This window comes from Pantoea sp. GCM10028869 (assembly GCF_042666835.1).
GTDB lineage: Bacteria > Pseudomonadota > Gammaproteobacteria > Enterobacterales > Enterobacteriaceae > Pantoea > Pantoea leporis.
Window position 1 is genome coordinate 284,368 of sequence record NZ_JBHTGO010000001.1, and the last position, 56,618, is coordinate 340,985.

Annotated in this window: 54 protein-coding genes (2 of these 54 only partly in view); 25 read left to right on the forward strand and 29 right to left on the reverse strand. The window is 54.7% G+C overall.

Going from position 1 to position 56,618, the window contains the following annotated elements; translation table 11 throughout:
- The 3 genes from ACFQW4_RS01395 to ACFQW4_RS01405 all read right to left on the reverse strand — a co-directional run.
- Positions 1-799, reverse strand: partial view of an FAD binding domain-containing protein gene (locus ACFQW4_RS01395; protein ID WP_377723318.1) — the 5' portion only. It extends 152 nt beyond the left edge of the window; 799 of the gene's 951 nt are visible here — the first part of the coding sequence; the start codon lies at positions 797-799; the stop codon falls past the left edge of the window.
- Positions 796-1,344 carry an aldehyde dehydrogenase iron-sulfur subunit PaoA gene (gene paoA / locus ACFQW4_RS01400; protein ID WP_101761497.1) on the reverse strand — a complete coding sequence of 183 codons (549 nt, stop codon included), beginning with the start codon at positions 1,342-1,344 and terminating at the stop codon, positions 796-798. Before paoA ends, ACFQW4_RS01395 begins: the two co-directional genes overlap by 4 nt.
- A gap of 196 nt (positions 1,345-1,540) precedes the next feature.
- A complete protein-coding gene (locus tag ACFQW4_RS01405; protein ID WP_377723321.1) occupies positions 1,541-1,762 on the reverse strand; it encodes a hypothetical protein in 222 nt (73 codons plus the stop codon).
- A gap of 392 nt (positions 1,763-2,154) precedes the next feature.
- On the opposite strand from ACFQW4_RS01405, the gene ACFQW4_RS01410 reads away from it, so the two are divergent.
- The gene (locus ACFQW4_RS01410; protein ID WP_101761493.1) at positions 2,155-2,604 is read left to right on the forward strand and encodes an NUDIX hydrolase; all 450 of its coding nucleotides are present in this window, start codon (positions 2,155-2,157) and stop codon (positions 2,602-2,604) included.
- Positions 2,605-2,705: 101 nt separating this feature from the next.
- Here ACFQW4_RS01410 and ACFQW4_RS01415 read toward each other — a convergent pair whose 3' ends face one another.
- Complete coding sequence (locus ACFQW4_RS01415; RefSeq protein ID WP_377723323.1) at positions 2,706-3,149, reverse strand: VOC family protein; 444 nt, start codon at positions 3,147-3,149, stop codon at positions 2,706-2,708.
- A gap of 70 nt (positions 3,150-3,219) precedes the next feature.
- On the reverse strand, positions 3,220-3,723 hold the full coding sequence (locus tag ACFQW4_RS01420; protein ID WP_377723325.1) for a GNAT family N-acetyltransferase: 504 nt from the start codon (positions 3,721-3,723) through the stop codon (positions 3,220-3,222).
- A gap of 396 nt (positions 3,724-4,119) precedes the next feature.
- On the opposite strand from ACFQW4_RS01420, the gene ACFQW4_RS01425 reads away from it, so the two are divergent.
- Together ACFQW4_RS01425 and ACFQW4_RS01430 are read left to right on the forward strand one after the other, a co-directional pair.
- Positions 4,120-4,725, forward strand: a complete 606-nt coding sequence (locus ACFQW4_RS01425; protein ID WP_377723327.1) for a response regulator transcription factor — start codon at positions 4,120-4,122, stop codon at positions 4,723-4,725.
- Between the two features lie 150 nt (positions 4,726-4,875).
- A complete protein-coding gene (locus ACFQW4_RS01430; protein ID WP_377723329.1) occupies positions 4,876-5,868 on the forward strand; it encodes a sugar phosphate isomerase/epimerase family protein in 993 nt (330 codons plus the stop codon).
- A 21-nt stretch (positions 5,869-5,889) separates the two neighbouring features.
- Here ACFQW4_RS01430 and ACFQW4_RS01435 read toward each other — a convergent pair whose 3' ends face one another.
- Complete coding sequence (locus tag ACFQW4_RS01435; protein ID WP_377723331.1) at positions 5,890-6,894, reverse strand: LacI family DNA-binding transcriptional regulator; 1,005 nt, start codon at positions 6,892-6,894, stop codon at positions 5,890-5,892.
- 310 nt (positions 6,895-7,204) lie between these two features.
- Between ACFQW4_RS01435 and ACFQW4_RS01440 the strand changes: the two genes are divergently transcribed.
- Together ACFQW4_RS01440 and ACFQW4_RS01445 are read left to right on the forward strand one after the other, a co-directional pair.
- Positions 7,205-8,128, forward strand: coding sequence for a substrate-binding domain-containing protein (locus ACFQW4_RS01440; protein WP_192412975.1), 924 nt, complete (start codon positions 7,205-7,207; stop codon positions 8,126-8,128).
- A gap of 138 nt (positions 8,129-8,266) precedes the next feature.
- Positions 8,267-9,082, forward strand: a complete 816-nt coding sequence (locus ACFQW4_RS01445) for a creatininase family protein (RefSeq protein WP_192412973.1) — start codon at positions 8,267-8,269, stop codon at positions 9,080-9,082.
- A gap of 47 nt (positions 9,083-9,129) precedes the next feature.
- Here ACFQW4_RS01445 and ACFQW4_RS01450 read toward each other — a convergent pair whose 3' ends face one another.
- Positions 9,130-10,029: a LysR family transcriptional regulator gene (locus ACFQW4_RS01450; protein ID WP_101761485.1), complete on the reverse strand. Its 900-nt coding sequence runs from the start codon at positions 10,027-10,029 to the stop codon at positions 9,130-9,132.
- 105 nt (positions 10,030-10,134) lie between these two features.
- Between ACFQW4_RS01450 and ACFQW4_RS01455 the strand changes: the two genes are divergently transcribed.
- The 10 genes from ACFQW4_RS01455 to ACFQW4_RS01500 all read left to right on the forward strand — a co-directional run bounded on the left by ACFQW4_RS01455 (position 10,135) and on the right by ACFQW4_RS01500 (position 20,415).
- Positions 10,135-11,145, forward strand: a complete 1,011-nt coding sequence (locus ACFQW4_RS01455; RefSeq protein ID WP_271460416.1) for a BMP family protein — start codon at positions 10,135-10,137, stop codon at positions 11,143-11,145.
- Between the two features lie 5 nt (positions 11,146-11,150).
- Positions 11,151-12,704 carry an ABC transporter ATP-binding protein gene (locus ACFQW4_RS01460; protein ID WP_377723335.1) on the forward strand — a complete coding sequence of 518 codons (1,554 nt, stop codon included), beginning with the start codon at positions 11,151-11,153 and terminating at the stop codon, positions 12,702-12,704.
- The gene (locus ACFQW4_RS01465; protein ID WP_377723337.1) at positions 12,688-13,803 is read left to right on the forward strand and encodes an ABC transporter permease; all 1,116 of its coding nucleotides are present in this window, start codon (positions 12,688-12,690) and stop codon (positions 13,801-13,803) included. Before ACFQW4_RS01460 ends, ACFQW4_RS01465 begins: the two co-directional genes overlap by 17 nt.
- Positions 13,800-14,738, forward strand: coding sequence for an ABC transporter permease (locus ACFQW4_RS01470; RefSeq protein WP_377723339.1), 939 nt, complete (start codon positions 13,800-13,802; stop codon positions 14,736-14,738). The genes ACFQW4_RS01465 and ACFQW4_RS01470 overlap by 4 nt, the downstream gene beginning before the upstream one ends.
- 3 nt (positions 14,739-14,741) lie before the next feature.
- Complete coding sequence (locus ACFQW4_RS01475) at positions 14,742-15,164, forward strand: cupin domain-containing protein (RefSeq protein WP_377723341.1); 423 nt, start codon at positions 14,742-14,744, stop codon at positions 15,162-15,164.
- 1 nt (position 15,165) lies between these two features.
- Positions 15,166-15,939, forward strand: coding sequence for a cysteine hydrolase family protein (locus ACFQW4_RS01480; RefSeq protein WP_110866915.1), 774 nt, complete (start codon positions 15,166-15,168; stop codon positions 15,937-15,939).
- Entirely contained in the window at positions 15,936-17,321 is a 1,386-nt protein-coding gene (locus tag ACFQW4_RS01485; RefSeq protein ID WP_377723343.1) for an amidohydrolase family protein, read from the forward strand. Before ACFQW4_RS01480 ends, ACFQW4_RS01485 begins: the two co-directional genes overlap by 4 nt.
- Before the next feature lie 153 nt (positions 17,322-17,474).
- Positions 17,475-17,924 carry a helix-turn-helix domain-containing protein gene (locus ACFQW4_RS01490; protein WP_222233953.1) on the forward strand — a complete coding sequence of 150 codons (450 nt, stop codon included), beginning with the start codon at positions 17,475-17,477 and terminating at the stop codon, positions 17,922-17,924.
- Between the two features lie 9 nt (positions 17,925-17,933).
- Entirely contained in the window at positions 17,934-19,214 is a 1,281-nt protein-coding gene (locus ACFQW4_RS01495) for a type II toxin-antitoxin system HipA family toxin (RefSeq protein ID WP_222233954.1), read from the forward strand.
- Positions 19,215-19,311: 97 nt separating this feature from the next.
- Positions 19,312-20,415, forward strand: coding sequence for an NADH:flavin oxidoreductase/NADH oxidase (locus tag ACFQW4_RS01500; protein WP_101761475.1), 1,104 nt, complete (start codon positions 19,312-19,314; stop codon positions 20,413-20,415).
- A gap of 71 nt (positions 20,416-20,486) precedes the next feature.
- Here ACFQW4_RS01500 and ACFQW4_RS01505 read toward each other — a convergent pair whose 3' ends face one another.
- The 7 genes from ACFQW4_RS01505 to ACFQW4_RS01535 form a co-directional block, all read right to left on the reverse strand.
- The gene (locus ACFQW4_RS01505; protein WP_101761474.1) at positions 20,487-22,139 is read right to left on the reverse strand and encodes a GMC family oxidoreductase; all 1,653 of its coding nucleotides are present in this window, start codon (positions 22,137-22,139) and stop codon (positions 20,487-20,489) included.
- Entirely contained in the window at positions 22,136-22,654 is a 519-nt protein-coding gene (locus ACFQW4_RS01510) for a sorbitol dehydrogenase family protein (RefSeq protein WP_222183260.1), read from the reverse strand. Before ACFQW4_RS01510 ends, ACFQW4_RS01505 begins: the two co-directional genes overlap by 4 nt.
- Positions 22,644-24,053, reverse strand: a complete 1,410-nt coding sequence (locus tag ACFQW4_RS01515; RefSeq protein WP_377723347.1) for a c-type cytochrome — start codon at positions 24,051-24,053, stop codon at positions 22,644-22,646. Before ACFQW4_RS01515 ends, ACFQW4_RS01510 begins: the two co-directional genes overlap by 11 nt.
- Before the next feature lie 115 nt (positions 24,054-24,168).
- The gene (locus ACFQW4_RS01520; protein WP_061719467.1) at positions 24,169-24,876 is read right to left on the reverse strand and encodes a hypothetical protein; all 708 of its coding nucleotides are present in this window, start codon (positions 24,874-24,876) and stop codon (positions 24,169-24,171) included.
- 42 nt (positions 24,877-24,918) lie between these two features.
- A complete protein-coding gene (locus ACFQW4_RS01525) occupies positions 24,919-26,067 on the reverse strand; it encodes a lactonase family protein (RefSeq protein ID WP_377723350.1) in 1,149 nt (382 codons plus the stop codon).
- Positions 26,068-26,101: 34 nt separating this feature from the next.
- Positions 26,102-26,740: an aldolase gene (locus ACFQW4_RS01530; RefSeq protein ID WP_061719469.1), complete on the reverse strand. Its 639-nt coding sequence runs from the start codon at positions 26,738-26,740 to the stop codon at positions 26,102-26,104.
- Positions 26,741-26,753: 13 nt separating this feature from the next.
- The gene (locus tag ACFQW4_RS01535; protein ID WP_110866923.1) at positions 26,754-28,061 is read right to left on the reverse strand and encodes an MFS transporter; all 1,308 of its coding nucleotides are present in this window, start codon (positions 28,059-28,061) and stop codon (positions 26,754-26,756) included.
- A 263-nt stretch (positions 28,062-28,324) separates the two neighbouring features.
- Here ACFQW4_RS01535 and ACFQW4_RS01540 point away from each other — a divergent pair, with 263 nt between their 5' ends.
- Complete coding sequence (locus ACFQW4_RS01540) at positions 28,325-29,359, forward strand: LacI family DNA-binding transcriptional regulator (RefSeq protein ID WP_377723353.1); 1,035 nt, start codon at positions 28,325-28,327, stop codon at positions 29,357-29,359.
- On the opposite strand, the gene ACFQW4_RS01545 is transcribed toward ACFQW4_RS01540, so the two are convergent.
- The gene (locus ACFQW4_RS01545) at positions 29,356-30,045 is read right to left on the reverse strand and encodes a substrate-binding domain-containing protein (RefSeq protein WP_377723355.1); all 690 of its coding nucleotides are present in this window, start codon (positions 30,043-30,045) and stop codon (positions 29,356-29,358) included. The two genes, ACFQW4_RS01540 and ACFQW4_RS01545, sit on opposite strands and share 4 nt — an antisense overlap.
- A gap of 2 nt (positions 30,046-30,047) precedes the next feature.
- Positions 30,048-31,295, reverse strand: a complete 1,248-nt coding sequence (locus ACFQW4_RS01550; protein ID WP_008106273.1) for an alpha-hydroxy acid oxidase — start codon at positions 31,293-31,295, stop codon at positions 30,048-30,050.
- Positions 31,296-31,500: 205 nt separating this feature from the next.
- Here ACFQW4_RS01550 and ACFQW4_RS01555 point away from each other — a divergent pair, with 205 nt between their 5' ends.
- Together ACFQW4_RS01555 and otnK are read left to right on the forward strand one after the other, a co-directional pair.
- Positions 31,501-32,166, forward strand: coding sequence for an aspartate/glutamate racemase family protein (locus tag ACFQW4_RS01555; protein WP_377723357.1), 666 nt, complete (start codon positions 31,501-31,503; stop codon positions 32,164-32,166).
- The gene (otnK, locus tag ACFQW4_RS01560) at positions 32,160-33,440 is read left to right on the forward strand and encodes a 3-oxo-tetronate kinase (RefSeq protein WP_377723359.1); all 1,281 of its coding nucleotides are present in this window, start codon (positions 32,160-32,162) and stop codon (positions 33,438-33,440) included. Before ACFQW4_RS01555 ends, otnK begins: the two co-directional genes overlap by 7 nt.
- 40 nt (positions 33,441-33,480) lie before the next feature.
- Here the strand turns inward: otnK and ACFQW4_RS01565 are convergent, their stop codons facing one another.
- The 11 genes from ACFQW4_RS01565 to arnB form a co-directional block, all read right to left on the reverse strand.
- The gene (locus tag ACFQW4_RS01565) at positions 33,481-34,701 is read right to left on the reverse strand and encodes an aromatic amino acid transporter (RefSeq protein ID WP_377723361.1); all 1,221 of its coding nucleotides are present in this window, start codon (positions 34,699-34,701) and stop codon (positions 33,481-33,483) included.
- Between the two features lie 127 nt (positions 34,702-34,828).
- Positions 34,829-35,839 (reverse strand): Gfo/Idh/MocA family protein, encoded by a 1,011-nt coding sequence (locus tag ACFQW4_RS01570; protein ID WP_377723363.1) that lies wholly within the window; start codon positions 35,837-35,839, stop codon positions 34,829-34,831.
- 11 nt (positions 35,840-35,850) lie between these two features.
- Positions 35,851-36,672 carry a TIM barrel protein gene (locus ACFQW4_RS01575; RefSeq protein WP_377723365.1) on the reverse strand — a complete coding sequence of 274 codons (822 nt, stop codon included), beginning with the start codon at positions 36,670-36,672 and terminating at the stop codon, positions 35,851-35,853.
- 131 nt (positions 36,673-36,803) lie between these two features.
- Positions 36,804-38,240: a sugar porter family MFS transporter gene (locus ACFQW4_RS01580; protein ID WP_192412950.1), complete on the reverse strand. Its 1,437-nt coding sequence runs from the start codon at positions 38,238-38,240 to the stop codon at positions 36,804-36,806.
- Between the two features lie 329 nt (positions 38,241-38,569).
- Entirely contained in the window at positions 38,570-38,935 is a 366-nt protein-coding gene (gene arnF / locus ACFQW4_RS01585) for a 4-amino-4-deoxy-L-arabinose-phosphoundecaprenol flippase subunit ArnF (RefSeq protein ID WP_217548167.1), read from the reverse strand.
- Positions 38,932-39,252 (reverse strand): 4-amino-4-deoxy-L-arabinose-phosphoundecaprenol flippase subunit ArnE, encoded by a 321-nt coding sequence (gene arnE, locus ACFQW4_RS01590; RefSeq protein WP_336768186.1) that lies wholly within the window; start codon positions 39,250-39,252, stop codon positions 38,932-38,934. Before arnE ends, arnF begins: the two co-directional genes overlap by 4 nt.
- The gene (arnT, locus tag ACFQW4_RS01595) at positions 39,249-40,910 is read right to left on the reverse strand and encodes a lipid IV(A) 4-amino-4-deoxy-L-arabinosyltransferase (protein WP_377723369.1); all 1,662 of its coding nucleotides are present in this window, start codon (positions 40,908-40,910) and stop codon (positions 39,249-39,251) included. Before arnT ends, arnE begins: the two co-directional genes overlap by 4 nt.
- Before the next feature lie 18 nt (positions 40,911-40,928).
- Positions 40,929-41,813, reverse strand: coding sequence for a 4-deoxy-4-formamido-L-arabinose-phosphoundecaprenol deformylase (gene arnD, locus ACFQW4_RS01600; RefSeq protein ID WP_222212667.1), 885 nt, complete (start codon positions 41,811-41,813; stop codon positions 40,929-40,931).
- The gene (gene arnA / locus ACFQW4_RS01605; protein WP_377723371.1) at positions 41,810-43,789 is read right to left on the reverse strand and encodes a bifunctional UDP-4-amino-4-deoxy-L-arabinose formyltransferase/UDP-glucuronic acid oxidase ArnA; all 1,980 of its coding nucleotides are present in this window, start codon (positions 43,787-43,789) and stop codon (positions 41,810-41,812) included. The genes arnD and arnA overlap by 4 nt, the downstream gene beginning before the upstream one ends.
- Positions 43,786-44,772 carry an undecaprenyl-phosphate 4-deoxy-4-formamido-L-arabinose transferase gene (gene arnC, locus ACFQW4_RS01610; RefSeq protein WP_217548156.1) on the reverse strand — a complete coding sequence of 329 codons (987 nt, stop codon included), beginning with the start codon at positions 44,770-44,772 and terminating at the stop codon, positions 43,786-43,788. Before arnC ends, arnA begins: the two co-directional genes overlap by 4 nt.
- Before the next feature lies 1 nt (position 44,773).
- On the reverse strand, positions 44,774-45,910 hold the full coding sequence (gene arnB, locus ACFQW4_RS01615; RefSeq protein WP_271460397.1) for a UDP-4-amino-4-deoxy-L-arabinose aminotransferase: 1,137 nt from the start codon (positions 45,908-45,910) through the stop codon (positions 44,774-44,776).
- A 243-nt stretch (positions 45,911-46,153) separates the two neighbouring features.
- Between arnB and ACFQW4_RS01620 the strand changes: the two genes are divergently transcribed.
- The 4 genes from ACFQW4_RS01620 (at position 46,154) to ACFQW4_RS01635 (ending at position 50,340) form a co-directional block, all read left to right on the forward strand.
- Positions 46,154-46,363 carry a hypothetical protein gene (locus ACFQW4_RS01620; RefSeq protein ID WP_101761453.1) on the forward strand — a complete coding sequence of 70 codons (210 nt, stop codon included), beginning with the start codon at positions 46,154-46,156 and terminating at the stop codon, positions 46,361-46,363.
- 138 nt (positions 46,364-46,501) lie between these two features.
- Positions 46,502-47,269 (forward strand): A24 family peptidase, encoded by a 768-nt coding sequence (locus ACFQW4_RS01625; RefSeq protein WP_210080309.1) that lies wholly within the window; start codon positions 46,502-46,504, stop codon positions 47,267-47,269.
- A gap of 206 nt (positions 47,270-47,475) precedes the next feature.
- Complete coding sequence (locus ACFQW4_RS01630; RefSeq protein WP_110866938.1) at positions 47,476-48,861, forward strand: diaminobutyrate--2-oxoglutarate transaminase; 1,386 nt, start codon at positions 47,476-47,478, stop codon at positions 48,859-48,861.
- A 12-nt stretch (positions 48,862-48,873) separates the two neighbouring features.
- Entirely contained in the window at positions 48,874-50,340 is a 1,467-nt protein-coding gene (locus ACFQW4_RS01635; protein WP_377723375.1) for a pyridoxal phosphate-dependent decarboxylase family protein, read from the forward strand.
- A 37-nt stretch (positions 50,341-50,377) separates the two neighbouring features.
- Here the strand turns inward: ACFQW4_RS01635 and ACFQW4_RS01640 are convergent, their stop codons facing one another.
- The gene (locus ACFQW4_RS01640; protein WP_210080306.1) at positions 50,378-51,304 is read right to left on the reverse strand and encodes a LysR family transcriptional regulator; all 927 of its coding nucleotides are present in this window, start codon (positions 51,302-51,304) and stop codon (positions 50,378-50,380) included.
- A 97-nt stretch (positions 51,305-51,401) separates the two neighbouring features.
- Here ACFQW4_RS01640 and ACFQW4_RS01645 point away from each other — a divergent pair, with 97 nt between their 5' ends.
- Positions 51,402-52,265 carry an aldo/keto reductase family oxidoreductase gene (locus tag ACFQW4_RS01645; protein WP_377723377.1) on the forward strand — a complete coding sequence of 288 codons (864 nt, stop codon included), beginning with the start codon at positions 51,402-51,404 and terminating at the stop codon, positions 52,263-52,265.
- Between the two features lie 87 nt (positions 52,266-52,352).
- Here the strand turns inward: ACFQW4_RS01645 and ACFQW4_RS01650 are convergent, their stop codons facing one another.
- Complete coding sequence (locus ACFQW4_RS01650; protein WP_206098195.1) at positions 52,353-53,837, reverse strand: PLP-dependent aminotransferase family protein; 1,485 nt, start codon at positions 53,835-53,837, stop codon at positions 52,353-52,355.
- A 109-nt stretch (positions 53,838-53,946) separates the two neighbouring features.
- Between ACFQW4_RS01650 and gabT the strand changes: the two genes are divergently transcribed.
- Positions 53,947-55,209 carry a 4-aminobutyrate--2-oxoglutarate transaminase gene (gabT, locus tag ACFQW4_RS01655; RefSeq protein ID WP_377723380.1) on the forward strand — a complete coding sequence of 421 codons (1,263 nt, stop codon included), beginning with the start codon at positions 53,947-53,949 and terminating at the stop codon, positions 55,207-55,209.
- Between the two features lie 94 nt (positions 55,210-55,303).
- Positions 55,304-56,618, forward strand: the 5' portion of a protein-coding gene (gene gabP / locus ACFQW4_RS01660) for a GABA permease (protein WP_101761447.1). 80 nt of this gene lie beyond the right edge of the window; only the first 1,315 of its 1,395 coding nucleotides appear in the window; the start codon lies at positions 55,304-55,306; its stop codon lies beyond the right edge, outside the window.

Sequence of the window (56,618 nt, forward strand, 5' to 3'; positions counted from 1 at the left end):
GCCACGGCTGATGTGCCACGCCACCGAGCGCCACGCGACCGGATTTATCCGGCTGAATGATGGCGGCAACAGAGACCAGCGCAAAAGCGTAGGACGCGCGGTCGCGCACCTTGCGGTAAATGTGTGTGCCGCCCAGCGGGGCCGGCAGTGAAACGGCCACAATCAGCTCGCCAGGAGTGAGCACGGTTTCCAGATGCGGCGTATTGCCAGGCGCACGATAAAATTCAGCAATCGGGATTTTGCGCTCTCGCCCATCCGGGCTGACCGTTTCGATAACCGCATCCAGCAAACGCATCGCCACCGCCATATCGCTCGGATGGGTGGCGATACAGGCCTGGCTGGTTCCGACCACCGCATGCTGGCGACTGAAGCCATCCAGCGCCGCGCAGCCGCTGCCGGGTAAACGTTTGTTGCACGGTTGGTTGGTGTCATAGAAATAGGGGCAACGCGTGCGCTGCAGCAGATTCCCAGCGGTTGTCGCCTGATTACGTAACTGGCCGGAAGCGCCAGCCACTAACGCGCGCGACAGCACGCCATAATCGCGGCGAATACGCGCATCGGCCGCCAGGTCGGTGTTACGCACCAACGCGCCAATGCGTAATCCGCCATCGGCTGTGGCCTCGATTTTGTCCAGCTCAAGCCCATTCACATCAATAAGATGCGCGGGCGTCTCAATCTCCAGCTTCATCAGATCGAGCAGATTGGTGCCGCCGGCGATGAATTTGGCATTGGTATGTTGCTGGGCGCTGGTAGCGGCTTCAGCCGGGGTTTTGACCCGCTGGTAAGTGAAGGCTTTCATGATTCCAGGCCCTCCGCGTACTCTTCAATCGCCGCAAGAATGTTGGAATAGGCACCGCAGCGGCAGATATTGCCACTCATGCGCTCACGAATTTCATCCGCAGTCACGTTGGGCGCGGAAACCAGATCGTGGGTGACGTGGCTGGGAATGCCCGCTTTGATCTCTTCCAGCACCGCCATCGATGAACATATTTGCCCAGGCGTGCAGTAGCCGCACTGGTAACCATCATGTTTGATGAACGCCGCCTGCAAGGGATGCAGCTCATCCGGATTTCCCAAACCTTCAATGGTGGTGATTTCCGCATCCTGTTGCATTACCGCTAAAGTCAGGCACGCGTTAATGCGACGTCCGTTGACCATCACCGTACAGGCACCACATTGGCCGTGATCGCAGCCTTTTTTGGTGCCGGTCAAATGCAGGTGCTCACGCAATGCGTCCAGCAGCGTAGTGCGGGTATCAACGTTTAATTGCTGCTGTATACCGTTGACTTTGAAGCTGATCGGCGCCATTGACGGCACAGGTGTTGTTAAGTGTTGGCTGCTCATGCCAAACCTCCAGTAAAAGGGTTAAATGTTGGGGTACAACTTATTTTTGTATGGTTTTAGAAGGGTAAGCATAGTCGGCATCTGCGAAAGCATTATCCGTAATCACTAAATGGGTTTATGAGCGGGAGTAATAAAAGCAGGTTAGGGCGCTGAATGGCCCGAGAAAACGGCGCTTTTCCGGGGCCGTAGCGGCTAACTATTTCGCCAGGTTTTTGATGTTTTCGTCAATGCGCGCCTGGAGAAAGCGCAGCGTTTCCGCAGTGATTTGCTCTGGGAACATATCGGCCGCTTTGCGGGCAAAGCCAGTTGCAACCGAACAGTAATTATCGATGATATCGCCTGCCTGCGCTGGCGTGAGTTCAGTTTCCTGTTGCCCGAGCGCTAATAGGTGAGCGCGTTTAATCTCTGCGCAACCCATAACAGCTTGACGATTTCTACGGGTTTGCTAAGAGTTAAATCCAGCATATTGTGGCTTAACGTCCAAAAATGACTTTAACACCCAATATTATGGAGTTAATCAACGCTTTCGGCGAGTTGTTGTTCCAGAAAGGCAATAAACGCTCTTACCTTTGCATTCAGCGCCGAACGCTCGTTGACGCAAGCATAAATATTCATCGGTGAAGCCACTACGTCGCTTTACTCTCCTTGATATGAATAGAATAAGGGTATGAGTAGAAGTGATCGGGTTCAGGCAAATCTGAGATGTACGACATTATGCAATAACATATAATTTAACTTGGGCTCTGTTTTATTTTTATCCTCAAAATCAGTTATGCTGACCTGCATTGAAAATGAAAAAGGAATTATCCATTGCGTACCCGTGATTCTGCACGTTTGCTTATTATGAACTTCCTTAATCAGGTCTTATTATTCAAGTTCAGGCATGAGAAGGATGCGCTGGCAGGTAAAGTATACTGGGCAACTCCCGGTGGAGGCGTGGAATCAGAAGAGACTTTTGAGCAGGCAGCCATTCGGGAACTTAGAGAAGAAACAGGCATTTATGTTAATGATGTAGGACAGGCGTTAACGGAGAGAACCTTTGAAATGACTCTGCCCAGCGGTGAGGTGGTTCTGGCACATGAGCGATTTTATTTTATTAAAATAGGCGATGAAGATATCAGTACCAGCGGATGGACTGAAAATGAAAAATCAGTCATCAATAGTTATCATTGGTGGGATCTTAATGAACTCCGAAATACTGACGACGTTGTTTATCCCTCAAATATCCCTGATATCTGCTCAAATGCCTCATCAATCTAAGTGCGTATAATCATGATTATGTTAAATCAAGCATCTCATCGCGCACTCATACCACGTCTAAACCCGATATCAACCGTCACCCTTTCAAGTGACGTTTTAGGTTAAACACCCGCGTTAAGGTGGCTGGTAATAATCTCAAGGCCAATCTGTTGGCCATATGAAAGTTCAAGCGTGTTGCCATCGGGATCGGCGAAGAATGCCCAATAACCGACGGGAGCGGCTGATTGTTGCGCTGGGCGGCGTAACACACCTTCGCATTCAGCCTGAGCAACCCTGGCATCAATTTCTTCTTTACTGTCACATGCAACGCCAATATGACCAAACGGACCCAGAGGCGTATCCACTGTGGTTTGAGATTGCACCAACACCAACGCAAATGGACGCGTTAAATCAGAAAGCCATGCGACTTTTTGCGCTTCTGCAATGCCTGGTGCCCGCTCATGGATCACCTGCATCCCTGCGTAACGTTGATAGAAATCGATGCTGCGTTCTATATCTCTCACTTGCAGCGCTATGTGGCTAAAACCAATATCGTGCTCTTTCATATTCCAATCCTGTAAAATAAGAAGAATTGGAATATGACATAAAATGTTGATGGCACTTGTTCACTAATGCCTAAAGATGAAGCTCATACACCACGCAAGGCACATCGTAGTGTTGCTCAATCGCTTTGTAGGTCATGCCAAGCCGCTGCATCACCTTTTGCGAAGCGGCATTCTCAGGATCGGCCACCGCAACCAAATATTTAACGCCAACCTTTTCTACCGCAAACTTAACTATCGCCTGCGCGGCTTCGGTGGCAAAACCTTTGCCGTGATAATTGGCATTGAGACGCCAGCCAATTTCCAATGGCGCACCATCCTGATTGGCTAAATGCTGCAGACAGCAAGCACCGACGATTTCGCCAGACTCTTTTTCCCGCATCGCCCACCAGGAAAAACCATATCGCTGCCAGCGCGATTGAACGCGTTCGATACTCGTCAGGGTTTCTTCTGGCGTTTTAACTACGCCATTGCTGATGTAACGCATAATTTCCGGATCGCTTTCCATCGCTCGCAGTCCGTCAAAATGCGCCAGCTCAAAGGATTCCAGCCGCAGTCGGGTTGTTTCTAATTCCATCATTCCTCCACTTTATGAAGAGCCTACACCAGCGTCATCGCATACGGTGACGCTTCAGAAATATCCAACTGCTGCTCCAGTTAACTATGTCGGCTATTTTCCTCAACAGCAAATGAAAGGCGCCAGGCTGATACACCACCCGCTACCTTTCCTGGCTGTGAATCGCTTTATGTTATTATTTTCGTTTCACATTTTTTCCAGCGGCAGGCCCGATGCAAGGCTAACGCCCAGCGCGTCCATACGTTCACCCAGCGGTTATATCTCAACAACACTGACATGCCTTTAAATCTGTAATCGCGAATTTGGGAAATTTCGTACAAACCTCCCTTCCCCAGTCCGATATTCATAGCACCGGGATCGCGCTTTAATGCCAGCATAATAAAGATGGGGATAACTATGTTGTCATTAACGCTGATAGACAATAACAAATGGATTACTGAAGGGATTTCACGTTATTTTTCCGGGAAATTTATTCATGTAAAAAATATAGATAGTGACGATATTGACTCAGCGCTGAGTAAGATCGCAGGAACGGATTTGCTCATCAGTGAATTAACCGCTTATGGCCGCGATGTGCAATTCTTTACCGAATTATTGCTGAAAGTCCAACGGACTTCGCCAGACACGCGGATTATCGTGCTAACCGATTTGCATGAGAAAGCGGTCATAAGCTATGTGGTCAGTTTGCTTCCAGGTGTTACTTTTCTCTCTAAAAAGTGCAGTCTGAAAGCGCTTTCTGATGCTGTATTAGGTTTACCGTTGGCTACAGAATTTGAGGCGGATGTTCGCCGCACCAAGCAAACCCTTTCAGCGCGGGAGTTCGGCTTATTGCGCATGCTGGGGCAAACCAGCAATCTCACCGATATTGGATACAAACTGCATCTCAGTTGCAAAACCATCAGCCATCATCGGCAGAGTATTATTCGCAAGCTCAACTGCGCCAACAATAAAGAGTTATTCAGCCGGTTAAGCCGGATGGGATATCACAGCAAACCGGTTTGAACAAAGGGGCATGGCATCGAATATTGTGTGATTACGGTTGCATTTCCGTCAATGATTGCTGGTTAACTGCGCACGCCGAGGCGCAGAATGGAATATATAACCATATATGAATATATATTCAATGACGCAATCATCTGAGGAGAAGGTCTAATGAGTTCCTACACGTATCCGAAATTTGGTGCCGGATTGTGGCACTTCGCCAACTATATCGATCGCTACGCCGTAGATGGTTACGGGCCAGCGCTTAGCACCCTTGATCAGATTAAACTCGCTGGCAGCGTCGAGGACCTTTCCTATGTTGATGTGCCCTATCCCTTCACCGAAGGCGTGACCGTAGCGCAGGTTAAACAAGCGCTCGCCGATGCCGGATTGAAAGCGATTGGCGTGACGCCAGAAATTTATCTGCGCCGCTTTTCACGCGGTGCTTTCACCAATCCCGATGCCACCATTCGCCAACAGGCATTTGATTTAATGCACGAAGCCGCCACCGTAGTGCGTGAGCTGGGGGCTAACTACGTGAAAGTCTGGCCGGGTCAGGATGGCTGGGATTATCCGTTCCAGGTCGATCATAAAAACCTGTGGAAGATGGCCGTAGAGGGTATGCGCGAACTGGCGAGCGCCAATCCAGACGTCAAATTTGCTATCGAGTACAAACCGCGTGAACCACGCGTGAAAATGACCTGGGATTCAGCTGCGCGTACGCTGCTTGGCATTGAGGATATTGGACTGGATAACGTTGGCGTGCTGCTCGATTTTGGTCATGCACTGTTTGCCGGTGAATCCCCAGCGGATTCCGCCCAGCTGATTATCGATCGTGGTCGTCTGTTTGGTATGGACGTCAACGACAACCTGCGCGGCTGGGATGACGATTTGGTGGTCGGTACCGTGCACATGACCGAGATTTTTGAGTTCTTCTATGTTCTGAAGATCAATAACTGGGACGGCGTGTGGCAGCTTGATCAATTCCCGTTCCGTGAAGATCATGTTGAAGCCGCCAATCTGTCGATTCGCTTCCTCAAACATATCTATCGCGCGCTGGATAAGCTGGATATCGCCGCGTTGCAGGAAGCGCAGCGTGAGCAAAACCCGCTAAAAGCGCAAAGAATTATTCAAAATGCGTTGCTGACCAGCATAGAACAGTGATTTTACGTCGTGGGTCGTCATTTATGGCGACCTCAAATGCGAACGCCGTACTCGCATTTCACCCCGCCGCCAATGCTCATCCGCACTCTCGCGACCATCAATCAATCGGTTTAACGCTTCGGCGATCAGCAGATCAATACGTTGGCTAAAGGTGGTGAGTTGGCAGCCTGGCGCGCTGGCTTCTTCAATATCATCGAATCCCACCACCGCAATCCTTGGCCTGGTCGGGGCGGCGCGCATCGCTTCCATCGCGCCGAGCGCCAGCACATCGTTTTCACAGAACAGCGCATCAATTGCGGGCGCATCCGGTTGACGCAGATAATCGCTCATCGCTTGCCAGCTGCGTGCACGATCGTAGCTGCCGGCTTTAAGCAGCACATCAATTTGACAGCCCGCTTGTTGCAGCGTCGCTTCAAATCCCTCTTTGCGCAGCAGATGTGACGTTGGTGTATCCGGACCTTGCATAAAACCAAACCGTTGCGCGCCCTGCGCCAGCAACAGCTCGGCGATTTGCTTGCCGGCGGCATAACCATCAATCGCCACCACATCGATGCCCTGCGCATGCGTATTGCGACACAGCTGCACCAGCGGAATGTTGTACATATCCTCCACCAGCGTAATCAGCTGCGCCGATAACACCGTACCGAGAAACAAAATGCCGTCGATCTGCAATTGATCCGCCTGCGTCATTACCGATCGATACGGCTCGCCGTCGGTGATGTTGAGGATCAACGCCATATAGCCGCGACGTTGTAGCTGCTGCGTAGCTTCATTGAGAATCATCAGCGTATGCGGATTTTTCAGTTCGTCGATCACCACGCCAATAATATGCGTTTTCTTCTTTACCAGACTACGCGCCAGCAAATTGGGCCGATATCCCAGCTCTTTAGCGATGCGCATCACCTTCTCGCGCGCCTTCTCAGAGATTGAAGCGCCGGGCATAAACGCGCGCGATACCGTCCATTTCGATACGCCGGCAAGAAGCGCCACATCGCTGGCCGTGGCTTTTTTTACTGTTCTCGTCATCGGCTCCCTTCCGCAAATTAGCTGGCAAAAAGCGAGCATAGAGCGATTCCTCATGTAAGCAAGAGGCGATTTTTGCAAACTTTGCACCCGGTTGCATTTTTGTAATGCACTCGGGTGCAAATCGTGATGATTTTGTGATCGTGGTGATGAAATCGCTTTTTGCTGCGTTGACTATTTTTCAACCGTGCCAGAGAGTGAATGCAGCACATCGCGTTGTCCGTCTGAACATGATGTCAATCAGCGGGACTCATCCCGTTGATTTTGCACCCGGATGCAAAATAATTGAAACCTCCCCTACAGAGATAAAAAAATGAAATTATTCAAAGTACTAATGCTTATCTGCGGTTTGCTCAGTGTGTTCACTGCCCAGGCGAAAACCTACATGGTTGGCGTCGCTCTGGCTAATCTCGATCTCAATTTTGTTTCCATCTTACGAAGCCAGATGGAAAAGCAGCTTAAAGACAAAGGGCTTAACAGCCAGTTTGCCGATGCTAAAGGCGATGTATCTCTGCAAATCCAGCAGGTGGATGATTTCATCAATCAGGGCGCAGACGCGATCATCATCAACCCGGTGGATACGCAAGGCGTAATGCCGGTGATCGCCGCTGCGCAGAAAGCCAATATCCCGCTGATCTTCGTGAACCGTAAACCCGAAGTGAAACTGACCGGCAAAATGGCTTACGTCGGTTCAGATTCGGCGTTAAGCGGCAAGATGGAGATCGAAGCTTTAGCCAAACGTCTGGATAACAAAGGAAATATCGCCATTCTGATGGGCGCCCTCTCCACCGAAGAAGCACGTCAGCGCACCAAAGCGGTTGAAGATTATGTGAAGGATCATCCCGGCCTGAAAGTGATTCAGAAACAGAGCGCCAACTGGCAGCGCAACGAAGCGGTCGATAAAACCCTGTCATGGTTGCAGGATGGGAATGATATCAACGCCATCATCGCGAACAACGATGAAATGGCGATCGGGGCGATTATGGCGCTCGATCAGTTGAAGAAAAGCAATGTGTTAGTCGCCGGCATCGACGGCACGCCGGATGGTTTGCAGTTTATTAAGAACGGCAAAATGGCGGTGACGATCTTCCAGGATGCGAAAGGCCAGGCGACCGGTGCAGTCGATGTGGCTTACGACATGTTGAGCGGTAAAAAGACCGAAGCCTACAACTGGGTGCCATACCAGACGGTGACCAAAGAAAATTATCAGGAATTCACCAGTAAAAATCAGAAGTAACGCCGCTCTTGTTGGGTCGCCGATCATTCATGGCGACCTGCTTATGACCAATGCCTTTAAAGCAACGCAAAGTGCGAATTTTGTTGCTTCCATTGCACTATTAACCCGCTATGTTGGGGTTAAAAAATGGAGGTCAACATGCTCAAACCGTCTTCGCCCTGGTGGTGGGATCTCTCAACCCGGGAATTCAGTGAACTTGATATGGCGAATATCGTCGCCGTGCTGCCGATTGGCGCAGTTGAACAACATGGCCCGCATCTACCGGTGCGTGTGGATGCGGCGATCAACGCCGGCATTATTCAACGCGCGGTGGAATTATTGCCCGACGATCTTCCTTTGCTGGTGCTGCCCGCGCTGCCGATGGGTAAATCGGATGAACATCTTGCCTATCCCGGCACCCTTTCGCTGCCGTATGACGTGTTAGGCAAAGTGTGGTTCGAAGTCGCAAAAAGCGCCTGGCGCGCCGGAATTCGCAAGCTGATTTTCTGGAACTCGCACGGCGGACAGCCGCAGCTGATGGAGATCGTCTGTCGCCAGCTGCGCATCGAACTGGGCATGTTTGCCGTCAGCGCCAGCTGGTTCCGTACCATTGATGCATCGGATCTCTACAGCGCGCATGAACTTAATCACGGCATTCACGGCGGTGAATCAGAAACCAGCATGATGCTGCATTTGCACCCTGAACTGGTGCAGATGCAGCACGCCGCTCATTTCGTTTCCACTTCGGTGGCGCTTGAAGCGACCGGCGGTATTTTAACGCCGGAAGGCGGCATTGGTTTTGGCTGGATGGCGCAGGATCTGCATCTGTCTGGTGCTACCGGCAACGCCGCAGCGGCGGATGCTGAGCGCGGTGCGATTGCCACCGATCGTGCTGCACATGCGCTGCTGAAGCTGGCACGCGAAGTGAACGATTTCGATATTCATTTCCTGACCGATCGCACCGCATTCTCGTAGGGTCGCCATGTAAGGTGACCAAGTGCGCATTAATGCGCACCCTACGATTAACGCAATTCCGACATCATCCCTTTAATGGTTTCGGCGAACACGCTACCAATCGCGCTGGTACCGCGATCGTGGCCGATCAACATCAGCGTTTGCGTGTGCTGCGCCAGTTCGCGCACCGGAATATAGATTAACCGGCCGCTGCGCTGGTCAGATTCAATGTCAATCGGCGTGAGAAACGTGAGAGTTTGATCCATCATCGCCGACTGGCGCATTACCTCGATCGAATTGGTTTCAATAACTGGCTGCATATTGATCGAGGCACGCGCGAACACTTCATTTAGGTAAGGCCGAATCACCATCGATTTGTCGGCAATCACCACCGGATACGGCAAGCAATCACTCAAACGTAAACTGGATTTCTCCGCCAGCGGGTGCCCCGCGCCCACCACCGCGCCCAATCGCACCGGCACGCTGGCAATATTGCGATGCACCGGCTGCAAGTCGAAATCAAATCCAATCCCCAAATCGGCCTCGCCACTTGCCACCGCGTTAGTGATGTTCTCGCCGGTGGTGAGTTGTTGCAGCAGCAATTTCACCCGCGGATTGGCGCGGCGAAACTCCGCTGCCACGCGCGGAATCAGGTTTGCTGCTAATCCGCTCATCATTGCTACCGTCACTTCGCCGCGCCGCAGTCCTTTCAGCTCTTCGATTTTCATCTGCGCGATTTCAATCTCTTTAAAGCTCTGACGCACATGATGAATCAGCGCTTCACCGGCGGCGGTAAGGATCATTTTGCGCGGCAAACGCTGAAACAGCGGCGTGCCAAGCTCCTCTTCCAGCGCAATCAGCTGGCGGTTAATCGCCGACGCGGAGATGTGTAGCCGTTCAGCCGCTTTGCGAATTGAACCGCTGCGCGCCACCTGATCGATATACACAAACAAACGATGTTGCAGCATATTCCCCCTGCGTTGCCTTTTAGGCATCGGTAAGTACTAAAAATGATGCTTTTAAGATAATGCTCTTCCGGTGATTAATACATCAAAACCACACCAGGAGAACACATGATGGCAGACGTATCCCGCAGAAAGTTTGCGAAGTTAGTGGCTGGCGCACTGTTGTTACCCGCGCTGGCACCGATGTTGTCGCGCAAAGCGATGGCGGCGAATAACACCATAAAAATCGCCCTGCTGTTGCCCGGCTCGGTTGCCGATGGCGGCTGGAGTTCGCTGGCGTATGCCGGATTGCAGAGCCTGCAAAAAGCCGGTTTCAGCGTGGCGCACAGCGAAAGCGTGTCGCAGGCGCAGATGGATCAAACCATACGTGGCTACGCCGATGACGGTTACACGCTGATCATTGGCCACAGCTTTGAATACGGCTCGGCGTTTGCCGAAATCGCGCCGGAATATCCTGATACATATTTCTTCGCGTCCACCTTCAAGCCAGGCGAAAAATCACCGGACAACGTGGAATACGTCAACCTCGCCTATCTGCAAGGCGCCTATGCCGCCGGTGCGCTGGCGGCGCTGATCTCCGCAAAAGGCAAAGCGGTCGGCTTTGTGGGCGGCGGCGATAATCCCACGCAGCAGGCAATGATGCGCGCCTTTATTCAGGCCGCTGAGAAAACCCGTCCGGGCATCAAAGGCATGGGCGTGGTGACCGGCGATTACGACAACGCCGCCAAAGGCCGTGAAGCTGCCACCACCATGATTGGCAACGGCGCGGATGTGATTTGGCATGCCGCAGACGTCACCGGCCTCGGCGCGATGCAAGGCGCGGCAGCGGCGAAAGTCAAAGCTATCGGCTGCTATGTCGATCAGCGTGATGTCGCGCCCGATTATGTTGCCTGCAGCTTCCGCCAGAACCTCGACTGGATGGTGGAACAGGTTGGCGAGTCGGTGGCGAATAAAACCTTCAAAGGCGGCGACGAATGGCACCCCACCGTTGGCAAAGCCTGGTCGGTGGTCAATGGCAGCGAACATTACAATGCCAAACTGGTGAGTGCCAGCGCATGGGCTAGCTTCCAGCAGATCTGGCAGCAGCTTGATAGCGGCGCGCTGAAGCCAGTGGTTTAACCATCATGACAGCAACAGCAAACATCCGCGTCGCGCTGAAAAATATCACCAAACGCTTTGCGCGCGTGGTGGCCAATGATGACGTGTCGCTCAGCATTAAAGCCGGCGAAATCCACGCGCTGCTGGGTGAAAACGGCGCGGGCAAAAGCACGCTGATGCAAATCCTTTACGGCCTGTATCAGGCCGATGAAGGCAGCATTGAGGTGGATGGCCAGGCGCAGCGTTTTCGCGATCCCAGCGATGCCATCGCCTGCGGCATTGGCATGGTGCATCAGGAATTCATGCTGGTGCAGCCGATGAGCGTGGTGGAAAACGTGGTGCTGGGATTAAAAGAAGGCGCTAGCGGCGTACTTGATCTGCGCGCGGCGGCGGCGCGTTTGCAGGCGCTATCGGATAAACACGGGCTGGCGATCGATCCCTGGGCGAAAGTGCAGCATTTGCCGATCGGCGTGCAGCAACGTGTGGAGATCCTCAAGCTGTTGTACCGTGATGCGCAGGTGCTGATTCTCGACGAACCGACGGCGGTGCTGACGCCGCAGGAGAAAGCCGGCCTGTTCGCTACCCTGAAATCACTGTGCGCAGAAGGCCGTTCGGTAGTGATTGTCACTCACAAACTGTATGAAATCATGGCGATTGCCCATCACGTTTCGGTGATGCGCGGCGGCAAAATGGTGGATTCAGTGGATATTAAAGACACTTCGGAGCGCGATCTGGCACGCCGCATGGTTGGGCGCGATGTGGTGCTGCGCGTCGAAAAAACGCCGTGCCAGCCGGGCAAAACCGTGTTGCAGGTGGATAGCATTGCGGTGCGTGATGCCAGCGGCCAGCAGAAAATCTGGCGCGTGTCGCTCAACGTCGCTGCGGGCGAAATCCTCGGCATTGCCGGTGTGGAAGGCAACGGTCAATCGGAGCTGGCGGAAGCGCTCCTTAACCTGCGTGAACTGGAAGCCGGTCGCATTCTGCTGAATGGCGAAGACATCAGCGACGATTCCCCCGCTACGCGCCGCCATAAAGGCATCAGTTTTATTCCGGCAGATCGGCGTGGCGTCGGTTCGGTGACCGATTTATCGATTACTGATAACGCCATGCTTGGCAGCCAGCGCACCTTTACCCGCGCGGGCGGCTGGCTGCTGGATCGCCAGCGCATTAGTCAGCATGCGCGCGACATCATCGCCCGCTTTGCGGTACGCACGCCGGATGCCGATTTCGAAGCCGGAAAACTCTCCGGCGGTAACCTGCAAAAGTTGATTCTCGGGCGCGAAGTCGCCAGCAATCCCTGCTTATTAGTGGTTGAACAGCCTACGCGCGGGCTGGATGTCGGCGCGATTGAGAGCGTGTGGCAAGGTTTGATGGCGGCGCGCGATCGCGGATGCGCCATTCTGATGATCTCCGCCGAGCTGGAGGAGATCATCAATCTCTCCGATCGCATCGCGGTGATGTACAGCGGCCAGATTGCCGGAGAAATGGACGCCGCCGACGCCACGCCAGAACGCCTCGGCGAACTGATGGCGGGCGCGCACCTGAAAAAAAACGGAGGCAACCATGAAGAAGCTGCTTGAGCGACGTCTGGCGCCCGCCGAATCCAGCGGCGCGCTAGTGTTAACCAGTTTTTGCGGCATCCTTGCCGCTTTCATCATTGCCGGTTTGCTGTTTATCCCGTTTGGCGGCAATCCGCTCTCGGCTTATGGCTTCCTGTTTGATGCCGCTTTTGGCTCGCTGCGCAGCTTCGGTCTCAGCCTGGTGCAATCCACGCCGCTGATGCTGATCGCGCTGGCAACCATCGTGGTGTGGCGCGCCGGGCTCGGTTATATCGGCTTCGAAGGCTGTTTTCTGCTGGGTGCCGCTGCGGCCAGTTGGATCGCGCTGTCGGGTACGCCGCAGGGCTTTCCGTGGGCGATTCCCGCGCTGCTCTACTGGCCGATGGTGCTGATTGCCGCCTTCCTTGCGGGCGCGCTTTGGGCCGGTTGGGTTGGCGCGTTACGGGTAAAATTTGGCGGCAACGATGTGCTGATTTCGCTGATGGCCAACTATGTGGCGCTGTTCATGGTGCAGTATCTGGTTTCCGGCCCAATGCGCGCGCCGGGCGATCTGCCGCAGACGCCACGTTTGCCGGTGGAGAGCTGGCTGCCGTTTGTGATGAACGGCATGCGCGCACATTGGGGCATCGCCATCGCGCTAGTCGCCACGCTGTTTGTCTTCTGGCTGATGCGTGCCACGCCCGCCGGTTTCGAAATCAAAATTGCCGGGCTGAATCCGCGCGCGGCGCGCTACAGCGGCGTGGATGTCAATCGCCGCCAAATGGGCGCGGTGCTGCTCGGCGGCGGATTGGCTGCACTGGCGGGATTGTGCGCGGTATTAGGCGTGCAACATCGCCTGATGGAAGGCATTTCCGGCGGCGTCGGCTTTATCGGCGTGGTGGTGGCTTTGCTGGCACGCCTCAATCCGCTGCTGGTGATCCCGACCGCCATTCTCTACGGCGGGCTGGAAGTGGGCGGCAGCGCCATGCAGCGCCAAACCGGCTTGCCCACTTCGGTAGTGTTGATTCTGCAAAGTCTGGTGGTGTTACTGATTCTGGCGGGCGATCTGCTGCGCTATTACCGCATCAACCTGCCCGGCGGGCGTAAGTCGCGCAGCCAGCTGGCGGAGGAACACTCATGAATCTGTGGATGAATCTCGATACCGCCTTTTTCGTCAGCTGGCTAGCCGCCGCAGTGCGCCTTGCCGGTCCGGTGTTACTGGCGGCGCTCGGTGAAATCTATGCCGAACGCTCCGGCGTACTGAATATCGGTATTGAAGGCACTATTCTGCTGGGCGCGCTTTCCAGCTACATGACGGCGGTTGAGAGCGGATCGACCGCGCTGGGCTTTATCGCCGGTGGCGTCGGCGGACTGCTGGTTGGCTGCGTGCTGGCGGCGCTCTACCTGCGCGCCCATGCCAGCCAGATTGTGGTGGGCATCGTCTTCAATATATTGGCAGCGGGATTAGCCACCTGGATTTACGCGCTGGTGATAGGCAATGCATCCTCACCTACCATCCCAATGCTCGAACCCTGGCATGTGCCGCTGCTCTCTTCGCTGCCGTTTATTGGCCCGATTCTGTTCCAGCAGCCGCTGCCGCTCTATCTCACTTTGCTGCTGGCGGTGCTGGCGCACTTTGGTCTGTTTCACACCCGCTTCGGCCTATCGCTGCGTGCGGTGGGCGAAAACCCGCGCGCGGCACATGCCGCCGGGCTCAACGTGTTGAAGATTCGCACGTGGGGCGTGCTGTTCTCCTGCGTGGGCGCTGGGTTAGCCGGCAGCTATTTGGTCACGGCGCAGATCGGCCTGTTCCGCGACAACATCGTCAGCGGGCAAGGTTTTATCGCGCTGGCGATTGTCATCTTTGGACGCTGGAGCCCGCTTAAAGCGCTGGTCGCCGCTTTTATCTTTGGCGCTGCAGATGCCCTGCAACTCTCGCTACAGCTGTTTGAGAACACGCTGCCGCCGCAGGTGCTGCTGGCGCTGCCTTACTTGCTCACCATTCTGGCGATGTCCGGCGTGGTGGGACGCACATTGCAACCCGGCGCATTAACGCAGCCTTATCGAAAGGAATAATTTATGAAATCGTTTCGTTTCAACAATCTTGCGGATGTTAAGGCGTTCCGTATCAGTGCGGACAGCAGCAACTATTGCGCCATCTTGTTCGACAAGCCGTCAGACGGCATTGAGAACATCTTTGTGGTAGAGATCTTCAACGTCGGCGGCGCGACGCCACCGAATGAACACGCCACCGCGCACGAGTTCTTCTATGTGCTGCACGGCGAAGGCGTGGCGCGCTGCAACGATGATGAACTTGAGATAAGCAAAGGCGATTCCCTGCTGCTGCATCCGGGTAACGATCACGCCATTCGTAACACCGGCAGCAGCAAGCTCTATACGCTGACGGTGATGACGCCGAATGAAGGCTTCTCCGAACTGATTCGTAGCGGTGACCCTGTCACGCTCGATGCTGAAGATATCCGCGTGTTAACGGGAGCCTGATATGCCGGAGAACGTTTTAGGCAGCAGTCGACACAATCAGTGGCGCGTTTCAGCGCAAGTGGTTGATACGCGGCGTCCAGCGCAGGTGTCGCGCAGCGTGCAGCTTACATCGCGTGAACGTTCAGTGATTTTTGATCTGCAGCGCACGGCTATCCTGGTGATTGATATGCAGAACGATTTCTGTCATGCCGAAGGCTGGCTCGGGCATATCGGCGTCGATGTCACGCCCGCGCGCGCGCCGATTGCACCGCTGCAAGCCTTGCTGCCAACGCTGCGCGCCGCTCAGGTACCGGTGATTTGGCTCAATTGGGGCAATCGCGCTGATAAACTCAATCTCAGCCCCGCGCTGCTGCACGTCTATAACCCGAACGGTGATGGCGTGGGATTAGGCGATCCGCTGCCGGTTTCCGGCGCGCCGGTGTTGCAGGCCGGCAGCTGGGCGGCGGAAGTGGTGGACGAACTGACGCCGGATGCCAATGACATTCGCGTCAACAAATACCGCATGTCCGGTTTTCAGGACAGCGAACTCGACAGCATTCTGCGCAATCTCAACGTCACCACGCTGCTGTTTGCCGGTGTTAACGTCGATCAGTGCGTGCTTTGCACCTTACAGGATGCCAACTTTCGCGGTTACGACTGCCTGCTGCTGGAAGATTGCAGCGCCACCACCTCGCCGGCTTATTGCCGCGATGCCACGCTGTATAACGTGCAGCAATGCTTTGGTTTTGTGGTCAATGCCGCTGAATTACAGCAGCAACTGGAGAACGCCTCATGAGTTATCTGCTGGCTGACGGCTGGATTATCACTATGAATCCGCAACGCGAGATTCTGGAACAGGCCAGTTTGCTGATTGAAGATAAGACCATTCGCGCCATCGGCACGCGCGACGCTTTGCAGCAGCGCTATCCTGAAGCGGAAATTATCAACTGCCGCGAACGCATTATTATGCCGGGCATGGTGAACACGCATACGCATCTGTTTCAGACGCTGCTGAAAGGTCTCGGCGATGACATGGTGCTGAAAAAGTGGTTCACCTGCATGACCGGACCCAGCGCCGTAGCGTTGACAGAAGAAGATGTTTACGCCGCCGCGCTGCACGGCTGCATGGAATCACTGCGTTCGGGCGTCACGTCGCTGGTCGATTTTATGTACGCGCATCCGCGCCGAGGATTAACCGCCAAAGTGATCGAGGCCTTTGAAGTCAGCGGCATTCGCGGTCATGTGTGTCGCGGTTTTCTCACCAGCGGCGCTGAGCACGGTATTCCTGCCGAACTGATCGAAACGCCTGAACAGGCGCTGGCCGATGCGCGCGCGGTGATCGATCGTTATCACCAGGTCGATGGCCGGGTAAAAGTCGGTCTGGCACCAAGCATGATTTGGGCGCTGGATGAGAAAGTACTGCGCGGCACGCGCCAGCTGGCGGATGAAACCGGCGTGCTGATCACTACGCATGTGGCGGAAACCGATTTTGAGATCGAGCAGGCAAAGCTGCGTTTTCAGGCCAGCGATACCGAATTCCTCAGCGATATCGGCTTCCTCGGCCCGGATGTGCTGGCGGTGCATTGCGTGCAGTGCAATTCGCGCGACATCCGCGCACTTAAACATCATGACACGCGCGTGTCGCACAATCCCTGCAGCAATCTCTACCTCGCTTCCGGCGTGCCGCCGATTCCGGATATGCTGGCTGCCGGCTTAACCGTTGGTTTGGGTTCAGACGGCCCGGCCAGCAGCAACAATCACAACCTTTTTCAGGCGATGAAAGTGGCGGCGCTGCTGCAAAAAGGCGTGCACCGCGATCCCACCATTATGACGGCGGAAAAAGTGCTGGAGATGGCGACCATCGATGGTGCGCGGGCAATTGGCCTCGAACATCTGGTGGGTTCGCTGGAAGTCGGCAAACGCGCCGATGTGGTGATCGTTGATACTTCGCATCCGGCGATGACGCCAATCCATCATCCGGTTTCATCGTTGGTCTACTCGGCGCTCGGCCACGAGGTCAGCGATGTGTTTGTTGATGGCGCTTATCTGCTGCGGAATGGTGAGTTTACCCAGCTCAATCAAAAAGAGGTGATGGCGCGTTCGCAACGTGCAGCGCATTCACTGGCGGTGCGCACCGGCAATGATAAAGCGCGCGGCTGGCGATCGGCGACGTTTTAAATTGAAGTGCTAATATTTTATATTTTAGGTTCATTAAATGATAATTTATTAGCACTTTTTCGTTTTTATTTTAATCATTAAAAATGGAATGCAGATCGACAAAGTGCTAATATTTTATCCATTAACCCCATTTAAAGATAAAATAGTGACACAATGGCACAGCGAACTTCTCTGCTTCTTCCTCAAACGAGCGAAATGCTTGCCGCTTTTGGAGAGCGATTAAAACTCGCTCGTAAAAGAAGAAAACTTACGGCTAAACAGGTGGCGGAACGCGCGGGAATGACCCCGATGACGTTGCGTTCGCTTGAAGCGGGTAGCGCGGGTGTGACTATCGGAGCCTATCTGGCTGTGATGCAGGTGTTAGGACTCGAACAGGATCTCAATCTGCTGGCTGCTGAGGATACTCTGGGTCGCCAACTGCAAGATGCACGTCTTACCTCAACGACTAAATTATTTGCCGCTAAATCAGCGTATAAGGTTGATGAGGGTGAGAACAGCACGCAGGTAGCTGAGGCGAATAAGCGCGGAGTTGAGCAAAAAAACGCTCAGACAGTCACCTCTGCCGGCCTCGCCTCACTGCTAATTTCAGGGAAGAAAAAATAGGACACGACAATGACCATGATTAGCGTCTACGCCGACTGGAACGGACTCAAGCAACCAAAACGTCTCGGTTATCTGCATATTCGCCGCAGCCGGGCGCGTGAATCTTTTGAATTTCAGTATGATCCGCAAGCGCTTAGCGATCCCGATTTGATGTTGATCCAGTTAGATCCCGGCATCCACTTATTCGAAGGGCCACAATATCCTGCCAACAATCGTGCTGGATTTGGTGTGTTTGGCGATTCCAGCCCCGACAGATGGGGACGCTTATTGATGGAGCGTCGTCTGGAACGCGATATCCGTGGCGGATTATTGCCTTCCGGCACGCGCATGTTTGAATCCGATTTTTTACTGGGGGTTCATGACCTGTATCGCGTGGGTGCTTTGCGTTACCGGCTGGAGGATCAGGGGGAATTTCTTGATAACAGATTGGAAATTGCGGCTCCCCCATTTACTGAAATCGCAGCACTTGAACGTGCAAGCCGCGCGCTGGAAAGCGATCCGGATAACCGTGCTGTTCAGGGACATGAATGGCTCAGGATGTTGATCGCTCCAGGCGGTTCTCTGGGTGGCGCACGGCCCAAAGCCAGTGTGGTTGATGAGGAAGGTCAGCTATTTATCGCCAAGTTCCCCAGCATCCGCGATGAATATGATGTGGGTGGATGGGAAATGGTCGTCAATGCTCTCGCCACGGCTTGTGAACTTGACGTTGCCGCTGCGATGGCGAAAAAATTTGCCAGCGATTATCACTGTTTCATGGTGCGCCGTTTCGATCGCACGCCCGAAGGAAAGCGTCTGCACTTTGCCTCCGCGATGACCATGACTGGCCATATTGATGGCGAAGATGCGTCCACCGGAGTGAGTTATCTCGAACTGGCAGAAGTATTGATTCGTCATGGCTCCCAAACCAATGCTGATTTACGCGAGCTGTGGTCGCGGATTGTCTTTAATATGCTGGTCTCTAACACCGATGATCATCTGCGCAATCATGGATTTATTCTGGTTCCAGGCAAGGGCTGGCGGTTATCTGCCGCCTTCGATCTTAATCCAGTGCCCTATGCTGATGGCCTAAAATTAAATGTGACGGCAGCTGATAATGCGCTTGATCTCGATTTGGCGCGGGAAGTTGCGCCCTATTTCCGGCTGAAGGCACGTGAAGCCGAAACTATTATTGAAAAATTCAGCAGCATTGTTGCGCAATGGCGCATAGTCGCCAGACATTTGGGGTTATCACAACGTGAGCAGGAAAAAATGTCTGATGCGTTTCGACTTGCGGCGGCACATTCCGCTTAACTTACTTTTTGCTACAACATTCAAACTCATAGCCCTCTGCAAAATGCGCTTTTCGCCCTAAGCTTAAAGCCATTCAGCCACTGAAGATGAGGTTTCAATGAGTTTACTGTTTAGTACGACGCAACTGGGTAAGTTAACGCTCGATAATCGCATCGTCATCGCGCCGATGTGCCAATACTCTGCGGAGGATGGCAAAGCCAGCGCCTGGCACCGCATTCATCTCGGGCAACTGGCACTTTCCGGCGCCGGTTTGCTGATCATTGAGGCGACAGCAGTGGAAGCCGCCGGACGTATTTCTCCGGGCGATTTAGGCTTGTGGGATGATGCAACGGAAGCGGCTTTAGCCAGCGTTCTGCAAGATATCCGCCACTATTCTGACACTCCCATTGGTATTCAACTCGGTCACGCCGGACGCAAAGCGTCCTGCGCCGCGCCGTGGCTGGGCGGCAATCAGCTGTCGCTGGAGCAAGGTGGCTGGCAAACCGTTGCACCATCCGCGCAAGCCTTTAATCCTGAAGATCGCGCACCGGTTGCGCTAAGTAAACAGGATCTTGAGCGCCTGAAACTGGCCTTCGTTGACAGCGCGCAGCGTGCGGCGAAACTCGGTATCCAGTTGATTGAACTGCATGCTGCGCACGGCTATTTGCTGCATCAGTTCCTGTCGCCACTGAGTAACCAGCGTGAGGATGAGTACGGCGGCTCGCTGGAGAATCGTCTGCGTTTCCCTCTGGAAGTGTTCCATGCGGTGCGCAGCGCCGTGCCAGATTCAGTGGCGGTAGGTGTGCGCCTCTCTGCAACGGATTGGGTTGACGGTGGCTGGGATGTTGAGCAGTCGATTGTCTTCAGCCAGCAACTCGAAGCGGCGGGCAGCGATTATGTGCACGTCTCCAGCGGCGGCTTGTCACCGCAGCAGAAAATCACGGTTGGTCCCGGTTATCAATTGCCTTTTGCACGCGACATCCGCAAACAGGTAAAGATTCCGGTGATTGGCGTAGGCTTGATTACGGAACCAAAGCAGGCAGAACAAGCATTGCAGGTAGGTGACGCAGATTTGATCGCGCTGGCGCGCGCAGTACTTTACGACCCGCGCTGGCCGTGGCATGCCGCCGCTGAATTGGGCGCGCAGGCCAAAGCGCCACCGCAGTATCTGCGCTCCGAGCCGCACGGCCTGAAAGGCACGCTAATTTCGAATAAAAAGTGATTATTTGAGCCGGTGCGCATCAATGCGCACCGCTCCAACGTAGGGTCGCCATTAGGGCGACCGATTCACACCTAACCTGCTACTTCCGACTTCATGGTCTGCAACATATGCTCAGCCAAACGCAAGCTCAACGCCGCGCCGGTCAAGGTCGGGTTCATGCATGACGCCGACGGCATCACACTGGTCCCGGCAATCCACATATTGGGATGATCGTGCGTGCGGCAATCGCGATCTACCACTGAATTGTGGGGATCATCGCCCATAATGGTGGTGCCCATGATGTGCTGGCGATCCTGAAACTTAGTATCGATCGATAATATTTCCGCATTCAGCAGCTCTGCAAACCTGTGAAAATCCTTGATGCCCGCTTCTTTCCCGGCATGCCAGTAATCCGTCACGCTGTAATAAATCTCCGGCAACGGAATACCAATCGCATCTTTTTTCGTCTTGCTCGGCGTAACGCGGTTTTCCGCCAGCGGCAAGGTTTCAAAATCAATAGCAAAGTTCAGCGAGCGCGCCGACTGGCGGCGGATTTCAGCATCCAGTTTGGAGCCCAGCACGCCTTTCTCAATCAGCGATGCAGCATAATCTGCAGTTGGCACCGTGTTACGCACTTTGATCTTGTAGCTGGGGAAATCCTTGCGGAAGGCGCCATCGCGGTTGTTCAGATACACCAGTAATTCAGTCGGCCCCTGACCTGGCCACACATCTTCTGACATCATCACGTTCATACTAATGCCGGTGTGGCCCATCAAATTGCGCCCCACCTGATCGGAAGAGTTTGCGATGCCGTTGGGATATTTCTCCGACGTCGACATCAACAGTAGCTTGGGCGATTCGATACCGTAGGCCGCCAGCACAAAGTAGTCGGCGGTTAAATGGTGCTCGGAACCATCCGGCTTTTTATACCAAATGCCGGTGATTTTGCCGTCATCCGCCGCTTCAATACGGTAGACCACCGCGTTATCCAGCAGCCTCGCTCCCAAACGTTCCGCTTCATCAATATGCATCGAGCCATCATATTTGGCGGCGATGGGGCAAACCGGATTGCAGTTATTGTTGCCGCCACACATCGGGCGCTTACCCCACGGCTTAGTCGCGCGACCGTTCGGTTCCAGTACCGGGTTATAACCGCCTTTACCCAACATCTCGGTTAGGCGATCAAACAGATAACTGGTTGGTAAACCCGGCATCGGGAATGGCGTAGATCGCGGTGGCCAGGCTTTGCCGCCCTGCCCACTTTCATCTTGTCCATCGACGCCTGAAACGCCCAGCTCATGCTCGGCTTTGCCATACCACGACTCCAGCTCGTCGTAACCAAAAGGCCAGTCGCGGCCACGACCGTAAAGGGTGTTAAGTTTGAAATCGTTGGGGATCATGCGCCACAGCGCGGAGCCAAAGTGCCAGGTTGTGCCACCGACAACGCGCAGGTATTTGGTGGGATATTTAACCGGCCCAACCTGCTGCAAATAGTCACCGTAGGTGGACGGAATATGCGGCGGATTGGGGTAAGGCGAACCCACGCCCTGTAATTTGATGTTGGTTAACGACATCTTGAATGGGGAATTACGGAAACGTTCGACGATTTCCTGACGAGAGACTCGCGGGCCCGCCTCGAGGATGATCACCGATTTACCCGCTTTCGCCATCTGGCAGGCGATCAACCCGCCCATCACGCCCGAGCCAATGATGATCACATCGGCATCGACTTTTTGTGCACTCATGCGCCTTCTCCTGTGGTTGCCACTTTGCCATCTTGCGTTACTGCCCAGTAGAACGGCCCGCCGCCATAGGTTGGGACCACCAGAATATCTTTGGTGGGCAGGTACATCATCGCATCGGCATACGCGATCAACTCCAGATCGCTGCCGTCGCCGACAACGCCGGTGTACCACGCAGAAATGATGCGTTTTGCCGTTTGCCAATCAGAATTATCGGCCCCAAATGCGGCAAGAAATTCGTCGACATGAGCAAAATTATGCTGCTGCAACAATGCCTGCAGGCTGCTAAGCCGGTGTGTGAAGTCGGCATTATGGCGATTTAAGGCATCGAAATAGCGCTGCCCCAAAATCGGGCCGACCGGGCGACTCACCAGGAACTGCGAAACGGTCAGAAAACCATTTTCAGCCAGCTGATCGGCAGCCAGAGCGCGCGCCGGGAACAGGGAATTACACATCGCGCCGAGTGACAAAATACCCATGCCTTGCAGCAAACGACGTCGGGAAAGGTTATGCGCCATGCTTTTTCCCCTTACGCGAAATTGAAACCAGCAGCACCAGTAAAATAATGACAACTACCGCGCCACCGCCCCACACAGCAGGCTGCGACAGGCGTGCAATCAGCGGGCGCTGGCCGCCTTCACGCACGGTTTTCACCTGTTCAGGCGTTACGTTCAGCTGAGCATTACCAAAGTTTTTCAGCACGTAGTTGCTGACGTCGGCAATTTGCCGATCGCTCAGTCGATCGGTAAATAATCCATCCGGGCCGAAAGCGGGCATTACCACATCTTTGCCATCAGCCTGGCGATGTACGCCGTAGACAATGGTGGCAATCAGGTTATCGGCCTGCGGTGCGCCGGTGGCGGTGTTATGGAACAGCGAAGGATAGAAGTGATTGCCCGCACCATCCGCCTGATGGCAGTTAGCGCAAGAGCTGGCGTAAACCTGCCAGCCCGCATCAGGATTTTTAACCGCGCGCAGCGCCGCTTCATCTGTTGCAGGTTTGCCAAGCGCGTCGCGTGGCGAATGGGTGGCCAGAGTCACTACGGGGATCTGCCGCAGATAAGCCACTATCGCCTTGATATCGTCATCAGATAGATGCTGTAAGCTGTGCTCTACAGCTTCCGCCATCGGACCTGCTGCCTGCGCTTTGCCTGCAACATGGCCCGTTTTGAGATATTGCGCGATCTGCGCATTGCTCCAGTTGCCAATGCCGGCTTGTTGATCGGGAGTGATATTCGGCGCATACCAACTGCCCAGGCTGCCACCGCTGAGGGCCTGAGCATTGTTTTGCCCCATCAGCGCGTTACGTGGCGTATGGCAGGTATCGCAGTGCGCCAATGCATTGACAAGATAATCACCGCGATTAACCACATCAGATTTATCTTTTGCCGGAATAAACGGCTTATTATCGGCAAACAGCATATTCCAGAAGAACATACTTGAGCGAATATTAAACGGGAAAGGCAAATCCGTTGCTGGCGGTACATTATCGTCTGCTTTTACACCGTGCATAAAATAAACATACAGCGCGTGCATATCGGCATCAGAAATTTTCACGTATGAGGTGTAAGGCATCGCCGGATAAAGATGTTGCCCCTGTTTATTAATGCCACTTCGCACGGCTTTAACAAAATCTTGTTCGCTATAATCGCCAATGCCGGCGGTTTTTGATGGCGTGATATTACTGGCAACAATATTCCCCAACGGCGAGGAGATAATATAGCCACCCGACATTTCCTTGCCCTGATTCGGTGCGGTGTGGCAAGCTCCACAGTCCGCAGCAATAGCCAGATACTTGCCTTTCGCAATAAGAGCCGCAGACTCAGCTGCATCTTCAGCTTGAGCTGAAAATGTGGCAGACATCAGAATGCTCAACGCGAAAGGCAGACAACACTGTCTCACCTTTCTTGCTTTCATTGTAATTGCTTCCGGTAAATAATTATTAGTATGGTAAAAACAATAATGCACTTCTGTGGCAACCAACAGAAGTGCACATTATCAGACAACGTCAATTCACAAAATACAAACAGTGCTATAACAATTCATAATCATTGAAGATAATATTCTCGCCACTTGCGGCCGTTATATCGACTTTACCTGGCTCGGTTAAAAAGGCATCGCCGGGATGTACCCAAACTTCTTTTACCCGATTGGTATGAGTTTGATCGGCAATCAGTACCCGCCCTTCGGTGAAGAACACGCGCACGCCAGGCCCGTGTTGCGTATATTCGCCGGTACTGGCGCCAGGCTTGAGCGTGACCTTCCAGCCTCTGACGGTTTTCTTATCCAGCACCTGACTAAATGCGGCATTGGCAGGCCGCGAAGCGTTACCGAAATGTTGCGGGCCTGGGATGTTAATTTCGAACGCCACCTGATGATTGACGTTATTTCCGGTATTGGTGACCTTATCCGTATCCGATTTCCCTTGATGCTCACCGAATTTAACATTGCCGCTTTTCATTTCGGTCATGTTTACCGGCTTGTCGGGATATTCTATTTTGACCGGGCTACCCTCAATGTGCGTATTAACATAATCCAGATGCTGCTCATGAAATAGCGTCGATTGTCCGGGTTGAATTAATACGCGCATTACCGTGACGTATTTATTTTCCAGAATGACGTGGTGCAGTGGTTCCAGATCGGTGGCAACCCCTTTTTCAGCCGCTTGTGTCGGTAATCCTGCGCTTAACAGCGTCGAGCACAATAATGTGCTGAATAATGTTTTGCGAATAGTCGACATAAACACTCCTTTTCTTACGATTGAATTAAGTAGAGCAGAAATTTACTCAACGATAGTGACCCAATTAGCGCCCTTGCCGGTAGGGACGCGCTCAATTAATGTCAGTTTGCCAGTGGTTTGATCTATGGAATAGAGCGAAATTTGTGTCGACTTCTGACCCGATTCAATTAAATAGCGCCCGGAATTATCAATAGCAAATCCACGCGGCTGAGTTTCTGTTGGCGTGCTATTAATCAACGTCAATCGACCATCGATCGGTGATACATGAAACGCAGTAATATGACTGCTGGTGCGTTCGGTGGAATAAAGGAAACGTCCATTCGGCGTGATATGAATATCGGCTTGCCATAAACGCGGTTTGGCGGATTTTGGCAAATCATCATCGCCAGTCAGTGGTCGCGCTTCGCCACGCTGCATGTTGGCGGCAATGGCTGGATCGAGTGACGGTGTCGCTTCATGTTCCGTCAGGGTGCCATCTTTATTCAGCGTCAGGCGCGAGATGTTGCCGGCCATTTCGGTCAGCAAATAGAGATTCTGCTCACCCTTCTGGTCCCGCTGCGGTGCAAAGGTGAAATGACGCGGTCCGGTTGCCGACTCGCGTTGGATATTCACAAACGCTGGCGTGTTCACCGTAACGGTTCCGCTGTGGCTATCGAAACGGTATTGCAGCAGTTGATCGGCACCCAGCAGCGGTACATAGAGAAACTGGTTGCTGGGATCGGTCTGAATGGAATGTGCACGTTTTCCGGTATGCACCACCTGCACCGGCGCACTCTCAACTTTACCATCCGCGGCAATGCGATTGATGCTAAACAGATCGCCGCCGTAAGAAGATGAAAGCAGGAATTTCCCGCTCTTATCAAGCGCGACATACGCCATCGCCTCTGGCAGCGGCGTATCCGCAAAATGCTGCAGTGAGCCGTCAGGTTGAATATGCCAGGCCGAAACATGGTAAGGCTTACTGCGAACGGAGACATAAAGTGTCTTGTTATCCTGCGAAACCACCATCGGCATACTTTTCAGGCCGCTGGGATATTCGCCAATCGGTTTCAGCTGGCGCTGCGCCTTTTGCAGTTCGTAGGCCGTCACCGTGCCGCTGTCGCCGTTGGATACGTAGACAAAGGATTTCTCCTGCGCCAATACCGTTGATGCAAAAAGCATCATGCCTGCGGCTATTACCGTCTTTTTCATCTTAGATCTCGTTTTTGTAGGGACAATGCGGGTATTACCAGCGCGTATTAAAGTGTTCGCACAGCTCCAATACGGCTTGTTCTGGCAGCGCGGCGGGCTTATCCACGCAGTTCAGCCAAAGGCGCGCGGTTTCTTCCAGCTCTTCAAGGGCAAAGCTTACCGCTGAAACGGATTTGCCCCACATCACCGGGCCAAGTCTCTCCAGCATCACGCCTCGCACGTCATTGGCCAGTTCAGCCACCTGCGCAGCCACATCGGCATGGCCTGGGCGGCGATAGTCGATTAACGGAATCCGACCGACTTTCATCACCTGATACGGCGTCAGCGGCGGTAAAATGCTGTCGCGCTGCCACACACCCGCTAACGTCAGTTGCACCAGATGCGTCGAATGGGTGTGCACCACGCCGTGCGCCTCCGGGTTGCGATCATAAATCTGGCGATGTAACAGCAGAGTCTTCGATGGCTTGTCGCCCGAAACCCATTCACCGGCGCGATTAACCTTGGCAATCCGGCCGGGCTCCAGATGTCCCAAACAAGCATCGGTTGGCGTAATCAGCCAGCCATCTTCCAGCCGAGCGCTGATGTTTCCCGCGGTGCCGGTGGTATAGCCGCGGTTAAACAGATCGGCTCCCACCTGGCAAATCTCTTCTCGTAAGGACTGTTCGTTTTGCATGTGGTTTCTCCTGTTATTGATTGGCGGTGGCAATGACGTTGGCATCAGATTTGGAGCTAATCGGTAATGGCTCCAGCTTGCCGAGCACAAACATAAAGGTCAGTGCACCCAGCACACAGATGCCACCCGCGACCAGCAACGGCACCACAAATGACCCGTGACTAAGGCTCAGCATTAAGCCTGTGAAGGAAGCCGTAACAATCCCGGCCAGGTTACCGGCAAAGTTCTGAATGCCGCCCAGCGTGGCCACATAATTACTGGCGGGCGCAACGTCGGCTGGCAGCGTCCAAATGTTGGCGGCGGTAAAAGCTAAACCGGCGTAAGTGATGGAAAACAGCGTCAGGATCACCGTAATGCTGTCGGTGAATGCGGCGAAAGCAATCACGCTGGAAAGCAACATGCCGCTGATAAGACAAGTTTTACGCGCCGCCGTCAGGCTAAATCCTTTGCGATACAGGGTATCCGACACAATCCCGCCAAGTAGACTTCCCGGAATCCCCATCAGCGCAGGGATCGCACCCAGCGTCCCCAATTCTTTCAGCGAGAAGCCATGTGCCACAGTCAGATAGGTTGGGAACCAGGTCACAAAGAAATAGGTAGCGAAGTTCATGCAGAAGAAACCAATCATCATTCCCCACACGTTGCGATGGCGGAACAGTGACCACAGTTCAACTTTGGCGTCGGCCTGCGTGGTGGGCAAAGCACGATCTTCCAGCAGATTTTGGCGCTCAGTTTCATCAAGGCCTTTCATCTCTTCAGGCTCACGATAGAAGACTAACCAGATCACCACCCAAATCAGTCCTAATGCGCCAGTCACGATGAAGGACGTTTCCCAATCCCACACGCTGATCAGCCAGGCAACCAGCGGCAGCGCCAGCGCACTGCCGGCACGCGGACCGGCATCAAAGATCCCGCTGGCCGTTGCACGCTGTTTTTTCGGGAACCAGCTGTAAACCACTTTGACACAGCCCGGATTTCCTCCTGCTTCGCCCAGGCCTAATGCTAAGCGCGCCGCAAAAAGAGAAGTGAACCCTTTACCAAACGAGGTAAACACCGTAAACAACGACCACCATCCGACGGCGATGGCCAGTCCGGCACGCGCTCCAAGACGATCGAGTAGACGTCCGGCCGGAATTTGCATCAGCGCATAGGTCCAGAAGAAGGCGCCCAGAATCAGTCCCATGCTGGTGTCATCGAGGCCTAAATCTGCTTTGATGTGCGGTGCGGCGATCGCGAGGTTGATACGATCAATGTAATTGATTGCGATGGCGAAAAAGCAGAACACGATCATCAGCCAGCGAATTCGTGGATATCTGCGCATGGTGAATTCCTTTATGATTTATATAGGGTTAACGAGGTTCTGCGGCCGTAGAGCGGCTGCAGCCCGCGTTGGGGTTAAATTTGGGGGTGACAGTTCGCGAACCTGTTAAAAAAACGTGAGCAGGCACACCCAAACTGATAACATGATGTCAAAAGTAAGCGATTACAAAATTCAGTCAAGCCAAAAGTAAGCGCTTTCAAAATTGATTGTGAGTTGTCTGCAATTTTTGTGGGCAAGCTCACTCTTTCTGCAGGAGTGACTTGATGAGTGAGAAGCAAAATGGATCTGGCCGCGTTTCACTGGATGATGTTGCGCGTCTCTCTGGCGTTTCAACGGCGACGGTTTCACGCGTATTGAACGGCAGCACCACGGTCAAAGCGTCACGCCGTGAAGCGGTGGAAAAGGCCTGCGAGGAGTTGGGATATGTGATTAACCGCGCCGCGCGCACCCTTGCCTCGCGACGCAGCATGACAATTGGCGCGGTGGTCCCCACGCTGGCGACAGAAACCTTTTCGCGTCCGCTGGCGGCGTTTCAGCAACTGATTCATGAAGCCGGCTACACGCTGCTATTGGCCAACTCCAACTTTGATCCGGAAACCGAGCTGAAAGAAGTCAATAAGCTGATTGAGTACGGTATCGATGGTTTGATGCTGGTGGGCAATACCCATCATCCAAAACTGTGGGAGCGCATCATTCAGCAGGATATCGCCTGCGTGCAGACCTTTTCGCAAGACAGAGAAAGACCTTGTGTCGGTTATGACAGCGAGGGTGCGGCTGAAACCCTGGCGCAGCATTTGCTGGGATTAGGGCATCAGCGCTTTGCGGTGATTGTCGGCACGCCGCCTTCGAACGATCGTATTTCAGAACGTCTGAACGGTACGCGCCGCGCCCTGCAGCAGTATGGATTGACGCTGCCGGATACGCATTTAATTGATAACGCCTTCACCATGAATGATGCGCGCAGAGCGGTGTTTCGTTTACTCGATGCGCCGCAGCCGCCCACCGCCATCATCTGCGGGAACGATCTGCTGGCGTTTGGTGCCATGCGCGCGGCGAGCGAGCGTTATCTGCGCATTCCGAATGATGTCTCCATCGTGGGCTTCAACGACTATGAATACGCCGAGCATCTTGAGCATCCGCTGACCACCATGCGCGTGGATTTAGCCTCGATTGGTGAACACGCGGCGCACTATTTGTTGAACACGCTGAATAACTTACCTGCGCAAACGCAGACGCAGATAAGCACCGAGTTGATTGTCCGGGGCAGCAGCGGCTCGGTGCCCCGTCAGGAACGCTAATCGCGCCTGTCCATGCCGAAACGGTTGAACACGTCCGTAACTGACGGCGTTTTCAGCCAGCTCAGAAATGCCTGCGCCTGCTCCGGTTGTCGGGCGCGGCTTAACACCGCTGCCGAGAGCGAAATCGCCTGCTGCGTACCCGCTGGCAGCGGTCCAACGACATCAATGCCCTCCACCATTAGCAGTTCGCTGATCTGCTGTACTGCCAGGTCAGCGTTGCCCTGCACCAGCTGCTCGGCGGTGAAACCTGCAGGAATTACCGTGCCACGCGCGCGCAGTTCCGTATCAATGTTGAGTTGTTTCAACAATTGCGAGAACCAGACACCGCTGGCTCCGGCTTCTGACCAGGCCACCGAACGCGCAGCCAACAAAGTCTGAATCAACGTTTCGCGATTGCTGATATCAGGCTGTGCAGCGCCCGCCCGCACCGCAATTCCGATGGGAGAATCGACCAGTTCGATGCGCGTGCCCGCATCCGCCAGACCCGATTGTGTCAGACGGTCCAGCGTCTCAACCGTGGCGATCACCACATCCGCTTCGGCGCCGGCGTTGAGCTCTTTTTCGATAATGGTGCTGGGATGCCAGCGTATCGCCAGCGGTATATCGGGATGTTGCAACTGCCATTGCGCAACCAGCGTGTTAAACGGCGCGCTCAGTGCGAGCGCGCTATAAATCGTTAACGCCATGATTAATCCTCGCGTGCGAAAAAGGGGGCGCGACGCAGCAGCGCAGCATTAAGTTGCTCAGGCCGTGTTACGCCAATCAGCGCTAAATCGCGATCGATTTCATCCCGCAGGATATGCATGGCATGTTCAACGCCCGCCTGAGCGCCAATCACCGCGCCATACAGGAATGGACGACCAAGAAACACGAAGTCCGCGCCCAGCGCCATCGCTTTCATCACATCGGTGCCGCGACGGATGCCGCTATCAATAATTACCTTCATATTGCCCTTCGCCGCCGCGATTTCAGCGAGCGTATGCAGCGGTGGCACCGTGTGATCCAGCTGACGGCCGCCGTGGTTGGAGAGAATCACCGCATCGGCGCCGAGATCACGCGCGATGAAGGCATCATCCGGCGACATCAGCCCTTTAATCACCAGATTGCCTTTCCATTTTTTACGGATCGCTTCAACGTGCTTCCAGCTGAGTTTGTCGCGTGCATTGGTGTTACGCACTTTGCTCGACATCATCGGCGGGCCGCGTTCAGCATCGGTATTTTCGAAGTGCGGCGCACCATGACGCAGGAAGGTTTGCGCCACCGTGCCCAGCAGCCAGCGCGGACTCATGGCGCTTTGCCACATCACTTTCGGCGTGATTTTTATCGGCATGCTGAAGCCGCTGCGGGTATTGTGTTCACGATTACCCAGCATCGGCGTATCACCGGTCACCACCAGCGTTTTATAGCCTGCGTGTTCAACGCGATCGACTAATCGATCGATGCGCGGTTGATCGCCCGCCAGATAGGCCTGAAACCAGGCGTCCGGATTAGCGGCGATCACCTCTTCCAGCGGAATCAGTGATGAGGCGCTCAGGATCATCGGCACATTCATGGCCCGTGCGGCTTTCGCCAGCATTAAGTCCGCGCGATAGCTGACAAACGACGCGCCACCAAGCGGAGCCACACCGAAGGGATGCGCCCAGTCATGGCCCAATAAATTCACCCGCTGATCGCGGCCCGAAACATCGCGGAACATACGCGGTACAAAGACATATTGCTGATAAGCTTCATGCGCGGCAGCAAGTCCTCTGCCGGTTTCCACGCCGCCTTTCACATACTGATAAATCATATTCGGCAACCGCTTACGCGCATGGCGTTCAAAATCTTCCAGCGCCAGCAGATCACGAAAATGGCGCGGCACCGTATTCGCAGGGCGCACCTGCGCTTCGGGTGTCACGTTAACGTTAATAGCGGTGGTTTCTCCACGAATGGTCATAGTGCGTTCTCAGGGTTAGCTAAAAGTAAGCGATTTCAAAATAGGCATTCAGACGAATGCATTCATTTCTATCCTGACAGATACGCAGTTTTTTTGTGTGACGAGCATCACCTTATCAAGACAAATGTAAGCCCTTACATTTTCATTTCGCCTCAGGTATGGTGTGCTGTAATTCACTTGTGTATCGCTAGTGTCGGAGAAAATGATGAGCCAACGCATAGTTTTACTGCATGCCACGCCGGTGGCGATGCCCTCTATTCAGGAAGCCTTTAACGATCTTTGGCCAGAGGCTGAAGTGGTGAATTTGCTGGATGATGGTTTGACGCTGGATCGCGCTAAAGAGGAACAGCTTTCACGCCAGTTGATTGATCGCTTTGTTGCTTTTGGCCGCTACGGTTATGCGATGAATGCGCAAGGAATTCTGGTGACCTGTTCAGCTTTTGGCCCGGCGATTGATGAACTCTCTGCGGCGTTGCCGGTGCCGGTGCTGAAACCGAATGAAGCGATGTTCGAGGCTGCGCTGCAGCAAGGCGAACGCATCGGCATGCTGGCGACCTTTGGTCCGTCATTAGTGACGATGTGCGATGAGTTTTATCACTATGCCGAACAGATTGGTTCATCCGCAACGCTGGAAAGCGTGCTGGTTCCGGATGCCATTGACCTGCTGCGTAAAGGTGACGTCGCCAGCCACAATCGTCTGGTCGCAGAGTTCGCGCCGCAGTTAAGTCACTGCGATGTAATTATGCTGGCTCACTTCTCCACCTCGCGCGCCGCCGACGCCGTGCGTGAAAAAGTCTCGATTCCGGTGTTAACGGCACCGCATGCCGCGGTAAAAAAAATGCAGTTAGCGATTGGAGGCTCATCATGCTGATTGGGGTCATCGCCGATGATTTTACCGGTGCCAGCGATATCGCCGTCACGCTGTCGAAAGGATTGCTGGGCGAAGGCGGATTGCGCACGACGCAATATCTTGGCGTACCGCAACAGCCTGCCGAGGAACAGGTGGAAGCAGGCGTCATTGCTTTGAAATCACGCTCTTTGCCAGCACAGGAAGCCGTTCAACAATCGCTGGCTGCTTGTGAATGGCTGTTGCAGCAAGGCTGTGCGCAGATCGTGTTTAAATATTGCTCGACCTTCGACTCGACCGATGCCGGCAATATTGGTCCGGTACTCGATGCGCTGGCTCAGCGATTAGCGGCGCGCAATGTGATTGTCTGCCCGGCATTTCCCGCGATGGGCCGTACGCTTTATCAGGGCAATTTGTTTGTGCATGACCGTCCGCTGAATGAATCAGGTATGGAGCATCATCCTCTGACGCCAATGAAGGATGCGGACATCCGCCGTTTGCTGGCGCGCCAGGCGAAAACGCGCGTCAGCCACATTGGCTGGCAGCAAGTGGTGCGAGGCAGTGAAGCACTGCGCGAGATACTGCAAGACCAAACAGATGAGGAAACGCAATTGGTGGTGGTGGATGCCCTCAGCGATCACGATTTAACGCTGATCGGCATCGCCGCTGCAGGAGAGAAGTTGATCAGTGGTGGATCGGGCATCGCGCTTGCCCTGCCGCACAACTTTATCAGCGCCGGTAAAGCACAAGGTAATAACAGTAAGTTTCCTGCCATTAAAGGTTCCAGCGCCATTTTAGTTGGCAGTTGTTCAGGTGCGACGCGCGGACAAATAGAGGAACACCAAAAACAGCATGCGGTGCTGGCCATTGAGATTGAGGATGTGATGGCGGAACGTATTGATGCTGACGATCTCGTGGACTTCATCCTCACCCATCAGGAACGTTGTCCGCTGATCTATTCCTCAGGCGATCCGGCAGTAGTGAAGCAAGCGCAGCAGCAGTTTGGCCAACACAACATCTCGCAACGCCTTGATCGGTTATTTGGTGATACGGCACGCAAATTGGTGCTTGAAGCAGGCATTCAGCGCTTAGTGGTTGGCGGCGGGGAAACTTCGGGCGCGGTGGTCAGCGCGTTAAATTTGGGTTCGCTGCAGGTTGGAAGTGAAATCGATCCTGGCGTGCCCGCCCTGTTTGCTCAGGGCGAGCGGCCGCTGGCGCTGGCGCTTAAATCGGGGAATTTTGGTCGGCGCGACTTCTTCTCGCATGCCCTTAACGTATTAGCCGGTTCTACGCATTAAATTGAAGACAACGTCGCGCTGACGTTGTCTTCTTCTCACTCTAACGGCCACCAAATTCCGGTAACACCCCAAACCAGCTCAACAGCCAGGCCAATATATTCATCGCGCCAAACACCAACAGAAAAGCCACCGCCAGCGAACAGCGTTGCTGAGATTTCCATGCCAGCAGTGCGGGGATGATCACCGCCCACAAGGTAGCAAACAGTCCGGCAAAACCAATCGCGGCGACAAAGCCATTCGGCCACCAAATCGAGGCAAGTAACGGCGGCAGGAAAGTCAGGCTGGCGGTTTTCAGGCGTGCGACGGATGAATTCCCGAATCCCAGACGATCGGCGATGAAATCAAACAGACCGGCGGTGACGCCAAGGAATGAGGCAATCACGGCGAAATGCGAGAAGATCGACATCATCAGCGCCAGCGCATTGACGTGCAGATGCGCACGCAGCGCCGCCATCAGCGCAGCGATATCGCCGCCCTGCTTCACAATCTCAGGAAACGCGGCGCGCGGTAGATTTCCCATGGTGCTGGTTAGCCAAAACAGATACAGCGCCAGCGACAGCAGCGTTCCCAACACCAAAGCCCGCGTGATGTTCTGCTTATTGCCGCCGTAATAGCTCACCAGACCGGTGATGTTGCCGTGGTAACCAAACGAAGCGAGACAAAACGGCAGCACGCCGAGTGCATAAGGCCAGTAACGTTCACCGGCAGCGGGTCCGCTCAGTAACGACGGCACGTTCACCTGCGTCAGAAGGCCGCCAAACAGCACGATCAACAGCAGAATTTTCGCCAGCACGCAGAAGGTCATCAAGCGACTGACGCCCGTCGTACCGAGCCAAACGACGACGGCGACGCACAGCGTCAGCAACACCTTGGCTTCCGCGGTTGAGATGGGTAATCCCAACTGACTGATTGAGTGCTGATAGACCGGGCCGCTGGCTGAAATGTAGGCGTATGTCAGGATGCCAAGGACGAATAAGATGCTGAGGCCGTTCAGCGCCGCCCAGCCGCGTCCAAGCAAATCTTTGGTTAAAGTGTCGTATCCAGCGCCCGGCGGATACGTGAGGCTGACGCGCATAAACAACAAGCCGGACAGCAACATGCCGCCCCAGCTGATCAGCAGTAACATCATCGCCCAGCCAAACCACGCGCCCGCCATCACCACCGGCAGCGTAAACATCCCTGCGCCCACCACGGTGCCGCAAATAATCATCGCGCCCCACCATACGGAAGGCTGGCGGCGGGACAATGTCATCTCCGTCATCACTTATTCCCTACAAAACATCTTAAAGGCGGCGATGATACACGGGAAAACGCTGAAAAGAGAGTGTGATACGCGATAATACGCGCGCCAGTTCAACCTAACGCGCGTTTAAGGAAGGGAAAGCAACTTAGTTATAAAACGCCGGTTTCGCTGGCATAGTGACCGGTACGATGTCTCCGGATTTTTGCGCCGCAACGCAGGCATCGGCAGCAACCGCCGCAGCGAAGCCATCCCAAGCAGACGGGCCGGTCATCTCACCCGACAACACGTTATTGATGAAGTCCTGCAACTCCACGTCATAGGCATCGATGAAACGCTTTTTCCAGTCGGTAAGAATGCTGGTGGAGAGTTTGGCCGCGCTGCGCGTCTGTACCGACATCGGTTCAGGCAGGCACGCAATGCCGCTTTCGCCGACCACTTCACATTGAATATCGTAGCCGTAAGCGCAGTTAACGAAGATTTCGACGTCGATGCGCACGCCTTTGGCGGTTTCCAGCAGCACGATTTGCGGGTCTTTCAGATGCGAGGCGGCTTTACTGGTTGAGCGCGGGTAGATCACCTGCGCACTAACGTAATCATCTTTCAGCAACCAGCGCAGCACATCAAGCTCATGAATCAACGTATCGGTGATCGCCATATCAGTAGTGTAGGAATCGCCGACTTCGGGATTGCGATGCGCGCAGTGCAGCATCAGCGGTTCGCCGATGTCACCCTTCTCAATCACCGCTTTCAGCGCGCGGTAGCCCGCGTCGTAAGGACGCATAAAGCCGACCTGCACCAGCTTCTTACCGGCGGCGATTTCCGCTTCCACGATGTTCATACAACCCTGCGCGGTGACCGCCAGCGGCTTTTCGCAGAACACCGCCTTGCCGGCTTTGATCGCTGCCAGCACAAACTCTTCATGGGTTGGGCCCCACGAGGTGACCAGAATCGCCTGCACCTCTGGCGCGTTAATCAGATCATGTGCGTTGTCGTAAATCTCCGCCTGAATGCCGAAATCGTGGATGATCTGCTCGCAGTTGCTGCGGTTGATGTCATTCAGCGCCACCACACGCGAATGTTGCAGCACCAGGCTGCAACGACGAATGTGTTCGCGACCGATCGCGCCCGTGCCAATTACACCGATATTGAGCGTCATGGAAGTGTTCCTTAGTTATTCAGGTAAGCAATGCTGGAGTGGATTTCACGAGCAATTTGTTCTTCGCTCCAGTTATCCATCACCGACGAAAACGGTTCGAAAGCGTAAATGCCGCGATAGCCCATCTCTTCCAGACGCTGCACTTGTTGTTTCGATTTCAGCACATCGTCGGCGCTTAACATGATGCGCTCTTCGTCGGTTAACTGATGCGTTGGGCGCGCGTCGGTCACGCCGGACAAATGCACCAGCCCGATATTGTTGACGTCGACGCCGCCAGCAAAGTCTTGTTCAGCCCCTTCGTACAAATGATGGTGAAAGGTATCCAGTACGATTTTGAACGGCGAGCCGGCTTGTTTGATCAGCTGTTGTGCCAGCGCGGCAGAACGCAGCGAACTTTGCGGGAAACCGAGCGGCTCCACGAGACCGGCAATGCCATATTCGGCAAACAGTGGCGCCAGCGTTTTTAACGCATCGACGGTTTGCTGCTGGGAAATAACGGTGCCGTCATTCAGTGGGCAAAGGACTAACGCTTTCGCACCGGTGGCACGCGCGTCTTTTAATAAAGCGCGCGTTTTCTCCAGCACGTCATCGCTTAATTGGTTAAACGGATAAACCGCATTAATAGTTTCAATGGTAAAAGCATGCTGCGTCGCGAGATCGCGAACTTCTTCGCCTGTTAAATTATCGGTCACGCTACCACTTTTCATATCATTGCGGATTTCGACTTTATTTAACCCCAGCTTTTCAACCAGCGAGAAAAAACGCTCGAGACTAAGATTAGGCGCGATTTTACGATTAACGCAGAGTCGGTCATGGCTTATTTTGTAGGTCATGGTGTGTTCTATCCTGAAAGGGTAATATTTATTAGGTTCTGTTTTGTCATGTCGCGTCGATATCTTGCGATAGTAAGCGATGTTGTTTTGCTGCTCTGCCAGAACCTTGATTGATTTACATCAATGCAACATCATTTGTACAACTCATGGAAATAGTGCTCGACCTGTTCCAGGCTGCGTCCTTTGGTTTCCGGGATGGTGCGCAACACGAACATCGATCCCCCAATACCAATCACGGCAAAGGTTAAGAAGGCACCGGCCAGACCAAATGCCGCCAACAGCAACGGGAACGCCATGGAAATGGCGAAGTTGGCCATCCACAACGCAAATACCGCGCCGCCCATGCAAATACCGCGCATCCGCGCTGGAAAGATCTCGGAAAGTAATAGCCAGGTAACCGGCGACAACGCGCCTTGCTGGAAGCACAGAAACATCAGCATGCCCGCCAGCACCAGATAGGCGCGCAGCAGATTGACGTCGCCTGCCGGGTGATATTCCGGCATGAAGAAACACACCGCGGCGATAAAAAACAGGCACGCGGTGCAGCCCATCTGACCAACCAGTACCAGCGGACGACGGCCGATTTTGCCGATCATCCAGATACCGATCAGCGTCATCAGCACCGAAATCACGCCGTTGGCGATGGTGGCGAACAGCGCGGCATCGTTGCTCAAGCCGGTTGCCGTCAGCATGGTAGGCGCGTAATACATGATGGTGTTGACGCCGGTCAGCTGCTGAATCGCCGCGATGCCGATACCAAGCAGGAACACTTTGCGCAGCCACGGCGTACGCAAATCGCGCAGGCGGCCTTTGCCCTGTTGCCGGTTCTCTTCGATGGTTTCTTCTATCTCTTCCAGCTCCCATTCGACGTCATCGGCCGCGCGGGTTTTCTCCAGTACTTTGCGTGCTTGCTGGCTATTACCGCGCATTACATGCCAGCGCGGGCTTTCCGGCATAAAGATCATGCCCAACCACAGCAATACTGCGGGCACAGTTGAGATAGCGATCATCCAGCGCCACGTGTGTTCTCCACCCCAGATTTCATTGAAAGTGGCGTTGGACACGTACGCCAGCAACTGACCTGAAACAATCATCAGCTCCTGCAAGGTCACCAGTTGACCGCGCTTGTTCGCCGGGGCAATTTCCGCGATATACACCGGCACCGTGGCCGCTGCGCCACCGACGGCGATACCGAGGAACAGACGTGAAGCAATCATTGAGATGACATCCGGCGCGAAGGCCGAACCGATGGCGCCAAGGGCAAAAATAAAGGCCAGAGAAATGATGATCTTGCGGCGTCCCAGCGCGTCCGCGAAATGACCGGCGAGCAGCGCGCCAAAAGCGGCGCCAAACAGCAGTGAACTGGTGACTAACCCGGTGGTAAAGGGCGTGAGCTGTAGATCGTCACGCATAAAGAGTAAAGCGCCTGATACTACACCGGTATCGTAGCCGAACAGCAATCCACCCAGCGTGGCGACCAGCGCAATAATTTTAACAAATGGCTCGGTGCGCGTGGCGCTATTGGGGCCGGAAGCGGTGTTAGTGGATATATAAAGTTCTCTTTCCATAATACCTCCTGGTGAAAAAAATTAAGGAAATACGGCAGAACAAAACAGAGCACTCACGCTAGCGGTGTTTTTATTTCATGTTAATTTTTATTTGAAATTTGTTTTTCGAAGTGTGAGTTCAAGCATTTTGGGATTTTTATTTTGATGGATTTACATCAGGGTGATGTGTTTATTTAGGGAGGGCTTTAAGGGGAGAAATAAAAAAGATCGCCATGAGTGGCGTAATGCCTTTCAATTAAGCGCCGTGTCACATCACTGCACCTTCCGAAGCGGCGCGATTTATCGCGCAATAAATTGCGCCGCTACGGTATGTGCATAAATAAACACCATCACCTACGGCGCGGCAGCGAAACCAGCATTAAGCCAAACACGATCAGCACCACGCCAGCAAAGCTACTCCAGCGGAAGGTTTCGCCCAAAATCGGCAAGGAAATCGCGGCCAGCCACACCAGCACATAGCTTAAACTGAGCAGCGGATAGAGCCGGTTAAGCGGCAGCTGGCGCAGCGCCAGCATCCAGCACAACATCGACAGCGCATACGCCCCGAGGCCCATCGCCAACAGCAGCAGCGCTTTCCAGTGCTGCACACTCAGCAATTCGCTTAATGGCGGGAAATCCAGCATCGCCAACCGCAGCACCAGTTGCGCCAGCGATACCAGCAACACGCTGCACAGCGCCAGCATCACGCCTTTCATAGATGACTTCCCATCAGCGCCACGCCAGCAACAATCGCCAGCGTGCCGATCCACTGCTGCACGCTGTAAGTTTCACGCCAGATCAGCCGCGCGGCGATGGCCACCAACACAAAGTTGAGACTCAACATCGGATACGCCACGCTCACCGGCACCACGCGCAATACCGCCAGCCACAGCAGCATGCCGATACCGAGCAGCAGGATGCTGAGCATTAGCCAAAAAACCCCCTTTTTGATACCGAGATGGGCCGCCTGCTTCTGACATAGCTGGGCGGCACAGCTCAGCACGCTCACCAGTAAAATCAGCAGCAGATTCATGGTTTAGCATCATAGCCGTAGTAAACCAGGCGGCCCTGACGATAGACATCATCCGGTTCCGGCAGGTTTTTATCCGGCGTGCTGTCGCTGGCATTCAGCATCAACACCAGCGAAACCTTGCCCAGACGACGATGGATACGCAGCCAGTCGGCAAAGTTATCTGCATTAATATAATGTGACTTTGCATCTGGATAACTCAGGCCATATTGCAATTCGCCTTTGGCATCGTAGAAATTGATGTCGCTGCGCTGCAGTTCCCAGGCCACCGCCGATGCCACGCCAGGATTGTTTGCCAGCAGATAACGGCTATCCGCCAGCTGATCGTGTACCGCGCTAACAAAACTTTGTGGCTGCTTGGCATCGCGCACCTTATCAGGAATGGCAAAACCTACCAGTAACGCCAGCGCCAGCGGACAGAGCGCGGCTAACTGCCAGCGCCCCTTCTCCGGCTTGCGGCTCAGCCAGCCCATCACGGCCCAACCTATAAAGGAGAGCGCCGCACAGAGCACGCCCATCCCTTCATCGCCGCTATAAACCGGACGATGCGCAACGCCCCAGGGTGCCAGCACCACTAAAACCACAATGGTGATGACCAAAGCGAACAGCAGATTGATCCAACCATTCACCTTTAGCGCTGTAACCACCTTTGTCGAAGCGCTGTGCGCGTAATGCGCCATCAGCAAGGCCAGCGGCGCGAAGCACGGTAAAATGTAGGTCGGCAGTTTGCCTTTAGCGATGCTGAAAAACAGCAGCGGTAACAGCACCCAGCTCAACAGATAAATCGAACCCGCTTGCTGGCTGCGCTGACGCCACGCACCAACCAGCGATCCCGGCAGCAGCGCCAGCCACGGCAAACAGCCTGCCAACAGCACCGGAATGTAATACCAGAATGGCGCTTTGTGCTGCGCGTCCGACTCGGCGAAACGCTGTATATGCTCGACCCAGAAGAAGTAATGCCAGAAATCGCCTTCCTGCTGATGAATCGCCAGCGCCCACGGCGTGCTGAGCAGCGCAGCGACCAACATCGTCAGCGGCCCCCAACGCAGCAATTCACCAAAGCGACGTTGCCAGATGGCCCACGGCAGAATCGCCAATACTGGCACCGCCAGCGCGAGGAAACCTTTGGTCATAAAGCCCATCGCGCAGGCCGCACCCAGCAACACATATCCGATCAATCGTTGCCGCGTGCTACTGGCCTGCGACGCCAGCCAGTAACTGCACATTGCCGCGACCAGCCACAGCATCAGGATCGGATCGAGCACCGCGTAAGTGCCGACGCCGTACACCAGCAACGAGGTGAGAAAAATAATGCTGCCGCTCAGCGCGATTTTACGGCTGGCGAACATCTGCGTGCCGAGCCAATACACCAATACCGCGCTCAACGTGGTGCTGAAAATCGATCCTGCGCGCACGCCAAAGTTGGTGTGACCAAACAGCAACTGGCCGAGGTTATTGACCCAATAACCGGCAATCGGTTTCTCGAAGTAGCGCAGATCGAAGAAATGCGGCACCACCCAATTGCCGCTAAACAGCATTTCCCGGCTGATTTCGGCATAGCGGGTTTCGTCCGGCTGCCATAAGGCGCGGAACTCAATTGGCATCAGGTAAAACAGCGCGAAGAGCGCGATAAGTAACGCGGTTTTAGTGCCTGTACGCATCCGTGGTTCCTGTAAAAATTAACGCTGGCAGCCTAGCCAGCCTTCACGTCCGGGAATATGCCCGCGTACGATGTTGCCCTGTGGCAGCGTAGTGAGATCGTCGGGTAACAAGGCGCTGAGCGGACAGAACTGAATGTCTTGCTGCTCCGCACGCCTCAGCAGATCGGCGAATGCCTCAAGCCCGACAATCCCTTCCACTTCGGCATGAATGGTGTAAACCGGCGAACCGCTTGCGGTATGGATCTGCTTGAGGATGAAGTCATTAAAACCTTCCGCGCTCACCGATTGCCCAACCACTTCATCCCAGGTCGGCAAGGTCACCGGGATTTGTACCGTGCCGGGGCTGCCATCACTGAGAATCGGTATAAATGGACCGCTGCCGCGACAATCACTGTTGTAGCTGAAACCAAACTGCTGCTTGGCAGCCACCACGCGGCCATCAGCGCGCCAGCCCGCCACCGCTGAACAGGTGACATTGTCACCGATGATCGCTTCCAGCGCCTGTTTACCGCGCGCAATTTGCTCAACCAGTTTCTCTTGCGGCCACACGCCCGCCCAGGTTTGCCAGGCAAAGTGATCCCACGCATGCAAACCGACTTCATGATGATCGGCGGTGGCGCTGATGATCTCCTCCAGACCGCGACCAATCTCACGTCCCGGCCAGGCGGTGCCGGCCAGCAAAATATCCCAGCCGTAGAGTGATGCGGCGCGCGACCGCAGCATTTTCCACAGGAAACGCGGTTTTAACAGGCGCCACAAGTGGCGCCCCATATTGTCCGGCCCAACGCTGAAGAAAAAACTGGCCTGCAGCTGATGCAAACTGAATTGCTCCAGTAACGCCGGCACGCCAAGTTGGGTGCCGCGCCAGGTATCGACATCGACACGCAAACCGACTTTCTTCATGGTTTATCCTGTAGCTCAACGGTGCGCAGGAAGAAGTCCAGCGTGTTATCGATGGTGGTATCCATCTCTACGGTTGGTGTCCAGTCCAGCAGACGACGCGCGTTTTTGATCGACGGCTTACGGTGTTCCACGTCCTGATAACCTTTGCCGTAATAGCTGCTGCTCTCCACTTCACGGAAGCCGGCAAACGGCGGGAAGTTGCTGCGCAGCGGGTGACGTTCGAAACTCGCCAGCAGACGCTCGGCCAACTCTTTGATGCTGGCTTCGTTATCAGGGTTACCGATGTTGACGATCTGGCCGTCGCAGTTGTTCTGTTTGTTTTCGATGATACGGAACAGCGCTTCGATGCCGTCGCGAATATCGGTGAAGCAGCGCTTCTGTGCGCCGCCATCAATCAGCTTAATTGGTGAGCCTTCCACCAGATTGAGGATCAGCTGCGTGATAGCACGTGAACTGCCGATACGCGCGGCATTCAGATTATCGAGGCGCGGCCCCATCCAGTTAAATGGACGGAACAGCGTAAAGCGCAGCCCTTCTTTCTCACCGTAAGCCCAAATTACACGGTCCAGCAGCTGCTTAGACACCGAATATATCCAGCGCTGTTTATTGATCGGCCCAACCACCAGATTAGAGTGATCCTCATCGAAATGCTTATCGGTACACATGCCGTACACTTCGGAAGTCGATGGGAAAATGATGCGCTTTTTGTACTTCACGCAGTCACGAATGATTTTGAGGTTCTCTTCAAAGTCGAGCTCAAACACGCGCAGCGGATTGCGTGTGTACTCAATCGGCGTGGCGATGGCCACCAATGGCAACACCACGTCGCACTTCTTAATGTGATACTCGATCCATTCTGAGTGAATGCTGATGTCGCCTTCGACAAAGTGGAAGCGTGGCTGATCGAGGAAACGGCTGATGGCGTCAGAACCGATGTCTAAACCGTAGACTTCGAAGTTATCATCCTGCAGCAGACGCTCGGTGAGGTGGTTACCGATAAAACCGTTCACGCCGAGAATCAGCACGCGCGTGCGTCGTTTCACCGCCGCCACTGGCTGAGAATAGAGCAAGGCGCCCTTCACCATACCGAGGTTTTGCGCCAGCTGGCTGCCGTTCATAAACACGCCGTTATCGCTTTGACCGGTCACCACTTCCAGCGCGCCTTCAGCGCAGGCGATCAGGAATGGCTCAACAGAAAGCACGGTACCCGGTTTGGCCTGATGTTCAGTGCTGTGTACGCGACTTTTCCACACCACGAATTTCACCGTTCCGGCATAGGCGAACGCGCCGGGCCACGGATAGGTCACCGCGCGCACCAGATTATTGACCGTGTGCGCCGGTTGTTCCCATTTAATGCGGCCATCTTCTGGCGTGCGGCGCCCCACAACCGTGGCTTCGCGCTCATTTTGTGGTGTGGTAACGATATCGCCGCGTTTCACCGCCGGTAATGCGCCTTCCAGCACCTGCGTTGCACAGGCAACCAGCTTGCGATGCAGCGTTAACGCGTTGTCCTGCTCGTCAATCGCCACGCGCTGTTGCGCCACGATGTCACCGGCATCGGCGCGCTTCACCATGCGGTGCAGCGTTACGCCGGTTTCGGTTTCGCCATTGACCAGCACCCAGTTCAGCGGTGCGCGGCCACGATATTTGGGCAGCAGCGAACCGTGCAGGTTATAGGCACCCATACGCGCACTGCTGAGAATGCAGTCGTTCAACAAAGCGCGGTAATAGAAAGAGAAGATGTAATCCGGTGCCATGGTTTTAATGCGATCGAACCACAGCGGATGATTGACATCCTCCGGCGCATAGACCGGAATGCCCTGCTCAGCGGCTAAACGCGCAACGGAGTCGAAAAAGTGGCTCTCAGTTCCTGTGTCTGAGTGGGTGAAAATAGCGCTGATTTCATAGCCAGCGTTCAGAAGTGCAGAAATACCCGCACAGCCCATTTCGGCGTAGGCGAAGACGACAGTTTTCATTGCTCAATTTCCTGTACAGATGAGGCGTTTTGCTGTGGGTGAATCACACGTTGGATGAAGTAGCGCGGACGGGCGCGTACGTCGTTGTAAATGCGGCCGATGTATTCGCCGAGTAATCCCATACCGATGAACTGCGCGCCGATAAAAATAAACAGCACCGCGAACAGCAGGAACACGCCATCACCGGCCCATGCCGCGCCGAGGAACAGACGCAGCACAATCAGAATCAGCGAGAAGGCAAAACCGGCCAGCGCAATCAAACTGCCGACGATGCTCAGCAAGCGCAGCGGCGTGGTTGTCAGGCAGGTAACCAGGTCATACATCAGGTTAATCAGCCGCATAAAGCTGTACTTTGAATCGCCAAATTCGCGCTCGGCGTGCGCCACCGGCAGCTCAATGGTGCGGCGCGCAAAGGTGTTGGCGAGGATGGGAATAAAGGTGCTGCGTTCGTGGCAGTTCAGCATCGCATCGACGATATGGCGGCGATAAGCGCGCAGCATGCAGCCGTAATCGCCCATCGCTTTGCCAGTGACGCGCTGAATGAGGTGATTGATGGTGCGTGAGGCGCGACGGCGAAACCAGCTGTCCTGGCGGTTTTGACGCACGGTGCCCACCACGTCATAGCCCTGCTTAGCCGCTTTCACCAGGTTCGGGATCTCTTCCGGCGGGTTTTGCAGGTCGGCATCCAGCGTGATGATTAAATCGCCGCTGACGTGGCTAAAGCCCGCCATGATTGCTGAGTGCTGGCCGTAATTACGGTTCAGCAATACGCCAACCACATGGCTGCCCGGCATATCGGCGGCATCGGCAATCATCTCGCCTGAGCGATCGCTGCTGCCGTCATCGACCAGCAGAATCTCGTACGCCAGATTTAATCCCGCACAGGCCGCATCAGTACGACGCACCAGTTCCGGCAGGCTCTCCTCTTCGTTGTACACCGGGATCACCACGGAGACTTTGCGAATGGCTTTTTCTTCCAGCATGTCAAACTCCAGCGATATGACGTAATGCGCTAATCACGCGCGTGACATCTTCATCGCGCATATCAGGGAACAACGGGATTGAGCAGATGCGATCGCTATTCCATTCGGTGTGCGGCAACGAGAGTTGCGGATAGCGTTCGCGGTAATATTTGTGGGTGTGCGCGGCACGGAAATGCAGCCCGGTGCCGATATCCTGCGCTTTCAAGGTTTCCATAAGCGCATCACGGCTGATGCCGCACTGCGCCTCATCAACGCGAATAATGAACAGATGCCACGCGTGTTGATGTGGCCATTCTGGCTGCGCCAGCGGCAGAAACGGCGTATTCGCCAGTTCAGTGAGATAGCGCTGCGCAATCGCCGCGCGGCGCTGATTGATGGCGGGCAACTTTTTCAGCTGAACCAAAGCAATTGCGGCGCTGATATCTGGGAGGTTGTATTTGAAACCCGGCATGATCACTTCGGCCTGCGGCTTGCGGCCGTGCGTGTGGCGATCGTACGCATCGACGCCGAGTCCGTGGAATTTCAGACTGCGCATGCGGTCGGCCAACGCCGCATCATCGGTGACAATCAAGCCACCTTCGGCGCAGGTCATGTTTTTGATGGCGTGGAAGGAGAAGATCGCCGTGCCCTGCTGGCCAACGTGCTTTTCTTTGTAATAACAGCCTGCGGCGTGCGCCGCATCTTCAATCACCGGAATGCCATGGCGCTCACCAATAGCGCGAATGGCATCTATATCGGCGGGCGCGCCAGCGTAATGCACCGGAATGATGGCGCGCGTACGCGGCGTGATCGCCGCTTCAATCAGCTCCGGCGTTACCATCAAGGTGTCGCGGTCGATATCGATCATCACCGGCGTCGCACCCAGTAGCGTGATGATGTTGATGGTGGAAACCCAGGTCAGCGAAGGCGTGATCACCTCATCGCCAGGCTGGATGCCCAGCGCCAGCAGCGTGACGTGCATCCCCGCCGTGGCGGAGCTGACAGCAATCGCATGCTGATTGCCAGTGAGCTGGCAAAAAGCCTCTTCCAGTTCGGCATTTTTCGGGCCGGTGGTGATCCAACCCGACTCAAACACCGATTTAACGGCGGCTAACTCTTCTTCACCCAACGAGGGCCGTGAGAATGGTAGAAAATTCATTATGTTACCTTGGAATTAAGCACTATTTAACGGCCATTTATTCCAAAATACGCGGGTTAACTTAACGCAACATTAAATGAGAAGGGTACTAAGTCGGCTTTTTCTGACACGTTGAGGATTGGTAGAGGAAGGGACAAATTTGCCGGTTTATCATCATGAACCAGCACGCTTCTTAAGGTTAAATTAAGGTTTTGACCCTATACTAAGTCAGGATATGTCTTATAACGTCTGGAGGATAATGCGATGAGTACGGCTACTGACAGACTTTCTCAGGCAGCGCTGCGCCGCCACCATATTGGGGTGAAAACCAAAGGATTGCGCTATCGCGGCGATCTATATGTGTTCCGCTATAACGCCGGCCACTACGATGTGTTCCTTAATAACGACCGCGTAATGTCATTGAATACCAGCAATGTGCAGGAAGCGATCCAGCTGTTTAAGCAGCAAGCTTAATCTTCTCCTCTCCATTTCTGGAGCCCGCTCTGCAATCCCGATGTATGCCGCTGTAACGCCCTTTTACCTCTCGCACCTATCCTCGCTTCGGCGTAAAGTCCTGGCAACGACAAGCCTGGATGGCGCGAGGTATGAGTAATGGAATACGTACATGGCTTAATTAGTGGCCTATTAGGATTGGCCGTAGGCAGCTTTCTTAACGTGGTGATCTCGCGGTTGCCATTGCAAATAGTGCACCCGAACACTCCGCTAAATGTGTGTTGTCCGCCCTCTCACTGCCACCAATGCACCACCGCGCTGCGCTGGCGCGACAACATTCCGCTCATAAGTTGGTTACTGTTACGCGGTAAATGCCGTTATTGCCATTGTAAAATCAGCGGGCGTTATCCACAGGTGGAGATAATTACCGCGCTTCTGACGCTGCTGCTTATCTGGCTGATGCCAGTCAATATGCAATTGCTGGGCGCGCTCATATTGTTCTGGGCGTTAACGGTATTAGCCTTTATTGACCTCGAACATCTGCTTTTACCGGATGTGATTACGCTGCCCTTGCTGTGGATTGCGCTGCTGTTTAAAGCGATGGGATGGCTACCCGGCTCATTACAAGAAGCGGTATGGGGATCCATAGCGGGATATTGCGTGTTGTGGGCGCTATCGATTTTATATCAATGGATTAGAGGTATTGAGGCATTAGGGATGGGCGATGCAAAACTGCTGGCGGCAATCGGCGCCTGGTTGGGCTGGTCGCTTTTACCCTGGGTGCTTTTATTGGCTTCGGGCGGCGCTATTTTATGTGTTTTGATTTCCAGAGTTAGCGGGCAGCGCGAGCTCAATCACGTCATCGCCTTTGGTCCGTGGATCGCCTTAGCGGCTATAAGTCTCTTTATTCATTCGATTATTTTTTAACCACCCCAACTGCGGTGCGAAATTAAGTGGCCAATTTCTGGCCAACGCCCTGATTCATATATGGAAAGAGTAAACAAATCTAAACAAAATTAATCATTGTGATGTAGGTCAAAAGGCTCTATATTGGCCGCGTTTTTTCACAGCTGTTACTTTTTTGTTCAATTAGTCAATTGGCGAGCCTTACGTGCCCCGGTTGAAGGAGAGATATGATGACGGATAAAGTCCGTATTGATAGTTTTGGTGCCAATGCATTCAACGGAAATAACGACGCATTCTTAGCCCGTCAGGCTGAGTTTGAATCTAACGTCAGGAGTTACCCGCGCAAACTGCCTTTAGCTATCGCTAAAGCCCATGGCGTGTGGATCACAGATGTTGAGAATAAACAATATCTTGACTGTCTGGCTGGCGCAGGGACGCTGGCACTGGGTCACAACCATCCTGATGTTCTCCAGAGCATTCAAAATGTCATTACCAGCGGCTTGCCGTTACATACTCTTGATCTGACTACTCCACTGAAAGATCAGTTCTCTGAGTCTCTGCTCTCGCTGCTGCCAGGCCAGGGTAAAGATTATTGCCTGCAGTTCACCGGTCCTTCTGGTGCCGATGCGGTTGAAGCCGCGCTGAAACTGGCGAAGAAAGCCACTGGCCGTAGCGGCGTGATCAGCTTCTCTGGCGGTTATCACGGTATGACGCACGGCGCGCTGTCCGTCACCGGTAACCTGGCACCGAAAGAAGCGGTTGATGGCATGATGCCAGAAGTGCAGTTCATGCCTTATCCGCATCAGTATCGTTGCCCGCTGGGTATCGGTGGTGAAGCTGGCGTGAAAGCGCTGACCTATTATTTCGACAACCTGATCAACGACGTGGAAAGCGGCGTGCGTAAGCCTGCTGCAGTAATCCTCGAAGCCGTTCAGGGCGAAGGCGGCGTGAACCCAGCTCCCGCTGAGTGGCTGCAGCGCATCCGTAAAGTGACGCAGGAACACGGCATTCTGTTGATCCTCGACGAAGTTCAGGCTGGCTTTGCCCGTACCGGCAAATTCTTCGCCTTCGAACACGCCGGCATCGAGCCAGACATTATCGTGATGTCTAAAGCTGTGGGCGGTGGTCTGCCACTGGCTGTGCTGGGCATCAAAAAGCAGTTCGACGTTTGGTCACCTGGTCATCACACCGGCACCTTCCGTGGCAACCAGCTGGCGATGGCTACCGGCCTGACCACGCTGAAAATCCTCAAAGAGCAGGATATTGCAGGCAAAGTGGCCGCGCAGGGTGAATGGCTGAAACAGCAGCTGGCCGCAATGCAGAAACGCTTCCCGGTAATTGGTCACGTTCGTGGTCTCGGCATGATGATCGGCATTGAGATCGTTAAACCGAACGAAGCGGCCGATCACATGGGCAGCTTCCCGGCTGACGGCGAGCTCTCTGCGCTGCTGCAGAAGAAGTGCTTCGAAGCAGGTCTGATTCTGGAGCGCGGTGGCCGCCATGGCGCAGTTCTGCGTCTGCTGCCTTCACTGCTGATCACCAACGATGAGCTAGCGATTTTCCTGGATAAATTTGAGCAGGCGCTGATTGGCGCTGGCGTCAAACCTGTTTGATTGGAAGAGTAAATGTCTGAAGTAAACCCGATTCTGGCCGCCTCTGCACAGAGCATTGAGGCGTACCAGCAGGCGATTGCCCAGAGCAGCGCCGCGGTTGTGCAGTGGCTGCAACAGCCTGAGATGTATCAAGGCAAAAGCGTTGCCGAACTGCGGGAGCGTATCACGCTCGACTTCAATCCAAACGGCCTGGGTAACCAGGCCGCGATTGAACGCGCGATTGAATATTTCCTGAAAGACAGTCTTTCAGTGCATCACCCACAATGTGTAGCGCATCTGCACTGCCCGAGTCTGGTGGTAAGCCAGGCGGCAGAAGTGCTGATTAACGCGACCAATCAGAGTATGGATTCGTGGGATCAGAGCCCTTCTGCCACCATCATTGAGATCAAACTGATCGAATGGCTGCGTGCGCAAGTGGGTTACCCGGCTGGCGACGCCGGTGTGTTCACCAGCGGCGGCACCCAGAGCAACCTGATGGGTCTGATGCTGGCACGCGACGCCTTCTATCAGCTTCAGGGTCACTCGGTGCAGCAGCACGGGATCACTGGTGATCTGCGTAAGATCAAAGTGCTGTGCTCTGAAAACGCGCACTTCTCCGTACAGAAGAACATGGCGCTGCTTGGCCATGGCTACCAATCTGTGGTGCAGGTGAAGTCTGATGAGTTCGCCCGTATGGATGTGGCAGACCTGAAAGCCAAACTGGCGCAGGCCGACGCTAACGGCGAACAGATCCTGGCGATCGTGGCGACTGCCGGTACTACCGATGCCGGTGCGATCGATCCGCTGCGTGAAATTGCCGGCATTGCTGCCGAGCGCAACATTTGGGTACACGTTGATGCAGCATGGGGCGGCGCGCTGCTGCTGTCCGAGAAGTATCGCGACTACCTCGATGGCCTGGAGCGGGTGGATTCCGTCACTTTGGACTTCCATAAACAGTATTTCCAGACCATCAGCTGCGGTGCGTTCCTGCTGAAAGATGAGCGTCATTACGAGCTGATGCGTTATCAGGCGGCTTACCTGAACTCTGAGTTTGACGAAGAGGCCGGCGTACCGAATCTGGTATCCAAATCACTGCAGACCACGCGTCGTTTCGATGCGCTGAAACTGTGGATGGGCCTGGAAGCGCTGGGTCAGAAACAGTATGCGGCGATCATCGATCACGGTGTGACGCTGGCGCAGGAAGTGGCGAAATTTGTTACCTCTGAACCACGCCTCGAGCTGGTGATGCAGCCTCAGCTGGCGAGCGTACTGTTCCGCTATCGTCCAGAGCAACTGACCGATACTGCTCAGATTGCGCTGTTCAACCAGCGTATTGGCGATGCGCTGCTGGATTCAGGCCGCGCCAACGTAGGTGTGACCGAGAATCAGGGCGTAACCTGCCTGAAGCTGACCTTGCTGAACCCAACCGTGACGCTGGAAGATGTTAAACTCCTGCTGGCGCTGGTTGAGAAAACCGCGAATCAGCTGCTAAACGCATAATTACCTGTGATGCGAATAAGCCGATAACTGGCAACGGTTATCGGCTTTTTTTCGCTTCTGCACCTGAATTCAGTTCGCGCACATAATCCAGAAACGCCTGTAGCGGCGCCGGAATCAACCGGCGATCGTTGTAATAGAGCCAAAGGCCAGAGAAGCTTTGCCACCAATCCGGCAGAATCGGCTGCAGGCTGCCATCACTCAGCGCCGGTCTAATCCAATCCTCAAATAAGTAGACCACGCCGCAGCCAGCGATTGCCGCTTCTACCGTCAAGTCCATCGCCGCGCCGATACTGCAAATCAGCGGACCTTTCGGCTGCAAGCGCACGGTTTCCTCGCCGCAGGTAAATTCCCATTCGGCAATAACGCCAGTCGCATAGCGTCCGTGTAAACAGCGATGCTGCACTAAGTCGCGCGGATGCTGTGGTTTACCGAATTGCGCCAGATACGCGGGAGATGCCGCCAGGGCAAAGCGCTGGGTGCGCGGACCGATTGGCAGCGCCACCATGTCTTGCTCCAGGTGATCGTCATAACGAATGCCGGCATCACAACTATCGCGGAACACATCCTGCACATTACTTTCCGCCACCACTTCCAGCTGGATATCGGGATAGCGCTTTAGAAATCCCGGCACAATCGCCGGTAACACAATACGCGCGGCGCTCACCGGCACATTTAAGCGCAAGGTGCCGCCCGGCGTATCGCGGAACGTGTTCAACGCATCCAGCGCCGCATCCACTTCGTTCATCGCCGGAAGCAGGCGCGACATCAGCGCCCTGCCGGCTTCTGTTAACGCCACAGTGCGCGTGGTGCGATTAAACAACCGTACGCCAAGTTGCTCTTCGGCACGCCGCACCGCATCACTTAAGCGCGACGGATTACTGCCGGTTATGCGCGCCGCCTCGCGAAACCCGCCTGCTTTGGCCACCGCCACCACCGCGTGCAGCAAGGCGATATCCAATGCCATTGTTCGCTACCTCGTACACTGTGTCCCAATTTGTACGGATAGTTGCACAGCGTTTTGGCGATTACAATCTAACCACACACTGACGAAGGAGCTTTCCATGTCTCATCCAGCATTGACTTACACCCTTGGCGACCGCCAGGTTGCACGACTCGGTTACGGTGCCATGCAGTTAGCCGGTCCCGGCGTGTTTGGTCCGCCGGAAGATGAAGCGCGTGCTTTACAGGTGCTGCGCGATGCGGTCGCAGCAGGCGTGAATCACATTGATACCAGCGACTTCTACGGTCCGCACATTACCAATCAGCTGATCAAAAAAGCGTTACATCCTTACGCCGAAGATCTGGTTATCGTCACCAAAGTGGGCGCGCGCCGCAACGATAAAGGCGGCTGGTTACCGGCATTCACGCCAGAAGCGCTAACGCAAGCGGTGGAAGATAACCTGCGCAATCTTGGGCTTGATGTGATGGAAGTGGTTAATCTGCGTTCGATGCTGGACGTGCACGGACCGAAAGAGGGTTCGCTGGAGCCGCAGGTTGAAGCGATGATCAAGCTAAAAGAGCGCGGGCTGGTTCGACACATTGGTCTGAGCAACGTGACGGCTAAACAGGTGGCCGATGCCCAGGCGATGACGCCGATCGCCTGCGTGCAAAATCTCTATAATCTGGCCAATCGTCAGGATGAGGCGCTGCTCGACCAGCTGGCAGCGCAAGGCATTCCTTATGTGCCATTTTTCCCACTCGGCGGATTTTCACCGCTGCAATCGGATCAGCTGAGCGAGGTAGCGATTGAGCTCAATGCTACGCCGCTGCAGGTGGCGCTGGCGTGGCTGCTGCAGCGTTCGCCCAATATTCTGCTGATTCCGGGAACGTCATCGCCGGAGCACCTGAAGCAGAACCTGGCGAGTAGCGAAGTGACACTTACGCCAGAAATTGTGCAGCGGCTAAACACCATCGGCCAGCGATAGAGCACCCTTCGTAGCGGCGCCATTTATTGCGCGTGTTTTGCCATATACATTGCGCAACAAATTGCGCCGCTACGGATTATTCACTGTTTAAATGATTTTTGCCTCGACCAGACAACCTTTGAGAATACCAAACGCATCCTGACACTGCCGCTCATCGACGCAGGCAAAACCCAACAGCAGGCCGCGCCGCTCCTGCGGATGCATATAATATTGCGACAACGGCCGCACCTTAACGCCGCGCCGTAGCGCCAGTGCGGCGACCGCCACATCGTCGCAGCCGGTTGGCAGATTCATTACCAGGTGCAATCCCGCCTCATGATTCACTACCGGCAGAAAATCGGCGCCCAGATAACGCTCAATCAGGCTCACCATAAAGCGCCGCCGCTGGCTGTAGAGCTTGCGCATGCGGCGAATGTGCGACATGTAATGCCCTTTTTGGATGAACTCTGCCAGCGCGCGCTGCACCAGCAAATGCCCGCCGCGATAGAGTTCCGCCGCCGCCACACGCAGCGGCTGCGCCAGCGCTTTTGGCACCACCAGATAACCGAGACGCAGCGCCGGATAGAGCGTCTTGCTAAAAGTGCCCATATAAATCACCGGCGCATCCGGCTCAAAGCCTTGCAACGACGGGAACGGCTGGCCGGAGAAACGAAACTCGCTGTCGTAATCATCTTCCACCAGCCAGGTTTTGTGTTTGCGCGCCAGATCGAGCAGCTGCTTGCGCCGCTCCAGGCTGAGATGCACGCCCAGCGGATATTGATGTGACGGTGTCACGAAAATCATCTTCGGTGCACGACTGCGCGGCGGCAAATCGGGGATCAATCCCTGCTCATCCACTGCAATGGCGTTGATTTTCAGTCCGTTAATGCGCAGCAGATTGCGCGTCCCCCAATAACCAGGCTCTTCGATCCACACCTGATCGCCGGGATCGCACAACACGCGCGAAACCAAATCCACCGCCTGATGAATCCCTTCAGTGATGATGATTTGGTCGGCATCGGCGCGTACCGAACGCGCCACACTCAGGTACTCCGCCAGAGCAGCACGCAGCTGTGCACAGCCGCCGTTGCTGCTGTAGATCAGCCGTTCGATATCCGGTTCACGGTTCAGACGCGCCTGAATCTGGCTGAAGAGTTTATGCGGGAACTGCGTGACATCCGGCGCGCCAGGCACAAAAGCGCCCCACTGATATGGCGAGGCATTGGCATGGCCGAGCAGCGAAGCGCCGCGTTTGGAAATCGCCGCCGGTTTCGCGCTTAACGTTTCGATCGGCGCCACGTTGCGCGGCGTGTTCAGCGATCCCTCCGGCAAATTTTCTGCAATCCATGTTCCGCTGCCGGTACGCGCCGTGACGTAGCCTTGTGCCATCAAATTCTCATACACGTTCAACACCGTGTTGCGCGACACCGACAGCTCGCGCGCCAAATCGCGCGTGGCGGGCAGGCGCGTGGCGCGCGGAAAAATGCCTTCTGCAATAGCGGCTTGCATACAACTCAGCAAACGCTGCTGCAACGTCCCTTCCGGCATAAACTGCATGCGCTCTAATACATGATCGGCGTACAAACTTCGCAATTGGCTCCCCTCTTTTCACTGAAAGTGGCTCTGGCAAGATAACTCAGCGCAGGCATAAATAAGCGTGTTTGTCGTGATTTGTAAAGACGCTTATCGCTAAGGAAAGGTTATGGAAGGTAAAAACAGCCAGTTGCAGCAACGTAAAGATGATGCCCTGCCACGCGGCACCGGCAATCTTTGTCAGTGGTATGTAGAGCACGCGGAGAACGCCACGCTGCGCGATGGTGAAGGCAACAGCTGGATCGACTTCGCTGGCGGCATCGCGGTGCTGAACACCGGGCATCGCCATCCGCGCATCGTGCAGGCGATAGCCGATCAGTTAGAGAAATTTACCCATACCGCATTCCAGGTGACGCCGTATGAGAGCTATGTGGCGCTGGCGGAACGCCTCAACCGCGTGGTGCCGATTGCCGGTAAAGCCAAAACTGCGTTCTTCTCCACCGGCGCTGAAGCGGTAGAAAACGCGGTAAAAGTGGCGCGTGCAGCGACGCGTCGTCACGGCATCATCACCTTCGGCAATGCATTCCACGGTCGTACTTTTATGACCATGGCGATGACCGGCAAAGTTGCTCCCTACAAACGCGACTTCGGTCCGATGCCCGCGTCGGTGTGGCACGCGCGCTACCCCAACAGCGTCACCGGCATCAGCGTTGATGATGCGCTGGCCAGCTTGCAGGATATTTTCACGCAGGACATCGCGCCACAGGATGTTGCGGCTATCGTGCTGGAGCCAATTCAGGGCGAAGGCGGCTTCCACGTCGCGCCTCCTGAATTCTTCAACCGCCTGCGGTCGCTGGCCGATGAGCACGGCATTCTGCTGATTGCCGATGAAGTACAAACCGGCTTTGCCCGTACTGGCAAGCTGTTCGCAATGGATCACTATGCGGTGAAACCGGATCTCATCACCATGGCAAAAAGCCTCGCGGGCGGCATGCCGTTATCGGCGGTCAGCGGCCGGGCCGAGATTATGGATGCGCCGGGTCCAGGCGGCTTGGGTGGCACCTACGCTGGCAATCCGCTGGCAATTGCCGCGGCGCATGCGGTGCTGGACGTGATCGCCGACGAGAAGCTGTGCGAACGTGCGCAACAACTCGGTACTCAGTTAACCGATTTCCTGCACAGCGCACGCAGCCAGTGTTCCTCCATCACCGACATTCGCGGCCTTGGCTCGATGATTGCGGTGGAGTTCGCCAGCGCGCAAACCGCGCAAACCATCCAGCAACACGCGATGGCGCGTGGGCTGCTGCTGCTTACTTGTGGCCCGCAGGGCAATGTCATCCGCTTCCTCTATCCGCTCACCATTCCTGATGCGCAGTTCGGCCAGGCGCTGGAGATCCTCAGCAGTGTGCTGAGTCAACACGCCGATTCGTAACAATCTACCCAGCTCGCGCGGCGGGCTGGGCTTCTCACCTGTTGTAACCCGGCTGCGCGTCGCGCGGCCTGAGAGACGCTTTGGAGAAACATTGATGAGTTCACAGAATGCCGATGTACTGGCGCAAGGCCTGAAGCCGCGCCATGTACGGATGTTATCGATTGGTGGCGTGATTGGTGCCGGATTGTTTGTTGGCTCTGGCCATGCGATCGCCGAAGCCGGCCCGGCGGTACTGCTGGCCTACATCGCCGCGGGCGCGTTGGTGGTGCTGATTATGCGCATGCTGGCCGAAATGGCGGTGGCATCACCGGATTCCGGCTCTTTCTCCACCTACGCCGACAAATCGCTGGGCCGCTGGGCCGGTTTCACCATCGGCTGGCTTTACTGGTGGTTCTGGGTGTTAGTGATCCCGCTGGAAGCCAACGCCGCTGGCACCATCCTGCATTCGTGGTTTCCACAAGTTCCGGTATGGGAATACACGCTGGCGATCACCACGTTCCTGACCATCAGCAACCTATTCAGCGTGAAGAACTATGGCGAGTTTGAATTCTGGTTCGCCCTGCTGAAAGTGGTGGCGATTGTCGCATTTCTCTGCGCGGGTAGCTTAGCGGTGTTTGGTTTGATGCCGGGCAGCAGCACGCAGGGGATCTCACATTTGTATGACACGCAAGGCTTTATGCCTAACGGCATCGGCGCGGTGCTGGCGGCAATCCTCACGACCATGTTCTCTTTTATGGGTACTGAGATTGTCACCATTGCCGCCGCCGAATCGCGCGAGCCGAAGAAACAAATTACGCAGGCCACCAACTCGGTGATCTGGCGCATCGCGCTGTTCTATCTGCTGTCGATCTTCATCGTGGTGGCGCTGGTGCCGTGGAATACGCCGTCGCTGATGAAAGCAGGTTCTTACCAGACGGCGATGCAGATGATGAACGTGCCTTACGCTAAGCAGATTGTTGATGTGGTGGTGTTGATTGCGGTGTGTAGCTGTCTCAACTCTGCGCTGTATACCGCATCGCGCATGATCTATTCGCTTTCACGTCGTGAAGATGCGCCTGCCGTCGCGTCGCGCACCACCCGCAGCGGCACGCCGTGGGTAGCGGTGTTGCTCTCCACGGCGGCGGCCTTCCTCGCGGTGATCGCTAACTATCTGGCGCCGAGCGCAGTATTTGAGTTCCTGCTCGCCAGTTCCGGCGCCATCGCGTTGCTGGTGTATCTGGTGATCGCCGCGTCTCATCTGGTGCTGCGTAAAAAGCGCGAAGCGCGCGGTGAAATCCTCAGCTATCGCATGTGGCTGTTCCCTGGCCTGACGTGGGCGACGATGGTGTTCATCGTTGGCGTGTTGGTTGCCATGCTTTTCAACCAACAACACCGTCCAGAGATTATCGCCACCGGCCTGTTGACGCTGG

Bases quoted from the DNA above. Each gene is read 5' to 3' on its own strand.
- arnE (WP_336768186.1), bottom strand. From the start codon at position 39,252: ATGAATCTGCTGCTGATTTTACTGGTGAGCGTGCTGAGCTGTGCCGCC.
- ACFQW4_RS01545 (WP_377723355.1), bottom strand. From the start codon at position 30,045: ATGGCGTTAACGATTTATAGCGCGCTCGCACTGAGCGCGCCGTTTAAC.
- gabT (WP_377723380.1), top strand. From the start codon at position 53,947: ATGGAAGGTAAAAACAGCCAGTTGCAGCAACGTAAAGATGATGCCCTG.
- ACFQW4_RS01525 (WP_377723350.1), bottom strand. From the start codon at position 26,067: ATGAAAAAGACGGTAATAGCCGCAGGCATGATGCTTTTTGCATCAACG.
- ACFQW4_RS01480 (WP_110866915.1), top strand. From the start codon at position 15,166: ATGCCGGAGAACGTTTTAGGCAGCAGTCGACACAATCAGTGGCGCGTT.
- arnF (WP_217548167.1), bottom strand. From the start codon at position 38,935: ATGAAAGGCGTGATGCTGGCGCTGTGCAGCGTGTTGCTGGTATCGCTG.
- ACFQW4_RS01425 (WP_377723327.1), top strand. From the start codon at position 4,120: ATGTTGTCATTAACGCTGATAGACAATAACAAATGGATTACTGAAGGG.
- ACFQW4_RS01470 (WP_377723339.1), top strand. From the start codon at position 13,800: ATGAATCTGTGGATGAATCTCGATACCGCCTTTTTCGTCAGCTGGCTA.
- ACFQW4_RS01495 (WP_222233954.1), top strand. From the start codon at position 17,934: ATGACCATGATTAGCGTCTACGCCGACTGGAACGGACTCAAGCAACCA.
- ACFQW4_RS01575 (WP_377723365.1), bottom strand. From the start codon at position 36,672: ATGACCTACAAAATAAGCCATGACCGACTCTGCGTTAATCGTAAAATC.
- ACFQW4_RS01520 (WP_061719467.1), bottom strand. From the start codon at position 24,876: ATGTCGACTATTCGCAAAACATTATTCAGCACATTATTGTGCTCGACG.
- ACFQW4_RS01475 (WP_377723341.1), top strand. From the start codon at position 14,742: ATGAAATCGTTTCGTTTCAACAATCTTGCGGATGTTAAGGCGTTCCGT.
- ACFQW4_RS01510 (WP_222183260.1), bottom strand. From the start codon at position 22,654: ATGGCGCATAACCTTTCCCGACGTCGTTTGCTGCAAGGCATGGGTATT.
- ACFQW4_RS01460 (WP_377723335.1), top strand. From the start codon at position 11,151: ATGACAGCAACAGCAAACATCCGCGTCGCGCTGAAAAATATCACCAAA.
- ACFQW4_RS01535 (WP_110866923.1), bottom strand. From the start codon at position 28,061: ATGCGCAGATATCCACGAATTCGCTGGCTGATGATCGTGTTCTGCTTT.
- otnK (WP_377723359.1), top strand. From the start codon at position 32,160: ATGCTGATTGGGGTCATCGCCGATGATTTTACCGGTGCCAGCGATATC.
- ACFQW4_RS01625 (WP_210080309.1), top strand. From the start codon at position 46,502: ATGGAATACGTACATGGCTTAATTAGTGGCCTATTAGGATTGGCCGTA.
- ACFQW4_RS01640 (WP_210080306.1), bottom strand. From the start codon at position 51,304: ATGGCATTGGATATCGCCTTGCTGCACGCGGTGGTGGCGGTGGCCAAA.
- ACFQW4_RS01630 (WP_110866938.1), top strand. From the start codon at position 47,476: ATGATGACGGATAAAGTCCGTATTGATAGTTTTGGTGCCAATGCATTC.
- ACFQW4_RS01645 (WP_377723377.1), top strand. From the start codon at position 51,402: ATGTCTCATCCAGCATTGACTTACACCCTTGGCGACCGCCAGGTTGCA.
- arnB (WP_271460397.1), bottom strand. From the start codon at position 45,910: ATGAATTTTCTACCATTCTCACGGCCCTCGTTGGGTGAAGAAGAGTTA.
- ACFQW4_RS01430 (WP_377723329.1), top strand. From the start codon at position 4,876: ATGAGTTCCTACACGTATCCGAAATTTGGTGCCGGATTGTGGCACTTC.
- ACFQW4_RS01465 (WP_377723337.1), top strand. From the start codon at position 12,688: ATGAAGAAGCTGCTTGAGCGACGTCTGGCGCCCGCCGAATCCAGCGGC.
- arnA (WP_377723371.1), bottom strand. From the start codon at position 43,789: ATGAAAACTGTCGTCTTCGCCTACGCCGAAATGGGCTGTGCGGGTATT.
- ACFQW4_RS01550 (WP_008106273.1), bottom strand. From the start codon at position 31,295: ATGACCATTCGTGGAGAAACCACCGCTATTAACGTTAACGTGACACCC.
- ACFQW4_RS01485 (WP_377723343.1), top strand. From the start codon at position 15,936: ATGAGTTATCTGCTGGCTGACGGCTGGATTATCACTATGAATCCGCAA.
- ACFQW4_RS01565 (WP_377723361.1), bottom strand. From the start codon at position 34,701: ATGACGGAGATGACATTGTCCCGCCGCCAGCCTTCCGTATGGTGGGGC.
- ACFQW4_RS01505 (WP_101761474.1), bottom strand. From the start codon at position 22,139: ATGAGTGCACAAAAAGTCGATGCCGATGTGATCATCATTGGCTCGGGC.
- ACFQW4_RS01405 (WP_377723321.1), bottom strand. From the start codon at position 1,762: ATGGGTTGCGCAGAGATTAAACGCGCTCACCTATTAGCGCTCGGGCAA.
- ACFQW4_RS01580 (WP_192412950.1), bottom strand. From the start codon at position 38,240: ATGGAAAGAGAACTTTATATATCCACTAACACCGCTTCCGGCCCCAAT.
- ACFQW4_RS01420 (WP_377723325.1), bottom strand. From the start codon at position 3,723: ATGGAATTAGAAACAACCCGACTGCGGCTGGAATCCTTTGAGCTGGCG.
- ACFQW4_RS01530 (WP_061719469.1), bottom strand. From the start codon at position 26,740: ATGCAAAACGAACAGTCCTTACGAGAAGAGATTTGCCAGGTGGGAGCC.
- ACFQW4_RS01445 (WP_192412973.1), top strand. From the start codon at position 8,267: ATGCTCAAACCGTCTTCGCCCTGGTGGTGGGATCTCTCAACCCGGGAA.
- ACFQW4_RS01555 (WP_377723357.1), top strand. From the start codon at position 31,501: ATGAGCCAACGCATAGTTTTACTGCATGCCACGCCGGTGGCGATGCCC.
- ACFQW4_RS01490 (WP_222233953.1), top strand. From the start codon at position 17,475: ATGGCACAGCGAACTTCTCTGCTTCTTCCTCAAACGAGCGAAATGCTT.
- ACFQW4_RS01620 (WP_101761453.1), top strand. From the start codon at position 46,154: ATGAGTACGGCTACTGACAGACTTTCTCAGGCAGCGCTGCGCCGCCAC.
- ACFQW4_RS01570 (WP_377723363.1), bottom strand. From the start codon at position 35,839: ATGACGCTCAATATCGGTGTAATTGGCACGGGCGCGATCGGTCGCGAA.
- ACFQW4_RS01635 (WP_377723375.1), top strand. From the start codon at position 48,874: ATGTCTGAAGTAAACCCGATTCTGGCCGCCTCTGCACAGAGCATTGAG.
- paoA (WP_101761497.1), bottom strand. From the start codon at position 1,344: ATGAGCAGCCAACACTTAACAACACCTGTGCCGTCAATGGCGCCGATC.
- arnT (WP_377723369.1), bottom strand. From the start codon at position 40,910: ATGCGTACAGGCACTAAAACCGCGTTACTTATCGCGCTCTTCGCGCTG.
- arnD (WP_222212667.1), bottom strand. From the start codon at position 41,813: ATGAAGAAAGTCGGTTTGCGTGTCGATGTCGATACCTGGCGCGGCACC.
- ACFQW4_RS01415 (WP_377723323.1), bottom strand. From the start codon at position 3,149: ATGAAAGAGCACGATATTGGTTTTAGCCACATAGCGCTGCAAGTGAGA.
- ACFQW4_RS01515 (WP_377723347.1), bottom strand. From the start codon at position 24,053: ATGAAAGCAAGAAAGGTGAGACAGTGTTGTCTGCCTTTCGCGTTGAGC.
- ACFQW4_RS01455 (WP_271460416.1), top strand. From the start codon at position 10,135: ATGATGGCAGACGTATCCCGCAGAAAGTTTGCGAAGTTAGTGGCTGGC.
- ACFQW4_RS01500 (WP_101761475.1), top strand. From the start codon at position 19,312: ATGAGTTTACTGTTTAGTACGACGCAACTGGGTAAGTTAACGCTCGAT.
- ACFQW4_RS01540 (WP_377723353.1), top strand. From the start codon at position 28,325: ATGAGTGAGAAGCAAAATGGATCTGGCCGCGTTTCACTGGATGATGTT.
- ACFQW4_RS01440 (WP_192412975.1), top strand. From the start codon at position 7,205: ATGAAATTATTCAAAGTACTAATGCTTATCTGCGGTTTGCTCAGTGTG.
- ACFQW4_RS01450 (WP_101761485.1), bottom strand. From the start codon at position 10,029: ATGCTGCAACATCGTTTGTTTGTGTATATCGATCAGGTGGCGCGCAGC.
- arnC (WP_217548156.1), bottom strand. From the start codon at position 44,772: ATGCTGGAAGAAAAAGCCATTCGCAAAGTCTCCGTGGTGATCCCGGTG.
- ACFQW4_RS01435 (WP_377723331.1), bottom strand. From the start codon at position 6,894: ATGACGAGAACAGTAAAAAAAGCCACGGCCAGCGATGTGGCGCTTCTT.